Here is a 57,671-nt window from a genome sequence, read left to right as displayed (position 1 = left end):
GCGATGCTGCTGGAAAAGAAACGGACGCTTTTTTCGCTTAAATCTTCGACAAATTTGAGTTGAATTCTTCGGGCAACTAACTTGTCTTTTATTACCCGTTTTTGGGTTTCTAATTCTTGGATCTGTTGGGTTAATTCGGCGATGCCATCCGCTACAGGTTCTCTGCTAAACACTCTTTCGCTGCGTACTCCCAGCAATCGCACAGCAACTGTACCCGCACCCGTAGCCCTGACTGACTCTGGTTCCAGGGTTGCGGGGAGAGATACGATCGCCAATTCTCGCTCGTTTCCCGTCAAAGCGACTGTACCGCGCCGCGTCACCAAAGCGCGATCAGTGTAAACTATAACTTCACAGATGCGAGTATCCAGTGTTTTGATATTATCCTGATTGAGTAAATACGAATCAGTCATTGCTACTAATGCCTTTACGAAACTCTTTTAGTGCTTCCAATGGCGACGCAAATAAAATGCAACGCTTCAACAAAGATAAGTCTAATTCTGGCAGCAATTCGCTGCTAGCAATCGGCTCATAACCCTGCTCTCGGAAGCGGTAAAGTTGCAGCGTTCCGTCTTCCCAAAACCATACTTCAGGCACACCCATCAGCCGATATTTCTGAAGTTTAATCGGACTGCCGCTAGTAATCACCACCTCAATGCACAAGTCAGGAACATCCTTATCTGTCCCGCAACAATAAGACAAATCTGACTGATATTCGACAACACCTTCAATTATCTGGCTATAACTGCCACTGGGAAAAAACTCAACTTCCTTTACTTCAAAGTAGAGCAAAAGCAATCCTGCAATTATGGATTGAACCGCCTCATGAGGTTTACTAATTCCCACAATTTCTAATACTCCTTCACAGTAAAATAACCGCACTCCCGGGACATCCTCAAAACTAGCTTGAATTGCCTTGAATTGATGCCATGTCAAACCGCGACAAGTGAAACGCTGTTCGACTGCGGGAGAAGTTGTTGGATTGTCTACAGTTTGAACCATGACTGTCCTATTGATGTTCAAAATGGTAGCTTAGGGCGCGGGGAGGGCGGGTTTACGACATCATTAGTTTTAGAGATTGATGATTTGTAAAGCCAGCCCCTACGGTTTAATGTTAGCTCAGTGGCGCGATTCCTGCCAAATCCAAAATTTGAGGAATTAAATCTTCTCGTTTGACGGCCATCATGTGAACTCCTTGACAAATCTGCCGCGCTAGCTTGACTTGTTCAGCAGCAATTTTTATGCCTTCCTGCAAGGGTTCTGGAGCTTTTGCTAAACGATCTATCGTCTCTTGTGGGATGTGAACTCCCGGCACGTATTTTTTAATGAATTCAGCATTTTTAGCTGATTTAAACAAAAATATTCCTGCTAAAACTGGCTTGTTGCAGCCTGCAGCAACGTGGTGCATAAACTTATCCAAAACTTCAAAATCTGTAATTAATTGACTCTGAAAAAACTGTGCTCCAGCCTCTACTTTTTTCTCAAATCGACTTTGCAAACCCGACCAACTGGGGCATTGCGGATCGACGGCAGCACCTACAAATAAATCGGTAAATCCGTCTGTTAAAGGTTTGTCATTCCAGTCTTTGCCACCATTCATTTTTTGAATGACTTGTAACAGTCGTACTGATTCCAAGTCGAATACACTTTTTGCTTTAGGATGGTCGCCCGCTTTGACGGGATCGCCTGTAAGTGCTAATACATTGCGAATGCCTAAAGCGTGGGCTCCCATGAGATCGGCTTGCAGGCCAATTTGATTGCGATCGCGACAAGCAACTTGACAAATTGGCTCAATTCCGTGCTGCACTAAAATCGCCGAAACTGCTAGGGGGCACATTCGCAACACAGCGCGACTCCCGTCGGTGATATTAATGGCGTGAACTCTATTTTTAAGGCGTTCAGCCATTTGAATTGTGTGAGTCATGTCGCCGCCTTTTGGTGGGGCAACTTCGGCGGTAATTATAAATTCTCCGGGGGTGGTGCAGGCTGTGCGAAAACGGTTCATGATTATTTGTCTGTTATTGGTTATTTGTTATTTGACAGTTGACAGTTGACAGTTGACAGTTGTTAGTTGACAGTTGGCAGTTGTTATTCTTAACCAGTAACCAATAACAACTAACAACTAACAACTAAACAGGTAAAGAATAACCGAAAGCTGTCTTAACCTTAGTTAGAGTTTGGTTAGCAATCGCTTCTGCTTGTTCTCTTCCACGACGTAGTACAGACTCTAAATATCCCGGATCGTCCATTATTTCCTTGTATTTATCCTGAATTGGTTTGAGGGCATTAATTGTCGTCTCTGTCAGCAAGGGTTTAAAATCTCCCCAACCCATGTTTTCACACTCTGTGGCTACTTCTTCCTTAGATTTGCCGGAAAGCAGGAGATAAAGTGTCAGCAAATTTCTAGCTTCGGGGCGATCGGGGTCGTCAAAAGTCAAACCCCGCACGGCATCTGTTTTGCAGCGCTTGATTTTTTTGGCGATCGTATCTGGCGAATCCAATAAATTAATTCGACTTTGTTCGGAAGGGTCAGATTTCGACATTTTGCGCGTGCCATCAGTCAAACTCATCACCCTCGCACCGTCAGTCCGAATTAAGGGTTCGGGAAGTTTCAATACTGGCTTTTCGGGTGTGCCGAATTGGTGATTTAATCTGATGACAATATCGCGGGTGAGTTCCAAATGCTGTTTTTGGTCTTCTCCCACTGGCACTTTGTCGGCATCGTAAAGTAAAATGTCTGCTGCCATTAACACCGGATAATTTAGCAAACCGGCGTTGACATTTTCACCTTGTTTAACTGCTTTTTCTTTAAACTGAATCATATCTTCGAGCCAGTTAATCGGCGTAATACAGTTGAGCAGCCATGCTAGTTCTGTGTGCGCCGAGACGTGGGATTGCACGAAAATAGTAGAATATTCTAAATCGATGCCGCAAGCTAAATACAGTGCCGCGATCGTGTAAGTGTCGGAGGCTAGAGTTGCTGGATTGTGCGGTGCGGTAATTGCGTGCAAATCGACTACGCAGAAGTAATTTTCGTACTGACTTTGATTTTCTACCCAGTTGCGAATGGCACCGAGATAATTGCCGAGGTGAAGATTGCCGGTTGGCTGAACTCCAGAAAGAACGCGCTGTTTGCCCATGAGGAAAGAATAGAATTGAATTCACATTTCTATATTGACACGTTATTTCAATTTCAGCGCCTCTAATTTTCTGGCGGTTGACTGTTGACTGCTGACTGTTGACTGCTGACTGTTGACTACTGACTGTTGACTGTTGACTGCTGACAACTAACAACTGACAACTCACAACTGACTAATTACCAATCTGTCAGCAACCTTGCTTTCCGCAAAACAAATGTCAGAACAGTTTCTTCGCCGGTAATAATATCGGCTCTGCCTTCCATTCCCGATTGAATCGAATACTGGCGGGGGACGTTAGCTTGGGGATTTCCGAAGAATTTGCCGTTGGCGGATTTGAGTTTCGTTAAATAAGTTTGTTCGGGTTTAATTGCCACTTCGTAATAAGCTGTACCTAAATTATTAGTGGGATTTTGAGGGGCGATCGCATCTGGGGCGATTTCGCTGACAGTTCCTTTTAATGTGCCGTAATCGGGGAAAGGCAAAGCCGAAATCCTGATCTGTACGGGTTGGCCGATTTGGATGCGGGCGATGTCTTGGGATGTCACCTTGGCTTTGACTACCAGGGGTACGTCGCTGGGGACGATTTGGGCGATCGCGCTGCCGGCTTGTACGGTTTGACCAGTATTTCGTACTTCCAATCTGAGAATTGTACCATCCGTGGGCGTGCGGATCACGCTATTTTCGAGTTTTAACTCAATTTGATTTAGTTCTTTTTTAGCTTGAATTAATTGTTGTTGAATGGACGATTGCTTGACGAGCAAAACCCGCCGACTTCGGCCCAGTCTCTCGGCGACATCTGGCAGCGATGTGGCGAATTTTACTAAAGCGGATTCGATTAATTCCTGTTGGGCGGAACTTTCACTTTGGATGCTTTTAAATTGGGCGCTGGCCAAAATTTGATTTTCTAAGTCGCGCAGTTGCTGGTTGATTTGCTGTGCTGCTGTTTGAGACTGATTAATTATTTCTTGTAACTGTTTTTTTTGAGCGCCCAAACGCGAAGCGTCTACAACTGCGATCGCATCTCCTTCTTTTACTGTCTGATTCTCGCTGACAGCAATGCTTTCGACGGTTCCTTCGGTTGCTGCTTGCACGACGCGCACTTCTCCGGCTGGACGGACGATCGCGTCTGCTTTGACTGTAGCGCTGTATTTGGTGACGCTAGCGAGGGCGATCGCCCCGCCAAAGGTCGCCACCATCAAAATGCCCCCCAAAGTCGTCCAGCGGCTGACAGGGGGCAAAAACTGGTCGTTATCAAAGGTTTCAGCGGGTGTGGCTTCGGGAGTGAGAGACATGGTGGCAAGGGGGAGAGGGGAATAGTTTGGAGTTTTGAGTTTTGAGTTGGGGAGGAGGGAGAGATCGCTGATTTGTTTTGTCACTTTTACGATCATCTTTCCGGAAACCAAGCATAGGTTTAGAAGTCTAAATCAAAATTCACAGGGTAAAGGTAAAAATCCGCACAGCTTTGCCGTTCCCACCCACAAACTTCGCCACATATCAAGAGGAGTGAAGCCAGCGGGCGACTGTCATGAAAATACGGCGTTTCCGCCATGACTTTTGGCACTGTTACCGGGTTTTTCCTGTATGCGTAGGTAGTAAGTAAGTACATAGGTATTAATAGGAGTTATTTATGTCAGAAAATCAAGAAGGTTCACTCTTCATCGAACTAACCGATGGAGAATCTGCTACTGTCAACGGTGGCAGTATTACCAGCGGTGTTAGCGGTGCTAAAAGCAACAGCGAGACGGATAACAGCAGCAGCTATGGCCTGAATATGCTGTTTTTCCTGCCGCAGCCTAGCCAGCTTTATCTGTACGATCCTCGCCGCGATCGCCCTTACAAAACCCTAGTGGTTTAGATAGCTGAGTCAAGTTGTGCGATCGAGTAAATTTTCAAAATTTATCCGTAGTATTCCGGATGTCGTACAGGACTACAAGAAGTATTACTCAGTATTTACACGAGGCTCTAGAAATTAAATAATATTTCTAGTTTCCCTTCAATTTTATTAAGTTAAACGGAGTCTAATCATGAAAGAAACAAAGGACAATTCACTGTTTGCTGAACTCACCCCTGAAGAATCAGCTAGCGTCAACGGCGGTCACTATTATTCTAATCGATACAACTGTTACCGTCCAAGGCGTCACGTCGTGTACCGCAGAGATTTCGACGGCTCCTTAAGAGTAGTGTACCGCTACTGGTAAGGTTTAGTGCTGTCAATTCAGCTCTATCTATTGATGTGAATTCATAAAGCACCCATAAGTTTATGGGTGCTTTGTTATATCCATTGCGTCAGTCATACAGCATAAATTTCAGAACTTTCGGGGTCTGCTGAAATTTTGCTGAATTAGGGTTTGCAAGTTTTAAAACATTTTTCAAATCCCGATTTTTTTTAGATTTTTTAGTCTACCTAACTCATAAGCTGAAAGCGAATTAATCTCGATCGGCACTAATCTATAAACCGAGAACAGCTATTGATATCCAATCCGGTAGCATTGGAATTAATATTAACCACAGTCACGACACCGCGAGAGCCTAAGTCCCTACCCCGATTAATTGTAGGGACTGCTCTCGCGGTGTCCTCTATCTTTGCTATGTACCTCACTTACCTAAAAAATGCTGTATCATATTTAGTCTAGAAAAGCCTTAAATTTTAACTTATTGCTTCAGTTATCCAAACTGCCAAATTGCCAACTCTCCACCCACATTTAACTGTGCATTATCACCGAAAGTGAACTTTCTTTCCTGATGAGCTTGAGACTTCATCGTGCAAAAAACCTTGCGAATTCGATAACTGGGAGCAACTTTCTGAGATACTTGTAAAGTAAAACCATGAGAACGATAGGTAGTAATATCTCCTACGCAAGATGAGTCATAGCCAAAGACTCGAAGTAGTAATGCTAGTTCCTCGTGTTCCGCTAAAGTCAATTCAAGATGAACTTCTGAAATGTCGTCAAATAAAGAAGTTTCGGAAGTAGCACTGTTTTTCAGATAAGCAGCACGGTCAAAGCAACCAGCACTGGTAAGCTTGATGTTTTTATAGTCTAAATAATCCTGATGAAATTCCATCAACCACGCACTGAAGGCTTCTCTCTCTGATTTGAGTGCCAAATAATGAAACCAGGGCACTTTTCCATCTTCAGTTTGACGAACTTGCAAATCAGAAAACGTTTCTTGGGCTACTAAGGATTTTAGCTTTTCATCTACAATATCAATCTGTCCTGCTTGTTTACTATTGAAACCAATACCCGAAAAACCTTCCCTAAACCCTTCCACACCCCCTGGAGGAAAAAGCTCAATATAGCTATGTTTTCCCCTGAGATAAGTTCCCGCCCAACTCTCTTTATCAGTTTCTACGGTATCTCTGGATATTGTGCAGAATTCTTGGCTAATGAACTCTGATTTGGCTATTGACTCTAGCGTTTCTGGGTCGAGAGTAACATATAAATGGTTAAATTCTATTCCCATGTTTTTACTTCTTGAGCTTTAGTAATACAAATTGTGGAACAGACAAGATGCCTGTTCATAAAAACTCTTTAACTTAAGTCGCGCCAAGGTATTAGGATTATTCGTGACCATAGGTGTCAACTTAAGACTGAAACCCTTGATAAATCTAGTTCACAGCCGAGTCTAGATCCCCCTAAATCCCCCTTAAGAAGGGGAGTAGGGGTTGACTTTGATCGGACTCTTGTCCCCCCCTTCTGAAGGGGGGCTAGGGGGGATCTGGCCTTAATAGTCAAACAGCAGTCTATAACTGGGTTTGACGTTAAGTTGACACCAATGATTCCTAAAATTACGAGTACCTTGAAGGAAATTCTGGAATTGCCCGGAAGCTCACGCCATATCGACTCTTGTGGCGTGAGTCCGTCACCGGTGCGTTCAACTCCCTTTAGCAGGGATTGACCAGCTCCTCACCTCACCCAAGGTTACTGGCATCACTTGCACCACATCAAGGGTAAAGCGGAAGACCTTGCGCGCCCGACTACTGCTTTCCGGGTCGTAGAACTCAAGCTTGACATCCCAACAGTCGCTGTCTCGGCGACAGAACGGGCTTTTTTCGACGTTAATGGTGTCGAGTTGACGACGATCGACGATCGCCCGAGCAAAGGTCACAGCGGCTTGGAAGATGTTGGTGGCGGCGAAGTTGAGGGCGCGATCGCGCGAGGTCTGCCCCACATTCCGTAGATCGTTGTAGACTCGGTTGAGGAAGGCTGTCAGAGCCTGTCGCACGAGGGGTTCTTGGGCTTCGTCCACCTGACGGGAGATTGCCGCCATCGCCACGTTCACCAGGGTATTGACTTTCCAGCCGTACATTCCCCGCACGTTAGGTACGGTCACTACAGGCACAACCTCACCGGAGAAGAGTTCCACCGTGCGGTTGGTGCGTCGGGCGGGTATGCTGATCCGATCAACAAATTCATCGCTCGCTTCTGGCTCGAGTTGCCCCGCCAACATCTGCACAAACATCTCGTAGACATCCCCGTCCTTTGACTCTAGGGCATATATCGTGTCTCCATCGAGGTTCAAGGTCCAGATCAGGGAACGGCTTTCATCTGGATTGCGATCAAGGTGCTCGACCATCTGGCGAGCATCGTAGGGGTCTGCTGGCACTAGGATGCCGTTTACTTCGGCGGGAGCCATCTGTTGTTGGAAAGTGTCGCGGCGGGTTTCATCCCCAAAGTCGTAGCCGATCGTCCCTAGGACGTAAACGTTGCCGGAAAATGCGGTGCTGGCTTCGACGGTTGCGGGGTTTGCCAGTTCTGCGGGAGTCGCGGCGGCGGTGACGGATGCTTCGGTTAGTGTGGCAGGGGTGGCGGGTTGCAGGGCTGGGCTGACGGCAGTGTCTGTCATAGCGGCTGCGATGCTTGCCGGGGCAACCGTAGCGGTAGGCATGGCATAGCCTGCCCGTTCCGTGCGGGTCACTCGATCGCCCGCGAAGGAAATGGTGAAGGAGGGTCGCCCAAACAGCAGCTTCATTGCGCCGCCGATATTGACAAAGCCGCGCAGACAGCGTTCCGGTTCTTCTACAACCTTTGGGTCGCAGGGAATTGCAGTCTTGAGCAGTGCCGTTCGGACGGCTTCGGCATCGACGGGTTTGCCCTCTTGCAGTTGCAAACTCATTAGTAGCGCGGCGATTCCGGTCACGATGGGGGCGGCTCCACTGGTTCCGGTTCTGAGTCTGGGTTTCTCGGTTGCCAGTTGCGCTCCCCAAATGTCGTCACCCGGAGCCATAATCCCCTCTTCGGTATAATTGCCTCCCCAGTTACTGTAGTGGGCGGGTGGACTGCCTAGATCCATTGCTCCTACAGGCAGGGTTCCTGGCAATACACCGGGCAGACACCAGTATTCACCCAAACCGTTACCCGCAGGCGCGACGACCAGAATGTTGTTATCCAAGCACTTCTGTACAGCTTGGGCAAACAGCTCTTCCCCTTCGCCGGTTTGGGTGGGGCGGCAGATTCCACAGTGAATGATATTTGCCCCCAAATCTAGGGCTAGCTCAAAGGCACGAGCTAGGTTTAAGGGAGAGATAAATTCTTCCTCAATCCCTGTGGTGTTAAGCGGCAGATTGATCGCGCGACACTTGGGAGCAATACCAGCAGCAGGCGTATTCTCTTGACCCACAATGATGCTGGTGACGTGGCAAGTATGGTCATCAGCTTTAAGACGGCCTATAAGCGGTTCCGAAAAAGCCTCTTTGAGTGCTGCTTCTTTTTCCTGTTTCGGGCGATCGCTATCCTCAATAGCTCGGAAGGTTGCGTACTCTTCTGCGGAAATCGGCTCTGGAGCATCCTCCCAGTAAGGAAAGACTTTAGAAATTTCAGGGCTCTGGAAACAGGACAGGGAGTGGTCGGGGTTGCCTTCAATCACCACAATAGTGATGCGGGGATCGCCTAGGGTTTGGTTGCGTAGGTGAGCCAGTCCAGGGATGCGATCGTCAAGGTCGTGGGGGTGAAGTGCGGCCGATAGTGGGGGTGCAGAACTCTCAACCCCACTGCCTGAAATAGCCGCAGATTCAGTTTCATTCACTACAACATCCGATTCCACTTCACTCTCGGAAGCCTCTGAGTCTATGACTTCAGTCGTCTGGGATACAGATTCAGCCTCACTCACCGAAACCGCTGCCTCTGTTGTCTCCACCGATTCTGTAGGTTGGGTTGAGGAACGAAACCCAACATCTAGTTCAGATGTAGGTTGAGTTGAGGAACGAAACCCAACATCAGCAGCCTCAGGTTCCGCCTCACCCCTATCCAACTCAACCGCGCTCACCGAGACTGCTACCTCCGCAGACTCATCCGAGGGATTAACGTCTTCAACTGACTCAACTCCACTCGCTTCCACAGCACGATTCGGCAGTGACCCCAACATGAACTCACCTACCGCCGACTCTTCCACATAGTCCAGACCTGCTGCTTGTCCAAAACCATCGCTATCTCCAGCCCCCAACGCGCAGGGAGCCAGACCCATATTCGTCGCCACTAGATAAAGATTTTGCTGCAACACTCCGACGTGTTTGAGCACTAAGGAATAAGCTACAGAGCAATACTTGCGGAACAGCCGTCCAAACCGCGCTGTAATCACGATCAGGACTTGGGGTTGAGGTTTGTAATAAACATAAGGTTGCAGAGCGAGGACATCCTCCGATTCAGCAATCTGTTCCAATTGATGATTGAGTGGGTCATAGTGATACAATCCTGTGTGCAATCCTTGACAACGCCGCACCACCGGATAAATTTCTAGTTCATACATTGCTCCGCCGTCAGGGTAAGGACGACGGCCCAACTCGCCATAGTCAATGTCCGCGTCAAAACCTAGTATTTCCCGCCAATTTTCACCAAACCACTCCTCCACTCCAAGAATGTCTTTGACACGGGCAGTACGATAAAGCAGTTCACTGAGTTGTTCTATGGTGATTGGATGTGCCTCGTCGTATTCTCGAATCGATTTCCGCGCTTCGATCGCGGCTGTTAACGTAGCATCCTTACAAATCAATCCTGCCAAGTTCGGACGCGGCAGCGGCACAATCTGGTCGCTCATGGGTGGTTTCACTACCGGAAAATCAGACCACTGTTCGATGTTAATATCCTGTGCCGGATAGTCATGGCGACCCAAGCGGCTGCGGCTGTGGAACAGCAGGTTGTGAAAGTCCCAAAGCTGGAGCGAGGGGGGTTCAGGGTCAGCCGTCAGAAATCCCGCTGCCCACAGCAGGTTGAGGAACTGATAGGCGGTTTCTGGTCCCAGGTAGGGTGGTGGCGTTAGTGTCGCTAAGGATTGGGGCTGGGCGAGTTGAGCCAGCAGCGCACTTGCCCGCCAGTCGAGGAGTTTAATCCGAAACTTCGAGAGGGGGGACTCCAGCACCATAGTGCCGTCGTAGGAATGCTGATAGGCAAAGCGGGAGAGGCCCAGACGGGTTTGTGTCCAGTAGGGTTCGGTCAGATTCAACTCGGCAGAGTCCACCATCGGGATCGCTACTGCCAGCGGCAACACGGCGTAACTCAACCAACCCCGCTCATCCAATTGTTGTAGCATCCGCCCGAACTGTTCCCCGGCTGCCCGACCATCGAGTTCGGCTAACCCTTGCACCAGTGAGTCGGGGGTGGTGTTGCCTGCCTTGAGACGATCGAGAGCAATACCGATTCCCGGCGTTGTGGCTAGGGTTAGCAAAGCAGTCGGATCGGATTCTGCCGAGTGCAGGGTGTATTGGTCTTCGGTACTTTTGATTTGGATATCGGGGTTGAGGAAAACAGCGAAGGGGTGATTGCTCATGGCGATGGATAATGGGAAACGATGATTGGGCAAGTAAGTTTATGACAGCAGCGATCGGTGAAGCGATCGGGATCGGTATTTTGTTTGAAGATTAGTCGCAGCAGCATCGACAAGCACAAATGACTCACTCTGAAGCAAATTTCGCCAATTGACCTCTTTCTATATCCCGTTGACATGTATCACTTTTGTTGTAGATAAAACCATAATTCTCTAATCGACTACTTTCCAAGTCTCGCTCTTTAGCACTTACAGCACCATAGGTAATGCAATCCTGACTTTGACAAAACTCATAAATCTTATCGCCTAAGCTATTGAACCAAAAATATTGTGGTATTTCTTTAATGTTAAAAAATTGAAAATACAATACTGGCTCTATTTTTTTTCTGGAAAAATTAGCCACCAATAAGTCTGAAACATTAAAGAGAGAAATCACTTTATGTGAAAAGTTTTTTTGTATGTAGGCAGTGAAATACTTTCCAAAATTTCCCTGAAGTTCGTATTTTCCTCCTGGAGAACCCGCCCATATTTCTATATTACTACGACCATCCAAGAAAAGATTAAATCCAATCACAACAACATCTCGGATCAGAACCTCTGTCAATTCTGCCGAATATTCAGCACCATCAAGAGCGATCGCTGTCATAACTAAATCTTCGTTACCTTCCCCAGGATGGATGTGTATGTATATCTTAATCAGAGAATCCTGAAGTGTCGGACGTAAGTCAATGCCTATGGTGTTATTTTCGATTTTGCTAGATCCGATATATAGTGCTGAAAATTGATCGAGCAAGTTACGATTGATTTTAACACCAACTCTGCTTTCAACTCTCTCTAAAAATTGTGAGGCATCTTTCAACGATCTCGGCCAAGTGTGTCCGTAGTTAGAGACTTGAAAATCTCCTGCAAATAAGCTATCGCCTTCAACGTGGCAAGTAGGCTCAACACCACACGAGCCCTCTATTGCAATAACAGCTTCTTCAAAGAGAGGGATCGGAAAACTAGGTTCTACATCGAAAGCATCTCGATGAGTCCGCATAAACCGAAGGCCCTGCTCTCGTAGATAATCATGTGAAAACACAGAATTTATCGTCATAATCATATTTCATTATGAAACAGGTTGTAAGTATCTAAGGCGAATGATATGCACTCATTCTGAGTCGGGTTTATTTTATATTCATCTTGATTTCATGCTGCTCACAAAGTCAATCATGTGATAGTACATTTTTACCCTTTGAATTGAATCAGCAAAAAACTCAGATTTAGGCATACCGAGATACAAATCGTGAAACACTCGATTACGGTAGTGAGCATGAACTTGTTTAACCATCTCATTACCAAGATAGTCAACGGCACTGTTAGGAGATTTAAATTTATTGAAATAGAGAACATCACTATCGTTCTCATCGCTAATACCGATTTGAACACATCTGCTCTCATTGAGTAGTGGAATCGCTTTAGTAGGAAGAATCGATCTTAAATACGCTTGTACATCTGGTCTCTGAAGGTCAGTTTGGTGGAAGGTGGGATAAACTTCTACAGCAGCTCGATTGTCAAAGAAAAAGTCAAATCCGACCAATAACTCCCCATTTACAATTAAATTTTCCCAATCGCGCTGTTCTCCACAAAGTGCTAGGGCAGTTGCTATTTTTTCGGGATAATCCCGGAGGGTCAAATATAACTTGATCCGCGAATGTCTTAGTTCTGGACGAACATCAACTGCAAAACTTACCATCCCCACTTTAGAAGAATCTATACCCGTGGCTAAAAACTGCTGAAGTAACCGACGATTAATCTGAAGTTCTGGTCTTTCTTCTATGCGACGACAAAACGTGAGGAAATCTTCAATATCAAGCAACTTTGTTGGATCGGAGACATGAACTTCACACAGGTAATAAAAGCGAGCTGGATAAAGACGATCTTTCTCAATATTGCAGCAACAGATCATCGAACCTCCTTTATCTTTTCGCTGCTTTCCAATAAATTCTTCAAACAAATTTAATGAATAGGAATTTTCAATGTCAAATATTTGCTTGTGGTCTTCAATGTAACGTAAATTTTCTTCATGACGATTCTGACCAGGACTGGAAATCACACCAGAAGGTTGTATTCGATTTTGAGCGATCGCTCTTGCAGGTTTTACCGCTTTAATATCACCAATAAATAAAGGTAGATGGGGGTGCAAAAAATTAGAAGAAGCTAGGCGCAAAGCGAGTGCTGGCATCTTAACCGTTTGGTTATCGTCGTATTCAATGGCTTGAAAACCCGCCTGCTGGACAAACTCAACCAAGTTCTTCAGAGGAATAACATAGCTGGTTTTCAGTTCATACTGGTTAATTTCATCAAACGATCGTTGCTCTAGCGGAGAAAGGGGTGGCTCTTTAACAAACACACCCGTGATGTATAAGGTTCCCCCTGGACGCAGCACGCGCTTGGCTTCGGCAAGGACTTGAGGTACTCGATTAGAATACTTGATGCTGTCGTTGAAAAACACCACATCAAAAACTTCGTCGGGAAACGGTGGCGTATGAAAATCACCCACTTGCACCCGTACCCGATCGACCAAGTTGGCTTGGGCAATCCGAATTTGAGCTTCTGCCGCTTCCACCTCAGAAATTGTTAGACCCTCAATCCGTGTGCCCGGAAACGACTGGGCAATATGAATCGCCGGAATTCCTGCTCCACAACCAGAATCAAAGATATAGTTTCCAGGCTGTATCCCCATGCGAGCCGCTAGGCTAAGGTTATGCGATCTAGCTACCGGATCGGGAACCATCCGACTGAAGTTGATAGAATTTTTGTTATAAAAAGCACGAACGTTTTCGACTTCGGGTGTCAGGTTGGACTTAGTAGGAACACTAGGACTGATGGCATTATTCTGCATGGTTTTCGATAAAGATAACTCGCAAAAAGAAAAATCTGAATGACTGGGTTATGAGCTTGAGTGCATCTTGAACAAAAAAGACGAGACCGAAGAAGGAAAACAAGACTTTATAAAAAGTTTGCTATCTAAATTTCTTGGGCCTCGTCTTTAGCCTAAAGCCTAGCACCCTTGAGTTCTGGTATTTAGGAAAGTAAACTGCCATGTTACCGAATCTGGACTAGGCTCAAGATGCGATCTGCTGGCGATTTGCAAATCTGAGAGATTTAGGCATCACCATCATCATAGGAACACATGCAAATGATAGAGGCTTCTGCACCATCGTAGGAACACATGCAAATGATAGAGGCTTCTGCACCATCGTAGGAACACATGCAAATGATAGAGGCTTCTGCACCATTACCACCAAGAGCTTCCTCAGAGAGTTCAGCCAAGTGACTGGGGAGTTTACCACTGATACCACGGAGCACGGGCTTGCCCTGGTGGGGCAGAATGTTCTTCTTGTTCATGAGAATAATCCTCATTGTGTTATTTGGCGTATTGACCCGTTGGGGTGGGCCAGTCCCCTTCTTCGTGAGAAGAAGCTTAGTCGGGCGACATCCGGTACGTAGCGAAAGCCAGTCGCCCGCAAACTTTAAAAAACTTAAAACGGCATCGGTGTGGGGTTCATCTGCGTCTCAGCGAGCGGTTCATCTCGCCACCCCAGCTTCACCGGCACGTCATAGAGCCGACCCGACCCAAAGCGCGACCAAAAATGCCGCATTCCTGGCACTGTCACCTTGACCACATTCAAACCAATGTCCGGTCGGGTTTGATCCACCACCAAGGTCTCCAGTCCCGCTTGTTGGGCAATGTTTACGCAGGTGAGGACATCGGTGTAAATGTCATCACTCCAACGCTTGGGGTAATCCTGGGCAGTCTTGAGGGGTTGCGCGGCATCTGGAACTAGATAGGGATGATCCGCCAGCGTAGCTGTGAGTAACCAATCCGTTGCGTCGCTTTTCAGGTTCTCGTCTGGCACTTTGTCCAGTTCCAAGCCAATTTGGTTAACCTCTGTGAGGGTGCGGATGATGGCAATAGTGGGGTCGAGGTGCGCCCCAAAGCCGAGAATCAATCGTTCCGAGCTTCCCGTTTTCCGATTCGACACCCCGACAAAAGCTGGAATGCCTAAGTCTGCGGTCAAATCCAGCACCCATAATTCTCGGTCATTTTCCCGGTAGAACTGCTGCAACTGGACAAAATACGGCTCATCAAAGCTCGTCAAGTCCACCGCCGGACGCCTCAAGCGGTTGTACCACCACAGCGCCACACCGTCGCGCTCCACCAGTTCCATAAACCCTTGCAGAATGGCTTCTTCGAGGGTGTTCCCGGCAGCATTACCGTTGGAATCTCCCCGGCAGAAGCGGTGATCTTGGGGCAAGGGGTAATGGTAGTAGCACAGGGCTGTAGGCAGATACTTATGGGTTTGCTCTGTTAATGACCACACCGGAGTCCAGTCAATGGCTTGACTCGCATCAAACCGCTGGGGAATCCAATCGTGAGCCGCCGTTGCTTGCGCGTTCAAGCTTTCCCGGTTGGCATACTGCTCATCGCTAAAGCACAAACTTTGCTCTGGATGAATCGCCAAGTCTCCTAGTTCTGCCAGGGTTGCCCGTTTGCGAGGTTCGTCCCCTTGAAAGATGCCAGAATAGCGCTCCACTGCTTCACATAAGCCACTCGCCCGCGATTGGCTATCGGTCTTGCCTTTGCCCGAACTCTTGTGTTTCAGGGTATTGCGTAGACCCCGTAAGGAGGTGGCACTGCCGAAGCTATGCCCCGCCCGGTAGGTATGTACCAACGGATTAGCCGGATCCGTAATCCGCACCAGTTCCGTCACCACGCCCGTCACTGGACTGATCAAGTGCTGGTATTTCTGCACCGTCTGTTCTGGAGTGGTGGCGCGATGACCGCCATCACGGGTGAACTGCTTGGGCCGCGATTCTAGCTTTAGCGGTTCAAACCCTCGCCGCTGCAAAATTTTGGGGTCTCCACAGGTCGGACATTGCGGTCGCCGGATTAGGGTATGGCTTTTGAAGTCCAGAATTGTCTGGTTGAAGGTGATAATCTTGCCGTCCAGGGTGGGGAAGCGTGCCGTTCCCGGCGCAGTGGCATTGACGTGTTGCTTGACAATCCACTTGGCTATCTCAGTCGCGGCAAACTGTAACCCCGTTTGCAGGGTCGAAGGCAGCGTCGCCCGTGCTGTGGGCAAGCAGCCTAATACACTCCCGTTTTGACCGTTGCGCTGCTGTTGGGCTTGTTTTTGTCGCAATACCGACGACTCAACTTCGCGGTTGCCCCCCAGCCGATGAGCCAGACAGCCCCAACACCCCGTCTTTCCGGGAACAAACACTGGGCCCAACCACAGGACACTGCCCACAGGCTTGACGAGCAGCCAAGCTTGCTGGCGCTCCAGAGCCTGCTTGTTGATACCTGCTAGTTCCGGCTGCAAATAGTCATCGGTCAAGACGATGTTCAGCGCTGCTGAGGAACCCGCGTCTGTGGGGTTTTGCACCGGAATGCCCATGTCCCGCAGGGCAGTTGCGAGGGCAGCAACCGTGACTTCACTGATGTTATCGCCCACCGTTGTCAGCGTGACCGGCTGCTGTAGCCCCTCGGCTGCTACGGGGGGTGCAATCCCTAACTCGCTCCAAAATGCTGCCACTTCCGAGGATAGTTCCGGGGCTACCTCAGTGAGGTAGCCTTTCTCTGCGAGGCGATCGAGCACATAGTCAATATATTCCGCCGGGACTTCCCCATCAAGTTTTTCGACAATCTGCTCTAGGGTGTGTTGCCCATTCAGCAGAGGCACGATTTGGCAGTAGAGTTGCCCGGTGAGGGCGTGGTTGCTCTGTTCGCCAAGCAGGTAGACTTGCTTTGGCTCGATCGCCTCGACGTGAAAGTGGGGCTTAATTTGGAGGAGTGTGGTGGATTGCATAGAGCGAACAGTCAGTCATGAAGTGGACGATAACAAGACAGGCTAGGGATTAGGCCCAGATGCGGCCCCGGCGGAAGGGTTTAGGGTGTCTCTTTGACTCCTTGGCTTGCTTCCTGGCGTAGTCGCACCAGTAGGAATAATCTTGCAGCCCGGTCTGGGAAGTCGGCACGTAAGACTTTTTCTGTTCAGGGGTGGAGGAGACTTCCGAGGGTGTTACTTCTCTAGTCTCCTTAGCCACCGTTTCCTTTTTCTCATTAGCCATAGTTTCCTTAGTTTCCTTGGGTGTTTGGGGTGTTTGGAGGGTTTGCGGTTGCTGGAGAACCACAACTCCCTCTAACTTGAGGTAGTCGATCCGGTGTGCCCCATCTCCCAACCCGCGATCGGTAGTCAGGGTCAGGGTATGTTGCCCAGCGCTGAGGGCTGGCAAGGGAATCTGGGTTTTGGTTGGCTTGCCTGACCCGACCCCGACGAGTTCCGTCACTGGCTCACCATCTACCCAGAGGGTGTCAACTTGAGATCCAAAAAAGTTGTAAAAGAGCGTAAGTTCGCCTGTGCTGTAGCTTTGGGCAAGAGTGAATTGGATATTCAGTTTGTCGGTGGAAAAAAGCTGCTTTCCTTTGCTCTTTGGTTTGGTCTTGCGACCGGGAACCACGAGCAACGATGGCATCTGGGGCTGGTTAATCGGGTCTCGATCTGACCCAACAACGTAGGTAAATTCCTCTTGCCAGCCACCTACCTGCGAAAACTCCTGACCTCCTTTACCAGCTTGACCAATTTGCCATAGGGTTTCAGTTTGCTGAGGCATCGTGATTAGGGGCTTATCAGTGGCCCGTTAATAAAATCGTCCCATGCCCCCAAAGCCGCCCCAGCCCTGGCTGGCTGTACTCTGGCTGGCACTAGAGTGCATCACTTGGTTGAAACTGCGGTTGGCATAGGCTGAAGGATCGTTATAGTTAGCGCCATGAAGCAGATCCATCCGAATATGCACCAAATCCTCGAGCAGACCATCTTCCACATCCACGCACAGCGCAGGCTGGACGAAATGAGGCCGTTTGACGGGGGGAGACAATACAGGAAGTCGCATGGTTAAGGATTCTCCGTATAGATAGGGTGAACAAATCTAGATGTCTTGGCGAGAGTGCATTTTGTTGTGGCACTCTCACCCCAATTGTATTGCCCTTTAATACGGTGAAGACCAAGAACGAACTTCGCCCAACGTAACCGGAATCAGATCGCTGACATCAATGGTGAAGCGGAAAATCTTCTTAGCACGGCGACTGTTTTCAGGGTCGAAGAACTTCAACTTCACATCCCAGCAGTCGCTATCCATGCGACAGAAGGGGCTTTTCTCAACAGTAATGCTGTCGAGTTCCATGCCGACGGCAACCGCTTGGCTGAAGGTTTGGGCAGCTTGGAAGGCGTTGGTGACGGAGAAGTTGAGGGCGCGGTCTTGGGAAGTGGTTCCCAAGTTGCGGAGGTCGTAGTAGATGCGGTTGAGGAAGCCATCTAAGGTGTTGCGGATGCGGTCTTCATCAGCAGTGCCGTCTTCAGCTTGAACCGCTGCCATCGCCGCTCTCACCAAGCTGTTGACTTTCCAACCGTAGATGCCGCGGGTGCTTTGGGGTTCAATTACCGGGACAACTTGACCGGAGAAGAGCTTGACTTTGCGCCCGGTCAAGATGCCCGGTATGCTGACGCGCTCAACGTATTCGGCATCGTTTTCGGGTTGGATTTGACCGGATAGCAGTTCGTGGAGGGCGCGGTAGGACTCGGCTCCGAAGGGACCCGTGGGGTCGATCGCATATACTGGAGTCAATTCAATGTTGAGTGTCCAAATGAGCGATCGGGCCTCAGAAATATTGTCGGCCAGGTAGTCCACCATCTGCCGCGCGTCGTAGGGGTTCGCTGGCACCATCACCCCTCCCCCTATGTCAAACGGTGGCATCAGTTGCTTGAACGAGTCCCGGCGGGCTTCGCTCCCGAAGTCATAGCCGAGGGTTCCTAGGGCATAAACAATCTGACCGAGATCGGGAAGTTCGCTGGGGGCTTGGCTGGCGGTGACGGAGTTAGCAGTTATGTTGGGCATCATTGGTGGTTGTTGGGTTACAGATGTAGGAAACGATTGCATCAAGTTGTGCAAGTTGGGGGTGTTGCTAGGGACAGCCTCAGCCGCTCCTGGCTTGGCGGCAGCAGCAACCAAGCTAGGAGCCGGTTGCCCTTGATTAGCCATCGCTTCACTGGCGTTGGTTAAGCCACCATCACAACCGCAGCCTGCGGCTTCTACTCCGGATGCACCCACCGATGCGAAATTCTCAGCCATATTTCCTCCTTTTCTTAATAACGTTATGGCTCCAGAGATGTTCAGTCTGCCCGCGAGACACCGACGGGTTTCTTCTGGCAAGTCAGGATCGCAGGGTAAGGCACTCTGCAACAACACTTGACGAATTTTGTGGGGGTCGGGGGTTTCTCCCTGCTCCCGCTGAAGACTCAGCAGCACGGCTGCTACACCTGAGACAATCGGAGTGGCGAAGCTCGTACCGCTCAGGCGGTCGGTGCCACCACCGGGTTTAGCTCCCAGGATGTCCTTGCCAGGGGCAAGGATGCCTTGGTCTTTGTAGGCTTCGCCCCAGTTGCTAAAGTCTAGGGGTTTGCCATTAGCATCCATCGCCCCTACTGCTAGCACAGAGGGCAAGGCAGCGGGTACGTGCAAGCAATCGCAACTATTGTTGCCAGCGGCCGCGACGAGCAAGACGTTGTTCTCTCGGCACAGACGAACGGCATTCCGTAACCAGCCATCGGCCTCGCCATAGTCGGTTAGTTGTCCCCCACTGAGGTTGATAACATTGGCGCCGGCATTGACTGCTTGCTCGATCCCCCTAGCCAAATCTAGCTGGGAAGTTTTGAGGCGATCGTCGGCGAAGACAGGGACAATTATCCCCTTACATTTGGGAGCTATCCCCTCCACCGGACTGCCCGGTTGCCCAAAAATAATGCTGGCAACGTGGGTTCCGTGGGTGGACATATTCCCACCGATCTGGGCCTCCCCTTTAACCAAGGTGGGAAGATACGTTAGGTCGGCGCCTTGGAAGCAAGGATGAGTCTGGTCAACAGGACCATCCAAAACGGCGATACAAATACTACTATCTCCTTGGGAGAGCGTACTTAATGTATCTAGCATTTAAACGTATTCCAAACACTAATCAGCATAGAGTAGTTTTTTTACACCTATTGATAGATACGTGCGTTTTTACCTTCAAGGTAAGCTAGTTGTGTGTATGCTGCCAAAAATTAAATTTTTGAAAAAAATATTAGGGCAATTGGTTGAGCCCTAGGAATTAGTTTTAGTGCTGCACAATCTTATGCTTGCCAGACGAGGGAACTTAGGATGACCGAGGATCACTCGTCTAAGTTGGCTAGCTGCTAGTTGTGTAGGGGTATACCAAAGCCTTGAAGCTATATAAGCATACTGAACAGGACTTATACAATAGACTCTACATATTTCTTATTATTTGGATAGATTTTGTACCAATACGGTTCAGTTAACCCCCACCCCCCTAACCCCCAGGGCTGTTTCATTCTCTTGTAGGGGCTGCCCCCCGTGGCTGCCCCCATGTCTCAAACGCCTGTGAAGTTGTCTGTGGGGGGGTAGGCATTCAGGACACTACAAGAGTCAAAATCGCGATTTTCGTGAGAATGAAACCGCCCTGCCCCTAACCCCCCACCCCCCTAACCCCCAGGGCTGTTTCATTTAATTCAGTTAGAAAACTGTGAAGAAAGCGAGCACCCATAATTTTATGGGTGCTTTTTGCTGATTGGCCAGGCAGCGATGGGTATTGTTCTTTAAGCTCTACTCATTTGAAAAAATGCTAAAAAATATCCCATTTTTCCCAGGAATACCATTCTATGGAAAAACAAATAATTCTCTGAAATATCAGGTTGTTCTCCAGCAGAGCGAAGAAGATTGCGGTGCAGCTTGTCTGGCTTCGATCGCTAAATTTTACGGACTAAATTTTACAATTAGCCGCTTGCGAGAATTTGTCGGTACTGGGAAACAAGGGACGAGTTTACTGGGCTTGAAACAAGGAGCTGAGGCGATCGGCTTTAATGCTCGATCGGTGCGAGCCGCGGCTGCAATTTTAGACAAGATCGATGATGCCCCTCTACCGATGATTATTCACTGGAGCGGCTCTCACTGGGTTGTTTTGTACGGAAAACAGGGCAACCAATATGCGATCGGCGATCCGGCTGTCGGTATGCGCTATGTTTCTAAAGCAGAATTAGCAGCAGCTTGGACAGATTGGCTGTGCTTGCTAGTAGAACCCGATGCGGAGCGGTTTTTTGCAGCAGCAGAGGGTCAACCGCCCGCCAATTCTTTACAAAAATGGATGCGCCGGATTGGGATTTATCGCCCGCTTTTAATGGAAGCATTTTTGCTGAATGCAGTGTTGGGTTTGCTGTCCATTTCTTCGCCTTTTCTAGTTCAACTGCTCACCGACGACATCCTGGTGCGGGGCGACAGACAACTCCTGGCGAGTGTGGCGATCGCAGTTATAGTTATGAACCTTTTTAGCAGCAGTTTAGGATTGGTAGAGTCGAACTTAATTGCTCAGTTTTCCCAGCGTTTAGAATTGGGATTGGTGATGGAATTCGCGCGCAAATTCCTGCGATTGCCTTTGAGTTTTTACGAAACTAGACGCAGTGGCGAAATTGTCAGTAGATTACAAGATATCCAAGAAATCAATAAATTAGTTTCTCAAGTCGCTATCAGCTTGCCTAGTCAATTTTTTATAGCTGTAGTTTCTTTTATTTTTATGTTATTTTACAGCAACGAGCTGACGTTAGCAGCTACAGCTATAGCTCTGTTAATGACTGCCTCTACAGTGGTATTTTTGCCCATTTTGCAGCAAAAAACGCGCAGTTTATTGGTATTAGAAGCCGAAACTCAAGGCGTTTTAGTAGAAACTTTTAAAGGCGCGCTGACGGTCAAAACTACTAGCAGCAGCCAGCAACTTTGGGAAGAATTTCAAACCCGCTTCGGTCGCTTAGCAAAGCTGACTTTCCGCACTACACAAATTGGCATTCTCAACAATATATTTTCGAGTTTTGTTGCCTCTGCTGGCAGCATTACTCTGCTGTGGCTTGGTAGCGGTTTAGTGATTGACAAGGTATTGAGTATCGGTCAGTTGCTAGCGTTTATTAGTATGAATCAAAACGTTACTAATTGGGTAAATTCGCTAGTAGGATTTACTGATGAAATGACTCGCGTGCAGACAGCAACTCAAAGGCTGTCGGAAGTGATCGATGCTGAACCGGAAACTAAAGACAATACGAATAAACCTTTTGTAACTATTCAAGACCGCGACGGTATTGTTTGCAAGAGTGTTAATTTTCACTACCCCGGCAGACTTGATTTGCTGGAAAATTTTTCTGTCACATTTCCCGGCGGTCAAGCAATTGCTTTAATCGGCCATTCCGGCTGCGGAAAAAGTACGCTAGCCAAAGTAATTGCTGGTCTGTACCCGCTGCAATCTGGTAATATTAGAATAGGCGGTTACAACTTGCAGGATTTGTCTCTTGACAGTCTCAGACAGCAGGTAGTATTGGTTCCCCAAGAAGCGCATTTTTGGAGCCGTTCGATTCTAGAAAATTTTCGATTGGGCAGTCCAGATATCAGCTTTGAACAGATTGTTAAAGTCTGCAAAATTGCGGGGGCGGATGAATTTATCAGCCAATTGCCGGATAAATATCAAACTGTTTTAGGGGAGTTTGGAGCGAATATTTCTGGCGGACAAAGACAAAGATTGGCGATCGCCCGCGCCATTCTCAACAACCCGCCTGTATTGATTTTAGACGAATCTACCGCAGGGCTTGACCCCGCAAGCGAAGCGGAAGTTTTAGAACAGTTGTTGATGTATCGGCACGGGAAAACGACGATTTTTATCAGTCACAGGCCACGAGTGATCGATCGCGCCGATTGGATTATCATGTTAGAACGCGGCAGGTTGAAAATGCAAGGCTCGGCTGCAAAATTGCGCTCTATTCCAGGAGACCATTTAGAGTTTTTGAATCCTTGAGCTAGTTAATAAAACGACAGGTTGAAATCTGTCGCTACACAAACAAAACCCGGCTGCGCGGTTCGACACCGAGTCAATCGATTAAAGATTAAAGATTAAAGATTAAAGAATTGAAGCATTGACTTGCGCGAGATAAATACGTTCGGCAAGTTTCATCGGAGACACGTTTTTTATTTCACCGGTCCTGAGTCTGCTTTCGGAATGAATCACGTGGCGGGTATCCTGGATGCTTTCGGTCAACACTCAACAGTCAACAGTCAACAATCATTTCGCTCGTGCAACCGGAATTGATATCACTCATGACTAATAACTTCTCTAAGGAATGAGAATTAAATAAGTTCCACTCTTGAAAGTGGGATGGGCGTCCCGCCCGTCCAAAAAGGACGGGCGGGACGCCCATCCCACAATCTTGTGGAAGTTATTTAATTCTCATTCCATCTGCGGTTTCCCTCTTACATCAAAGATTTAGGCAAGAAGTTTAATCAAGAAAAAAGGCAGGGGAAAAAATGTTTATAGTAAGGACTTTAGTCATTAAAAAGGTAAAGGATATGGTTCTGACGGTAACAGACTTACGCCAGTATAAGCTGATTGGAGTCGATCAAAAATGTATTCAAAAGCTTCTTCAAAGTGTCTGGATTCATCAATGAGAATCTTGAATTCGTGACCCCAAGGATAAACGGTGACAATGAAATTGTCAATAACTTTGTTAACACTCAAAGATATTTCGACTGTTTCGCGATCGCCATTTTCGGGATTTTCGGGATTTTCGCAAACATCGATCGCACCATCAAAATACAGAATGCCATTGTCATCAAACTTCTGATTTTGGTTTTGAATCGGGCATTCCAAATAATCGCTCATTTGCTTGATAAAAATGTCACTAAAATCCTGACAAGCTTCGCAGGATTCGCGGTATGGCCGGGATGCGGCGTAAGCTTTGCAAAGTTCCTCAAATTTAGACATAGAAATTACCAGTGTTAACTGCCCAACATATCAAATATTAGCTCGCAGACGCAATATTTTTAACAAGGTGTTGAATTGATCTGGTAAAGGTGCGATCGCCTCTATTAATTCTCCGGTTACAGGATGCTGCAATGTCAGCCGCCATGCGTGGAGGGCTTGTCCGGTTAAATTGACGCCGATAGAACGGTTGGAACTGTACATCGGGTCGCCGACAATCGGATGTTTTATTTCGGCTGTATGCACGCGAATTTGATGGGTGCGGCCGGTTTCTAATTGATAGTGCATTAAGCAATAGTTGCCGATTCTTTCTTTGATTGTCCAGTGAGTAACTGCGGGGCGACCGCCTTTTTCTACGGGTACTACCGCCATTTTTTTGCGGTCTGTGGGATGCCGGCCGATGGGTAGGTCTATTGTGCCTGTTTCGGTGTTGGGAGCCCCGTAAACTATGCCTAAATATTCGCGGCGGGCGGTTTTGGTTTTGAGTTGGGCTTGCAGGTGTTGGTGGGCGATGTCGGTTTTGGCGATCGCGATCGCACCTGTTGTATCTTTGTCTAATCTGTGAACGATTCCCGGCCGCTGAACTCCGCCTATTTCTGCTAGGGGACAGTGGGCTAAGAGGGCGTTGACTAATGTACCGTCTGCGTGTCCGGCAGCTGGGTGGACGACTAATCCGGCTGGTTTGTTGATGATAATTAGGCTGTCGTCTTCGTAGAGAATGTCGAGGGGAATTGCTTCGGGCTGCAACTTTGTGGGCTGGGTTTCGGGTAAAGTGAGGTGGATGCGATCGCCCGTTTTTACTGATATTTTTTTCGATGTGCAGGTTTCGTCGTTGACTTTGACGTTACCTTGTGATATTAGGGTTTGGATTCGCGATCGGGATAAGTCCGGTATCTGGTTTGACAGCCAAATATCTAATCGCTGATTGACATTACTGCGATCGAATTCCTCTGTATTTTCTACTGTGTAAATCTGTGCCGCAGTGTCTGTTTCTATCATTTACTTTCTTTGGTAATCGGTAATCGCTAATTTAAAATCGATCGATTTGTATGCAGTACATATCTTGTAGGAGTGGGTTTCACCCATAATAATTGCCTAAAACCAATAATCTCGTAAACCCGCCCCCACGAACACGGTAAATCGAAATCTACATCTTTCAAGATACAAGAGACTGGTTTCACCGACAATTATCGCAGTGGCCGCACTGCATAGATTTCGCCTCATTTGCAAACCCAAAAGCTTGCAGCAAAAATTGCCACCTGCACTCGCGATGTTTCAAATATTTTACCATTTCTTCCGCTGCGGTAAAGTTTGATTTTTCCGCTTTTTGCTGGGGAGATTTATTGATCGCATAATTAAAAGGATCTTGCCATGTTAATTGTCCGCTGCTGTGCAAGATTGAAAGGGCGATCGCACTTTCGGGAAATTCGCGGGAAACAGCTTCTATATCGCCTTTAACTGGCAGTTTTTTTGCTAATTGCTGAGCTTCTCGGTATTGCGATCGCAATTTATCTTGAAAAAATTGCCCTCTTTGTTTATCTTCGGAATAAAGCAAACCCGTCGGTTCGCTAATCAGTGTCAGGGCGATCGCCGGTTTGCCGTCGCGTCCGCCTCTACCAATTTCCTGAATGTATTCCGATAATAGCAAAGGTGCTTGATAATGAACAACCCACCGGACATCGGGCTTGTTAATTCCCATCCCAAATGCTGAGGTACAAGTCACGAACTTAAGCTCATTGTTCAGCCAAGCTTTTTCTATTTTTCGTCGTGATTCTGGACTTAAACCTGCATGATATGCTGCTGTTTCATAACCTGCTTCTTTCAACAAATCTGCCAAGTTCTCGCTATCTTTTCTAGTGCGGACATAGACTAAACCTGCTTGTTTTGGTCGAGCTTTAATAAAATTTAATAACTGCTGCTTGCGTCCTCTCGGCGTCCAGACTGTCTGCACTTGCAGGTGTAGATTAGAACGGTAGGGACTTAGCAGAAATGCTTCGGGCTTTTGCAGTTGCAAGACATTTTTGATTGTTTGCTGTGCTTCCGGGTTGGCGGTAGCGGTAAAAGCTGCGATCGCAATTTTACTATTTGCTGGTTTAGCTTTCAACAAAGCCGGCCGCACTGTTCCCAAACGGCGGTAAGCTGGTCGAAAAGTATCACCCCACTGCACTAAACAGTGAGCTTCATCTAATATTAAACCGTTGATTGGGATGTGCGGCTGACTGATAATTTCCCAAACAGGTTTGCTGAGTAATGTTTCGGGAGACAGGTACAGCAATCTTAATTTGTTTTGTTGCAGCGACTGCATAGTTTGTCGGCGCTGCTGTGTTGGCAATTGACTGTGGAGGAGGGAAGCGGGAAGATTGCGATCGCGCAATTCTTGCACTTGATTTTCCATCAGTGCGACTAACGGCGAAACTACCAAAGTTAAGCCTGTTTGCAACAAAGCTGGCAGTTGAAAGCAGATGGATTTGCCACCACCTGTCGGCATAATTATAATTGTATCTTTTCCGGCTAATAAACTACCGACGATTTCTCCTTGCGGCGGTCGGAAGTCGTCGTATCCCCAAATTTTTTGGAAGGCGGCGCGGGCTTGATTTAATGTTAGTTCTGGTTTAAAGTTCATTTGACTCAGTTAAAAAACTTGTATGGTTTCGCCACAACTAACGAATTTTTGGCAAATTCGGATCTTTTCGACAAGTCGAGAGTGGTAATTGTTCACCACCTTGTATCGTGGTAATTCTCATTCGATTTCTATCTGTCACCACATTTAAACAAGCACAGCCATATCCATAATTAACATTAGTTTTAACATATTCATCGTCGTTAAAAGGAGGAATAGTGTTCATTCCTCCGGCTTGATATCCCCCTTGCGCCGAGATTGTCCACTGAGCATCTTTGTCTTTGAGATACCAATTAGCAGGCGTGGGATTTATTAACCATCCGCACCTGGTTTCAGCCGCTTTTGCAGGAATAATAACCAGCGAAAAAGATGAGATAATTGCAGGTATCAACCACTTTATTTTCATAGCTTTACATCCTAATTTTTGAGCGACAATCATACAGGAATTACGCGCTTCGAGAAAAGAAACAGAAACCGGGTTTTTTAGCGAATCTGCGGGTGACAACGAAATATTGTCGCAAAAACCTGGTTTCTAACTACCTGCGCGTAAGTCCTGTCCAAAATCCAAAATCCAAAATCCCCTAAGACTCCTCGCCGTCTCGGCGGCCGAGCTCGTACACGCCGCCACCAATACAGGCGATCGTACCCATAGATACTGCCCAACCAGTGCCCAGAGACAATTCGACGCCCCAATTGCACAATCCCCCCGCAATCAAAAAGGGTACAATGCTCAACAGCGAAGCGTAAAACGCATTTTGGGCTTCTCTGGCTTGGCGGGTTCTTTCAAACTCGGCTTCCGAGGTGTAGAGGGATCTCTCGGCAAAATTCATCCAGCGGTTCAGTTGCAGGATTACCCATTCTGTGAGGGGCGACAGGCCCCAGTATAGGGCCAAAGACCACAAGGACGCACCGGCGATCGCAGTTGCGTCTATGGCAAAGCTAAAGGGAAAAATTTCAGTAAGCATTGCTTGATGTTTGTGATGAATTTGAGATTTTGGATGTTATCCAAAATCCCCGAACTTAACTATAGTGTCAAGCAAAAGCTCGATCGAATTCAACCGCAGCACGAATTTCCAATTTTTTTTATCACCCCTGGGCATTTACCCGGAAGCCTTGACACGGGTTTTGGATGGAGTAAGATACACGTTGTTATTAAACTGATTCGCGATCGCGGGTAGAGCTCAAAGCCAATCTTGCAGCGAATTGGCATAACTTACATTTTGCACCCTTCTCAGAAACGGGCAAGATGCCCGTTCCACAAAGAATGATTTTTTTGTGGGGAGTAGGGGTTGGGCCGGAAAGCCCGCCCCTGAAAGCTTTATTGACAAGGGTGCAAGATGTGAGCCTAACAGACAACGCACACTCCCACACACATTTAACTTTGAGCCGTGAAAAAAATCCTGCAAGACTCTAGAGGCCCGCTGACGGCAAAACGCTTTTTTCGTTTCAGACAGATGCTGCTGCTGGCACTTTCGATCAGCATTGTGTTGATCAGCCCTTATTTGCAGCAGCAGGTGGTCAAAGCTCAGTCAGGCTTACCAAGCAGAGTAGCGACGGGTAATTTGTGGCAAGAAGCTTCTTTTCCAGTCGAAAACTTTGAAACATACACTTCCCCCTTCGGCCCCCGTGGCGGGGATTTTCATTACGGTTTGGACTTGGCCGCCCCGGAAGGCAGCTATATCCGCAATTGGTGGGGCGGGCAAATTGTGGAAGTTTGGGAAGATGGCCGATGCGGCACTGGTATGATCGTGCGATCGGGAAATTGGGAACATATCTACTGTCACCTCAGAGGCCGAGTGCTAACGGCTAACGGCGGACGTTATTATACCGATCGCGAAGGTACTTTGCAAATTTGGCAAGGTCAAACAGTGCCTGCGGGTGCGAGAATTGCCAGAGTTGGGATGACAGGCCGCACGAGTGGGCCTCACTTGCACTGGGGATTGAAGTACGGAGGCCGCTGGGTAGACCCGGCTTTGGTTCTCCGGGAAATGTACGCGCAACAATCTTAATTAGTCATTAGTTAGTAGTTAGTAGTCATTAGTCATTAGTTAGTAGTCATTTTTATTGGTTTGTAGTAAGGAATAAAGTCCTTATTTTTTCGGTAATGAGGACTACAGTCCTCACTACAAACTTTAATAACTAATGACTAATGACCAATGACTAATGACTCTTTACGTTGGTGCTAACTCTTTTTTTGTCAACTCGGTGTACCGCTCGACAATTTGGCGGAATTCGTCGCCGTCGATCGTTTCTTCATCCAACAACGCTTCGACAAGTTTGTCTACCAAAGCGCGGTTTTCGCGGATTATTCGGCGAGCTTCTTCGTAGCACTCAAAGGCAATTTCCCGGACTTGGCGATCGATCTTGATTGCCATTTCTTCGGAATACTCGGATCGCGAATTCCAGTTTTGGCCCAAAAACACCTCATTGTTCGGACTTTCCAAAGCCACAGGCCCCAAATCCGACATTCCATAAAGCGTTACCATCTCCCTCGCGAGACTGCTAACTTTTCTGAGATCACTACCAGCACCGGTGTCGATTTCAGCATCGCCATAAATTTCGGCCTCCGCCGCCCGTCCCCCCAAAGCTACTTTAATTCGGTTTAACAGCAAAGCCCGACTCCTTAAACCTTCGCTGTCGAGCATTTCGTCGTCGAGCACAAAGCTAGTAAAGCCTTCAATGCCACCGGAACGGGGAATAATCGTTACTTTTTCCACCGGGTCGGCATTTTTGAGCATGGTCGCGACTAGGGCGTGGCCAACTTCGTGGTATGCTGTCATCCACTTTTTCTTGCTGTCCAGCAGCGGGTTGAGGGTAAGCCCGATCGTGATCCGGTCGATCGCATCGTGAACTTCTAAGTTACTAATCGTGTCTTTGCGACGCCTCGCGGTGAGAATGGCTGCTTCGTTGAGCAAGTTTGCCAAGTCAGCACCGGAAAAGCCGGGAGTGCGACGGGCGATCGTGTCTAGGGCAACTTCTGGGTCGAGTTTTTTGTTGCGCGCGTGAACTTGCAAAATCCCCAAACGCCCTTTGTAACTGGGTAAATCTACCGTTACTTGCCGATCGAACCTGCCGGGCCGCAGCAGGGCGGTATCGAGCACGTCGGGCCGGTTAGTAGCTGCAATCACAATCACGCCACTGTTACCCTCAAAGCCGTCCATTTCTGTCAGCAACTGGTTGAGAGTTTGTTCGCGTTCGTCGTTGCCGCCGCCGATACCAGCGCCGCGCTGCCTTCCTACGGCGTCTATTTCGTCGATGAAGACGATGCAGGGCGAATTTTCTTTAGCTTTGCGGAACAAGTCGCGGACGCGGGAGGCGCCAACTCCGACAAACATTTCGACAAATTCGGAACCGGAGATGCTGAAGAAGGGGACGGCTGCTTCGCCTGCGATGGCTTTTGCCAGCATTGTTTTGCCGGTTCCGGGAGGCCCGATTAACAGAACTCCTCTGGGAATTTTCGCACCGATGGCGTTGAAGCGTTCGGGTTTTTTGAGGAAGGTTACGACTTCTTGAAGTTCTTCTTTAGCTTCTTCGATGCCTGCTACGTCGTCGAACATCACGCCGGTTTTGGCTTCCATTTGGAAACGGGCTCTGGATTTGCCGAAGTTCATGGCATTTCCTTGAGATTGGGTCGATCGGCGCAGGATTGCCATCAGCACTGCCAACACTGCAAAAATCACTAGCAAGTTTATTACTAAACTGACTGCCGCTGCGTTATCTGCTGTTTGTTTGACTTCAAAGTCAATCTTTTTGGCGCGGATTTGCGAGTACAGTTCTCGGTTGTTGTAGTCGAACAGACTAACTGATTGGGTTTGATCGCTTTTTTGATTTTTTAGCCTAACCTTGGCAGTTTTTTGAGTTTCGTCTACTTCGATTTTACTGACTTGCCCTTTTTCTATGTTGTCGATGAGTTGGCTGTAACTCATGGTGTTTGGCGCACTCTCGGCAAACACCGGGGTCGAGAGCAATATTCCTTGAGAAATCACCAAACTGCCCAGGATGCGCCAAAGATTCCGTCCTGGAATTGATTTTTTAGGATTCTGGCTCGACTTGTCTTTGTTTACAGCTAGATGCCCCAGCCATGCGTGTTTCCAAGAATTTTTCATATTGCTTTGCCCAAGGTTGAAGACTGCCAAGATTGACCGCTTGTGGTTTGCTACGTTCATTTATTTTAACAAGAGGGCGGGTGTTGGATGGGTTTATCTCTCGCGGGCCTCTTCAGAGACCCCTCAAGAGGGGGGCGGTTTCATTCTCGGTAGGGGCAATCCCCCCGTGGTTGCCCCCATGTCCCAAACGCCTGTGCAATCGTCTGTGGGTGGGGGCGGGCACTCTTGGCACCGCCCCTACAAAAGCCTGATTTTCGTGAGAATGAAACCGCCCTGCTCTTGAGGGGGGTTTTGAATCCACGGCTGCTCAAGAAACCGGGTTTTTTACGTAATCTGCGGGCTATAACCCAGGATTTTGCTCAAACAACCCGGTTTCTCGGCTCCCTCCACTGAACTTACCCACGGCTGCTCAAGAAACCGGGTTTTTTACCTAATCTGCGGGCTATAACCCAGGATTTTGCTCAAAAAACCCGGTTTCTCGGCTCCCTCCGTAAATCTCAAATCTCAAATCTCAAATCTCAAATCGATGGATTTTGCTCAAAAAACCCGGTTGCTGGGCTCCCTCTACTGAACTTACCCACGACTGCTCAAGAAACCGGGTTTTTTACGTAATCTGCGGGCTATAACCCAGGATTTTGCTCAAACAACCGGGTTTCTGGGATCCGTCCGTAAATCTAAAATCTAAAATCTAAAATCTAAAATCGATTGACAGTTGCCGATCGAACTTGCTATCTTAATCATAGTCGTAATGAGTACGTTTTACTCAAGCAGTTATTGTTTTTAAGTTTTATGGTAAAAATTGTTGGCATTGGTGGAAGTTTGCGGGCTGGCTCCTACAGCCAGTTAGCGTTGAAGGTGGCAGCAGAGCGGGCGCAGGCTTTGGGCGCGGAAGTTGAAATATTGGATTTGCGATCGCTCAATCTGCCATTCTGCAATGGTGAGAATGATTATCTCGACTACCCGGATGTGGAAAAGCTGCAGAATGCGGTTAAGCAAGCCGACGGCTTGATTTTGGCAACGCCGGAGTATCACGGTAGCGTCAGCGGTGCTCTCAAGAATGCCCTGGATTTGATGAGTTTTGAGCATTTGGACGGGAAGGTTGCAGGTGGGATTAGCGTTTTGGGAGGGCAAGTTAACAGCAACGCACTCAACGATTTGCGAACCATTTTGAGATGGGTACACGCTTGGGTAATTCCCGAACAAATTGCGATCGGGCAAGCTTGGAAAGCTTTTAGTCCTGATGGTAAATTGTTGGATGAAAAACTGTCTGAAAGGTTCGACGAATTTGCTCGAAGTTTGGTAGAAAATACGCGGAAATTGCGAGGAATTTCGTAATTGTATCTCAGGAAAAACGCACTCCGGGACGCAACTGGCATAGTCTTTGGGTGCGTCAGTTCCAATAATTTCTCGATTTGAAGAGGCTTTCTCTCTAGCAGAGCACCCTACAAGCTGCAATGTAACTGTTAACAGTCAACAGTCAACAGTCAACAGTCAACAGTCAACTGAGTTAAAATGGCATATCGATCATGTCTCCGAAAGGATGGGGTACGTCGATCGGCATTCTGCCGGGTTTTGACTCATATTTGTCTATCCACTTTTTGGCCAATTCCAAAGCTTCCTCCTCAGTCTTGGCATTTTGGACAGCGACGTGGCGGTTGCCGCGGCTATCCCAAACCTCGACGTAGAAGACTTTCTGGGATTGAATAATCCAACCTTTATAAGTGTCTGCTGGTTCCATAGTTAGAATCCTAAAATAATCGGGCGGGGAGTTCCACTGGCTAGCTAATTGTAAATATTGCCCTGCATAAAATGAATTTTACGGGGGTTTCTATAGTATTTTTGGAAAAAAGTCAGTTTTACGGTTAACCTCATGACTAGACTCCTGAAGCAATTATTTAATTGGAGAAAATATCTCCAACCTTTAGCCGCGGCGATCGCGATCGCCCTAATCGCATCCCAGATGGCGGTATTGCCGGCATTGGCGACTGGCGTGTACGAAATGCCGGTGTTGTCGGCGGGCGATCGAACTTGGGTGTTCGACAAAGGCGACGTGCTCAGCCGCAGCAGCGAAAGCAATATCAGCAGCGTGCTCGACAACCTGGAAAACAAAACAGGGAAACAAGTCAGATTTGTCACCATCCACCGCTTAGACTACGGTGAAACGGCTGCCACTTTCACCGACCAACTGTTTGAACAGTGGTTTCCCGCAAAAGAAGACCAGACTAACCAAATTTTACTCGTTCTCGACACTGTTACCAACAGCGCGGCAATTCGTACCGGGGAAGGGGTGAAATCCCTGCTAACCGATGAAATTGCCCAGAGTGTGGCCGGGGAAACCGTGCAAGTGCCGCTGCGGGAAGCCAATAAATACAACGAGGCATTTTCGGCTGCAAGTACGCGCATTGCAACTGTTTTGTCGGGCGAACCCGATCCGGGCCCTCCTGAAGTTGTTGACAACATTCAAGTTGAAGGCACGTTTAAAAAAGCTGAAGAAACAGACCAAGGCAATGCCACAGTTGTTGTGGTTGTGCTGTTGGTGTTGGCGACAGTAATTCCGATGGTGACTTATTTCTGGTATCAAGGTTTTTCGTGATCGGGTGCTGATAAATTCGATCTGTTGTGGTTTTGTCCAGAAATTAAGGCAGGACTGCACTAATCTTGAACGTATTCTCGATCGCTCAACAAAGCAATTTCTGCCCGTACAAATTCCCGTCCCAAATAAGCCGCGTGATCTAACAGTGTCACCGGACTGGGGCGGGTTTCTTCTAGAATTTTGACACAAAGTTCTTTGGCGGTTCGGCCGGTAAAAAGTGTGGACTGAGTGCGTTCTACCTTGCCGCGGGCGGGGATGGGTTTACCAGTTTCGGGATCGACGGCGAGGCCTCGATCGTCGATGATGTTGGTGAAATGTTTGGCACAAATTAAGCTGGTTTCGCGATCGAGATAGATGATGAAGTAGCCGCCCGGATCGAGGTCGATGTGGCGTTTGGATAGCTTGTCATCGATTGCGGTCAGGTTTTCCAAGGTTTGACTCATGGTTGGTAAAAGAAAGTAGACAATAGCTATATTTTTTTTGCTATTTCTAGTTTAGTCGGCTGCGGGACAAGTTTGGCAGGTTGGTGGGACTAAATGCGCGATTTCGCTTTTACCCGATATCTGTAGGGACACGGCAATGCCGTCTCCGGCGCGGGGTTCTGCGAGTTTTAATAATTAATATAAGATTAAGGACTGTCGCAAGAGTTGTTGAAATTAGTATAATTAACCGCAGAGAACGCAGAGAACGCAGAGTGAAAGAAGAGAGAGAAACAAAATATGTTAGGATTGGCTTGAGTAAGATTTAGTATTAAATTATAGATGAAATTTATAGATTTGTTTTCGGGAATAGGAGGTTTCAGGCAAGGGTTTGAAAAAATTGGCTTTAAATGCGTTTTTTCCTGCGAGATTAACAGCAAATGCCGACAAATTTACACAAAAAATTTCGGTGAGGTTCCTTTTGGAGATATCAGTAAAATTAATCCCGTCGAGTTAGAAGACTTTGATGTTTTAGTCGCAGGCTTTCCGTGCCAACCTTTTAGCATCTGTGGCAAAAAGCTAGGTTTTGAAGATACTAGAGGTACGCTATTTTTTGATATTTGTAAAATTATCAAAATAAAGCAACCTCAAGTAGTTTTTCTCGAAAATGTCAAGCACTTAATCCATCACGACAAGGGAAATACCTTAAAAGTAATTATTGCTAGCCTAAAAGAGTTGGGGTACAGCGTAAATTACAAAATGCTGAATGCTAAAGACTTTGGAATTCCTCAACATCGTGAAAGAATATTTATAATTGCAACTAAAGGTAAAGAATTTAACTTTTCTAGAGTTAAAATCCAGTTTACTCCAAAACTCAGGCAGTTTCTAGACGAGACAGGAGATTTTGAAATATTGGATAAATCCGAGTATACTTTAATTGAGTCTCCGAGAAAGCAAGATTCGGGACTTGTATTTGTAGGTTACAGAAATAAAGGTACTTGGAAAACTGGCGTGAGGCCCAATACAGAACATTTATCGAGAGTTCACAGACAGCCTAATCGCATTTATTCGGTAGATGGAGTGCATCCCACAATTCCTTCGCAAGAAACATCGGGTAGGTTTTTTATCTACATTCCTGAGCAAGATATGGTGAGAAAGTTGACGCTGAAGGAATGTTACCGTCTTATGGGTTTTCCTGAAGATTTTAAAAGTTATCCTAGTGCGGGGGAAAGTTACAAGCAAATTGGAAATTCGGTTTGTGTGCCGGTGGTGGAGGCGATCGCGCAAGAAATATTAAGTCAAAATTTATTGTATGATGAAAAGAAGGAACTACAAAGATGTCCAGAGTCCCGGCTTCAGGAACCAGTTGAGACTCTAGTTAACACTCTTACTTGAGATTAACTTTCTTATTAAACAATTTTAGAATTAACCAAGCGCTAACTTTGAGCTATAATATAAGTAACCCAAGATAGATATAGTCGTCATGGAAGAATTACTCACCTTAAAAAGCTTACTGCTAAAAGGGGATATACCTGGGTCATTAGCTCTAGTTGAAGAACTAGAAGAAATGAGCAAAAAAGACATCATTAAAACTATTCGCAGCTATGCAGTTATTTTACTATTGCATCTGATTAAACAGCAAGCTGAAAATCGCACAACTCGCTCTTGGGATATCTCGATTCGGAACTCGGTTCTAGAAATTCAGGAGGAAAATAAGCGACCGAGAGGCGCGGGTTTTTACTTACCTCTAGAAGAGTTACTCATTGTTTTAGAAATGGCGTATCGACAAGCTATTAACAAAGCTTCCCTAGAAGTGGAAGAAGGGCGTTATGAACCAAGAGAATTGTCGCAGTTAGTGAATCAAGAGGCACTTATTAATCAAGCAATGACTTTAATTTCACAAGAAGCTGAAGATAAGGACTAAAGTTACCCAAAGTCAGGAGACGGCAGTGCCGTTTCCCTACCTCAATTAATTGTAGGGAAACGGCACTGCCGTCTCCTCGATTTTTGTAAGGACACGGCAGTGCCATTTCCCTACTTGTCTTAAGCGGGAACTTGGATTCTTTCAGTGCCGGCAAGTTCAAAGGCTGCGTGAATTGCCTTCAAAGCAGTTACTCCTTGTCCTTCATCCACAACGCAGCTAATTTTAATCTCGGAAGTGGCAATCATTTGAATGTTGATTTGCTGGCGGGAAAGCGCTTCAAACATCTTTGCCGCTACTCCCGGATGCGCTACCATCCCGGAACCGACAACGCTAACTTTGGCTATTTGTGTATCGACTGCTACTTCGCCCCATCCGAATTCTGGGGCGGCTTTTTCGAGGACTATTTTAGCAGCTTCGGCGTCAATTTGTGCTACGGTAAATGCAATGTCGCGAGTTAATATGCCGTCGATATTGTGGCAGCGCTGCGACTGAATGATCGTGTCTACGCTGATATTTTCCTCGGCTAAAAGTCCGAACAGTTTTGCTGCTACTCCGGGGCGATCGGGCAATTGGCGAATTGCTAGACGCGCTTGATTGAGATCCAACGCAACGGCGCGGACTGCGGGCGGTTTGTGGGAGGATGAACGCAGCCCAATAGGGGAGTTGGCAACATCAAATGTTTTGCAGAGTTCGGCAACGGCCCGATCGCAATCTTGGGCATCGATCGCACAACTAACTTTCACCTCGGATGTAGAAATCATTTGAATGTTAATTCCCGCATCCGCTAAAGTCTTAAACATCTGCGCCGCTACCCTCGGACGACCGATCATTCCCGCACCCGCAATGCTAACTTTAGCTATTGGCCGCTCTTCTGCTTTCACTTCCGGTTCTCCCAATTCTGGGCGAGAATTCTTGCCGAGTGCGGGGATAATTGCATCTGCAACGGCGGTGGCTTGTTGCAGAGATTTTCGCGTCACGGTGAAGGCAATATCGTTAGTATTTCCTTCATGAATTGACTGAATAATTAAGTCTACATCGAGGTTTTGTTGGGCGATCGCACCAAACAACCGCGCTGCTACGCCGGGGCGATCGGGCAAACGCAGTAGCGACACCCCCGCCTGATCTAAGTCAAATTCCACCGCATCGACGGCTTTTGCGAGCTCCAAGCCCTCCAAAGGCCGGGGTTGCGGGGGTGGGGACACTACACGGGTACCGGGGGCGTCACTCCAGCTAGAAAGCACTACCAGGGGCACGCCGTAATTCTTGGCAATTTCTACCGCGCGCGGGTGGAGGACTTTTGCGCCCAAACTCGCCAATTCCAGCATTTCGTCGCAAGTGATTTCGTCCATCAATTGCGCGTCGGCAACCAAGCGCGGATCTGTAGTCAGAATTCCGGGCACGTCGGTATAAATTTCGCACCTGTCGGCCCGCAGCGCTGCAGCGAGGGCAACTGCTGTCGTGTCGGAACCGCCACGGCCCAAGGTGGTAATTTCCAATTCTCCGGCATCGGCGATGCCTTGGAAACCCGCAACCACAACGACTTTACCGCTTTTCAACTGGCTTTCAAGCCGATTCGGATCGATTCGCAAAATTCGGGCGCGGGTGTGGGCGGCTTCGGTGACAATGCCGACTTGGGCGCCGGTGAGGGAAATGGCGGGCTGTCCCATTTCCTGCAATGCCATGCTCAAAAGTGCGATCGAGACTTGTTCCCCAGTGGAGAGCAACATATCCATTTCCCGCTTGTTGGGATTTGGGGAAATTTCCTTGGCGAGTTTAACTAAACCGTCGGTGGTTTTGCCCATCGCTGAAAGTACGACAACCAGAGAGTTGCCAAGCTGTGCTGTTTTTACTACTCGTCTGGCTACTTCCAGAATGCGATCGACTGTACCAACCGAGGTTCCGCCATATTTCTGAACAATTAGTGCCATAGATTCTACACAAAGCTACAAAATACTTATCAAATAATACAAGCAGCTTCTGGATTAGAAGTGGTAATTTTTAAAATTCCCATACAACAAACCGGAGAAAAGAAAAAAATATCTGCGTAAACGATGAAAATATGTGGGTAGGGGCAGGTTTTACCAGCCATTTAATTCTCTCACACCAATATTTTAATAAACCCGCCCTCTTGATTCGGATTTTAGCCTCCTTCTAGCTCTCGCAAACGCGCTTCTAAAGCTTGAATTCGCTGCTCGGCTTCTATTCGCTTTTGCCGTTCTTGTTCTGCTTCTGACTGCGCTTGTTCGACTGCCAATTCCGCTTGTTCTACCCGTTCATCGGCAGCCAGCAGCAAATTCCCCTCAGCATCCCACCAGCGCATCCAAGGCAGTTCTACGCCCTGATAAACCCCTTGCCAAATGCCTAATTCCAATCCCATTGGCTCGATTTGGTAATGTCCGCGCTGATTTTCTGACATTAACTCAAATCTATCTTCTACCAAATGATAGCATTCTATTTTGGCTTTTGTGACTTCATAAATTCCATAAAAAGCAGGTCTAATAACTCGCTCGTAAATCCAGAATTTCCCCTTTTTGGGAGTTTTATCTCTTTCTTCGCTGCCATCTCCAGAGACAAATTCTAGTATAATTAACGGCGGCATTAATTCTTTCCACATTACATAGGAACGCCGCATATTTCCGTTGAGAGTTGGCGGCACGTCGGGCACGTAAAACCAATCTGGTGCTTCGGCTCCTCTGGCTAGGGGTTCTGGGGGTTGCGGGACTCGCCAATAAATGCCGGAATCTTGACCGATACAATATTGTCCGTCGGGATGAAGTTGGTCTAAAATGGGTCGAACAGATGTTGTTAACAGGATGCTTTGAGGGAGTTCTTGAAAGTTTTTCACAAAAGTACCGTCGGAATCTGGTAATTGAGTGTGGTCTGGAAAATCTGTAAAATCTGTTACTAGAAGTTCGGGTTTTTCGGTGACACTCATGTTGACCTCTTGAATGCTAAAAAATTATAATTCACATTTGGAACGGATGATGAGTCAGTACAAGTTAATTATTTTCGACTTCGACGGTACTTTGGCAATTACTCACAAAGCTATTGTATTTTGCTTTACCAAAACTTTTGAAAGTTTCAATATTGCCCCGCCTGCTGCTGATACTATTATAGCGACGATCGGCATCAATTTACCAAATAGTTTTAAAATCCTCCATCCGGCGATCGAGGAAAGCGCAATTCCCGAATGGGTTGAAACTTACCGCTCTTATTATCGGACGGAAGGTGAAAAGCAGGTAGAGTTATTTACCGGGACAAAGCAAGTGTTGCAGTTGGCGCGTCAGTCGGGATTGAGCCTGGGAGTTTTCAGCAACAAACACGTTAGCTTTGTTAATGTATTACTAAATAATTTGAGAATTCACAGCTTTTTTGATTTAATTTTAGGTGATAACGGACAAATTATCCCGAAACCAAATCCGGCTGTTTTTCACTCGATGATTAAACCGCTGTTCCCGGAGTTGGATAACAGTCAAATTTTAATGGTGGGCGATACAGCGGTTGATTTGCTGTTTGCTAAAAATGCTGGGATAGATGTTTGTTGGGCGGCTTACGGATATGGCGATCGCGCTCAGTGTCTCGCCCTCGAACCGACTTTCGCGATGGACGATATTTCAGAACTTGCTGTGTTAGTTCAAAATTAATTTTTCCTGGTTTTTTATGAGAATAGTTTGAATCATTTAACTATAAAGTATTTAATTATTTTTTTTTAGGAGAGCAGGATGATGTATTTTTTATTTAAGTTAAAAAATAAATGACCGAACTTGTAAGCCGCCCAAACTCTGCCAAGTAAACTATACCAGAGATAGAGTTATGGTGGGAACAACTATTATAAATTAACAACTAGGATTCCTTTGAAGGTAGAAGGCACAAGGCAGAAGGCAGAAGGAAAAAAAAACGAGGGAAGCCAGATTTTCTTTAGGTAGAATTTACCGCCCAAATTCTGCATGATAGCCTTTTAACTTCAGCCTTCAGAAAACAGACAATTTTGTTAAACTCTAGGGTGTGCTGGCAGTCGGTATCTACAATAAACTCAATTTATAGAAACTCATGCAGAGAGATATAAGCATTCCTTCTGAAACGCTATCGCCGACTCGTACTGGCGGCACACCGAATTTAATAGAAGAAGTCTGGAGGCTGTACGATCGCGCCCTGGCAGCTACCAGCAACGGCATCGCGATCGCGGACGCTACCCGGCCGGATAAGCCTATAGTCTACTGCAACGGGGCTTTCGAGCGGATTACAGGCTACAATCGCAGCGAAATAATCGGGCAGAATTGCCGCTTCCTGCAAGGCCCGGATACCGATCGCGCTGCCGTCGATCGCATCCGCGTAGCCCTGAAAGAACAGCATGACTGCAAAGTAGTTCTGAAAAACTACCGCAAAGACGGCACCGCCTTCTGGAACGAACTCACCATCTCGCCGGTGCGCGACAGCAGCGGACTCGTTACCCACTTCATCGGCGTCCAATCTGATATCACGGATCGCTTCCAAGCAGAAGAAGCCCTCAAACAAGCCGAGGCAAAATACCGCAGCATCTTTGAAAACGCCACCGAAGGCATATTTCAAACCGCCCCAGACGGACGCTACCTCAGCGCCAACCAGGCACTCGCCCGAATGTACGGCTACGATTCCCCGTCAGAACTGATCGCAAAATGTTCGGCGAAAAACCTTTACGCCGATCGCACCCGCCGCGCTTCCTTCATGGCAGAAATCAGCAAAAACGGCTCCCTGAAAGAGTTTGAGTCCTGCGTCCGCCGCCAAGACGGCAGCACTACCTGGATCTCGGAAAACGTGCGCGAAGTCCGCGACGAAGATGGCGAGCTCCTTTACTACGAAGGAACCGTCGCCGAAATCGCCGATCGCAAGCGCGCTGAAGCAGCCCTGCGAAATCAAGAATACTGGTTGAAAACCGCGATTAACGCCGTGCCCGACGCGATCAACCTCACAGACAGCGAGGGGCGCTGGCTGATTGCCAACGACTGCGCCCTCCAACTTTTGGGCTGGGAAACCGCAGACTACCAGGGTAAAACTACTGCCGAACTCGCTGCCACCGCCGATCCGAGAGTCAGAGAAATCCTGCTAACTTGGCAGGAAACCGACGAAACCACCTGGCAAGCAGGCACTCTTACCTCCAGCCGCCAAATTGTCCCCTTGCCCACAGGCGGCTGCAATTTGTTTGAAGTGCGGAAAGTGCCACTGTTCAACCCCGACGGTTCGCGCAAAGGTTTGGCAGTCGCGGGGCGGGACATCACGCAGGAAGTGGCAGCGGATGCAGCTTTGCGAGACAGCGAACAGCGGTTTCGGGCAATTTTTGAACGCGCTGCGATCGGCATGGTAGTCGCTACCCTCGAAGGTGTGGCGATCGCCACTAATCCGGCATTTCAAGCTATGCTGGGCCGATCGGAAGCTCAACTGCGGGGTCTCGGCCTCGACGACTGCGCGCACCCGGAAGACGCACAAACGTCGCGCGAGTTGCGCCAACAGTTGGCCGCGGGCTTGCGCGAAGCTTACCAAATTGAGAAGCGCTATCTCCGCCAAGACGGCAGCATCAGGTGGGGACGCCTCAGCGCCTCTGTCATCGACAGCAGTCAGGGAACGCCACAGTTTATTTTGCAAATGGTAGAGGATATTACCGATCGCAAACAAGCCGAGTCAGCTTTGTTCCAAAATGAGGCTAAGTGGCGATCGCTAATTCTCAACAGTTCCGACATCATTACTATTCTCGACGCCAGCGGTCGCATTGTTTACGAAAGCCCTTCTGTAGAAAGAGTTTTAGGCTACGAACCCGATGAAGTCGCCGGTCAAATTGCTCTCGATTTGATCCACCCTGACGACCTGCCCTCGGTGATGTCCGACGGCGAAAAACTGATCGCAAATCCAGGCGATCCGATCGCCCTAGAAGGTCGGTTCCGGCGCGCTGACGGTTCTTGGTGTTTTCTCGAAGGTGTGGGCATCAACTTGCTAGCAGACCCCGCTGTGAAAGGAATTGTGATCAACTCCCGCGACATGACCGCGCGCCGGCAAGCAGAGTACCGCCTCAGCAAAATCAACGAGTGCTTTTTGGGATTCACCACCGACGCCGCTGAGAACATCCAGCGGCTGACATCCTTAGCCGGCGAGCTTTTGGGCGGAAGCAGCGCCATCTACACCCGTTTAGGTGGCGGTCTGCTGCACGCGATCGCGACTTGGCAAGCGCCGCCGGACTACCCGCTAGTCGAGATCGCCGAGGGCCACATCTGCACCGACGTATGCAGCAAAGGAAGCGATCGGGCTGTTGCCATTCCTGACTTGCAGAACACGATCTACGCCCAAACCGATCCCGCTGTCATCCGCTACCAACTGCGAAGCTATCTGGGACAAGCAGTGCGGCTGGGCGACAATTACGTGGGTGCGGTATGCGTTGTCAACACCGACTCGATCGCGCCCACAGAAGCCGACTGCAAGCTGATCGGAATTATTGCTGGGGCGATCGGAGTTGAGGAAGAACGGGCCGCCGCCGCCGATCGCGATCGGCAAAAATCCCAAGAACTGCAAACAGCTTTGAGCGACTTGCAGCAAACTCAAATGCAGTTAGTACAAACCGAAAAAATGTCTTCCCTCGGACAGGTGCTAGCAGGAATTGCCCACGAAATTAACAACCCAGTTGGCTTTGTCGCCGGCAACCTCTGCCACGTCCGAGGCTACGTTCTCGACTTGTTAGAAATCGTGCAAGTCTATCAAGAAGAGTACCCAAATCCCCCAGCAAAACTTCAGCAACAAGCTGAGGATATAGACTTAGAATTTCTAGCAGAAGACCTGCCCAAATTGCTCAATTCGATGCAGACCGGATGCGAGCGCATTGTTGAAATTATTCAAACTCTCCGAAATTTCTCGCGGGCGGACGAAGCGAAAATCAAAACTGCCGACATTCACGAAGGTTTAGAAAGTACCTTGTTAATGTTGAACACCAGGCTGAAAGCCAAGGCCAAATGGCAGGGCATTAAAGTGATTAAACAATACGGAGAACTGCCGCAAATAAACTGTCATCCCGGACTGTTAAATCAGGTATTTATGAATGTATTGGCAAATGCGATCGACGCCTTGGAAGAAAGCTGCAGCCAAGCAAAAGACACCGCAAATTCTATCTTGCCTACTATTACTATTCAAACTGAAACGATTGATGACAAGAGCATTTTAATTCGGATCAAAGACAACGGGTTGGGCATTCCCGAAGATCATATTGTGCGTTTGTTTGACCCATTTTTTACCACAAAACCAGTAGGTAAAGGCACAGGTTTGGGTTTATCAATTTCGCACCAAATTGTCGTTGAAAAACACAACGGAAAATTGCAGTGCCTCTCAGAACCCGGTAAAGGTAGTGAATTTATCATCGAAATTCCAATTAAGTAGAAGGAATCAGGAACAGTCCTGTGACGCAGTACGATATCCAGAAACCGGGTTTTTTGGAAAAACCCGGTTTCTGTTGGCTGCAACGTGGGTATCTTGTAGGGTGCGTCGCTACCAGATTTTCTATTTTAATTGCAGATTGGAGGGTAGCGACGCACCCTACGGTATCTATTTATTCTGGAAATTAAAAACTAAACTGCGTCCGCAAATTGCCCACAAAAATTGTCGGGTTGTTGTCGAAATTATTAGCATTCCAGATCGCATAAAATGCCGGTACGAGCGAAATATTCTCGGTGACAGGCAAATAATAAGTGGCTTCAATTTCGTACTGCTTGCCACCATTTCCCCCGCCCGAAACCAGAAACCTGCGACCACCAGTAACGTCAAAAGGTACTAAAAATGAGGCAGTAAACACAGCTCCTTTTTTGAATAAATCAGGAAGTGCAAATCCTAACATATAAGATTGAGTTTTGATCGTGCCGTCGGGTCTGTCAGTCTTGGGAAATATATTGGTTTCGGCGTAGCCGTAGCGGCCGAAAAGACCGAAACGGCGGCTGAGCGACCAATCGAAATTAAAGCTATAAGTATTGGCAGTAGCATTGCCGAGACGACCACCGAAACCGTCATCTGCCAAACCGTTAAGGGGCCTGCCATTCGGTGCTCCGATTAGCCCGCCAATTTGCTGGATGTTGGAACGGCTGTACAAAAACCGCAAATTTGTTCGATCGCTCGGACTGAATGTTAGTTCGGCGGTACTCGTATTTGTCCCACCAAACAAGCCTTGAGACGGATTGGAAGCGGAATTAAACACTGGAGAGGGCAAAAATTCCATACTCTCGCCCAAATAGCCTAAACGCAGTTTCAATCGGCGGCTGATATCCCACAAAGCCAAAGCACCTGCGCCGCGTTTGGTAGCAGTTAACAAAGTGCTATTGTTAGAATTAAAACTGCTCGCACCGTCTACGAAAAAGCTAAAGTTATTGTTGTCAAAGTAGCGGTAGAAATTAATTCTCGGCCCGATTACTAATTGCAAGCTGTTGCTAACCGGGAACTGATAATAAAGTTCTCGCAGGATAACTTCATTGGGATTCACCCCAGCAGTCTGGTCTAGAAAAGGAGTGCCAAAGGTATTAAAAAGACCCGGAGAAGTATATTGATTGGCTGGTGAATTTCCGTTACCTACAGCTAGCTGTGTAACCAATTGGTCTTTCCCTGTAAAAGAAGTAGTGAGGGTTAACCAAATTAAGTGGCTGAAAGTAATTTCTGGGTCGTCCACTCTCTGCACGATCGGTCTGTTGGTGACAGGATCGCGTCCGGGTACTCGATCGAGCGGAGCCGCATTTCCATCTATTGCTTCAACTCGGACTCCCTTGCCCGCAAAAGCTCCACTCAGGTTAAACCAAGCAAATCCGTTGAGTTTAGTCGTAGTTGAAAATTGGTTGGCTTCCAATTCGGCAGTGCGGGCTTCTAAAGCATCTACTCTACCGCGCAATGTAGCTAATTCTGCCGCAAATTCTTCTTGCAATCTTTGCAAAGCCAGTAAATCTTCTCGCTTGACTAAATTACCAGTAGAACCGCCAAGTTGTTTGGTAATTTGGTCTAAGCAAGCGTTTAATCCGGCGGCAAATTCATACCGAGTCATTGCTCGATTGCCTCGGAATGTGCCGTCTGGATATCCCGCAATGCAGCCGTATCTTTCTACTAGGGATTGCAAGGCTTGAAAAGCCCAATCTGTCGGCCGCACGTCGGAGAGTTGGGAAACAGAAGTGACTTGTGCTGCGTCTTCTTGTATGCTGAGGTCATCAGCAGTGCCCGTCTCGCTGCTGATGTCGGCAACTTTGCTGGCTTCAGCAACTTGTTGAGACTGAGGAGAGTTTGCAATTTCTAACTTCTGTGGGGGCAATTCGCTAATTGCCTCCGTTATTTCTGGGGTTGTTGTTGCACGATCGACTGTTGCTGCATCTGTTTGGGGTAAAGCGCGATTCACCCATGCTATATCTGTTTGAGGTAAAGCACGATCGACTGTTGCTGCATCTGTTTGGGGTAAAGCGCGATTCACCCATGCTATATCTGTTTGAGGTAAAGCGCGATCGACTGTTGCTGCATCTGTTTGGGGTAAAGCGCGATCGACTGTTGCTGCATCTGTTTCGGGTAAAGCGCGATCGACTGTTGCTGCATCTGTTTCGGGTAAAGCACGATCGACTGGGGAGTTAGTTTCTGCGGTAATCGCCCCTAACTGCGGTATCTCAATCTTACCTGCTGCCAGCGCTGCGTCTGGGGTAGCCCTAGGGACGGCACTCGCTTCTAGCGCAACTTCAGGAGTTGAGGTATCCTGAATTTGAGCTGTTGCGGAGAGCGGCCCCAAAGGCACTGCCGCACCAGAAATCAAGAAAGACAGCCAAAAAGCTTTAACGGAGCTTGAATTCTTCACCATACAACTCACACCACTTGTTAAAAATTAAATCGGGCACATCTTAACCGATAAGCTTGCTTATAAATGTATTTTTTTTTACAAATTCTTATAAATAGTTAAAACTATTTTAGGAAGCGCTCGATTCCCCATCACTAATCACTGATGACTACTGACTCCTGACTAATTCCCCAAATGAAGTTTTTATTAGTTACAGATTTAGACAACACGCTAGTCGGAGATGACGAAGCAACTCAAGTTTTAAACCAGCGCTTGCAATCACAGCGATCGCAAATTTGTTTGGTTTACGCTACCGGGCGTTCTCATGCTTCAACTTGCGAATTAATTGCCCAAAAGCAACTGCTAGAACCCGACTATTTGATCGCAGGTGTAGGCAGCGAAATTTACCAAGACGGAGCCCTCGATTTAGATTGGGCGGAATATCTTTCTCAAGGCTGGGATAAAATGGCGATCGCCTCTTTAGCGCAGCAGTTTTCCCAGCTTAAACCCCAATCCGTAAAAGAACAAAATCCTTGGAAAATCAGTTATAGTCTGGAACCCGCATCAGAAAACAGCTCGATAGTCCAGGCTTTGCAACAAAAGTTAACTGAATCGGGACTGCCAGCTCAAATCATTTTTAGCAGCAATAGTGATGTGGATATTTTACCGCAAACTAGCAATAAAGGCAATGCCCTTACTTATTTACAAAAGCGCCTACAAATTCCATCTGAGGCAACATTAGTTTGCGGTGATTCTGGCAATGATATCAGTATGTTTGAACAGGATGTCAGGGGAGTAATCGTCGCGAATGCTCTATTAGAACTCTTAGAATGGCATCGCGAATGCGGCACTGAAAATCATTATTTAGCTAGTTCTGCTTGCGCTTGGGGAATCATGGAAGGAATGGCATATTTTTGGGAATCTTGATTGCCAAAAATTCCCTTTGGTTTGTAGTGAGCAGTGAAGTCCTCAGTACAAACGCACCCAAAGCACCCCAAGTCCTGCAAACCGTTGTTAAAATCTGTTGAGGAATCTCCACCGCGTATCGATCGAACCTGCGACTTGCGATACCATCAGCGTGTACTGCTTTATCAAACCTAATCGAACTTAACTTTAGTTACCTCAAGCGAGTTGAAGTTTATTTCCTAGCCTGTTGGGCCCAACGTAGTGGAGGGAGTCGGCTATCCCCAGATAAGTCGCCTATTCCTCGATCGCCAAAGGTTCTATAGTTAAGTTTAGCGCCTAAACCTAAATTACTCTCTCTATAAAAACTTATCTTTCTAGATGAACAAGATGTAGGTTGAGTCAACTATTTGCCCCTTTAGTTCAGTTCGCAAACGCACCGCCACATGGAACAAAATACTTTACCCGTAGAGGTGATTCTCTCTCACCCCCGCCAATATTTAGGTAGCATTCGGCTGGATTGGACGCCACAACCGGGGAACTATCTAGATTTAGAAGGACAAACCTACGCTGTTTTGGAACGCCACCACCGCTATCAGCTCAAATCCGGCCGCTACCGACTGCAAAAAATTGCCCTGTACGTGCAGTCTGCCACACCGCCGACGGAAAGAACATTTGTAAGCGGCATTTGGGTTATAGGAGATGCTAGCTGCCGCTTTAATGCTCGATCGGAAATTCTGCGCTGTGCTGTCAATCCCAATGGCCCGTGCAACTGCTGCTGCGATTACCAAAAGTCTTGAACCATCAAGTCAATCGATTTTAGATTTTAGATTTTAGATTTTAGATTTAAGCATTGACTTGCGCGAGATCAATTCGTGGGCGCCTTTATCGGATACAGGTTTTTTATTTCACCGGTCCTGAGTCTGCTTTCGGAATGAATCACGTGGCGGGTATCCTGGATGCTTTCGGTCAGTAAACAATTCCACCTCGCCCAACCGAGAGAGCCGAGAATCTCGGCGTCTCCCTAATTTACAAGAAACTATCAAAACCAACTAGCAACTCTGGAATCGAATTTAACTTCTTCAAGAAGGCGGTAATCTATCTTCTGATAGCTGTGGAGCACTTCGCGAATGCCAGTATGAATCAAATTTTCTATGTGCAGCAACTGCTCCGAAGAACAGCGAACCTGAACTGTTTGATTTGACACAGACTCGCCGGAGTCGATCGCAGTATATCTATTAGGAACTCGGCTGAGCACATAAGCAATTAAATCTTGTCGCAATCCCGAAGGCGAAAAAGCTTGTTGGTAGGGGTGCTTCGGATAAGACTCCAAGATAATTTCTACTTCCTCTGTGACTACAGCTAAGGTAATATTGACAAGATTTTTCTGCATTTTCCCCGTCCCCAAACACTCGTTAACTAATATTTGTGTGCCCGTTCTCGATCTGGTCTGATTTCTCATGAATTTTAACCGGCTAATACCACCAATTGTTTTTCGGTCATCACCAGCTCAAACTCGGAACTTACCTCTTCTATAACCCGCAGCACGTAGCAGGGAATCTTGTCCGATAAAATAGCACTTGCCACCGTACCCGTGTGAATTTCTAAGACTGCTTCTGCAGCAGCTTCAAACATCAGTCGCTGTCCCGGAAACATCACTCTTTCAAAGTACCAATTAGGAATGTTCCCAATCCGAACCACCTGAACTAGGTTGGTAACATTTGCGTAATAGCACAGAATCTGGTTGTTACCTTTATAAGATAGCTGATCTGACATTTAAAAAATCTCCACACTCTTTCAAAAACTTACTGAGACTTTACTTTGCCTGTTAGTGGCAATTGTGAGTTTTGCTCTTGATCAAACGACCGACTATTTTTGGGGTGTTATTCGAGAGCGCGAATCACATCTTCAGTTATTAATTTTTGTAGCATTTAGTTATCCTGCCAACACTTAGAGGACTGGCGCATAAACCCCGTTTTTCCAGGTGAAAAAACCCGGTTTGTTTGGTCTGCAGAGCCTATATCCTGACTTATTTAGGTTGGTTGTGCTGTGGCACCCGTTAATAGAAAGTACCGTCACTTTCCCGAACTCTCCTGACAACAGATTCACTCTTTGGCAGCGGAATGGTGCTGAGAGTGCGATCGACCTTGAGATCCAGAGCTAGAAGTAAACTTTATCTAAAAAATATGAGGAAATTATGAAGACCATCATTTTTTTTGATAAATATACTTTTGCCCAAGCAGGGATTACAACAGTTAGGCAAAAACCGGGTTTTTTAGCCAAAAACTTCGCTGCATCTGTGCTCCTGGGTTAAAAAACCCGGTTTCTGACGGAACTCTGCGTAAATCTTGGATTAGCAGGCTGAAACCTGGTTTTTCACCAAAAAACTTCGCTGCATCTGTGATCCCTGGTTAAAAAAAACCGTTCTTGAGGCAAATCTGTGTAACTTCTGGAGGAGTTATTCGGGCTGTAAATATGGTAATAGCAGCTCGGCTTTGCAGGTAACAAAAAACCCCGACTCCCTGAGATCATCTCTAGAACTTCTAGGGAATCAGGGTTTAAATGAACGAATCACCGATCGATCTCAAAGCTAAATCAAAAAAATGAGGAAATTCTGAAAATAGCAGGAAAAACTAGAACTTTCCTGGACGCATAAACCCGGTTCCTTAACATAATTGCGTGATTTTCGCAAGAATCAAGGGAATGAGAAAGCGGATTTTTGATCGATTTGAGATTTGAGATTTGAGATTTGAGATTTGAGATTAAAGAATTGAAGCATTGACTTGCGCGAGATAAATACGTTCGGCAAGTTTCATCGGATACAGGTTTTTTATTTCACCGGTCCTGAGTCTGCTTTCGGAATGAATCACGTGGCGGGTATCCTGGATGCTTGATTGTCATCCGGCTTTAATGTCCCCTTGATTCTTCCGTCGGGCTGGGCCGACTTTGTTTGTCTAGTAGCGGTTTCAACTGCCGAGTTTGATCTGCTATCTGCGATCGCATTTTACCCGAGTTTAAAGCAACGGTTCCCAACCCAGAATTTCCGCCACTTGCTGTGCCAAACTCAAAGGATCGAAAGGCTTTGCAATCACCCCCGCTACCCCCAAATCAGCAAATTCGCTCAAATCCATCGCCTGCACCTTAGCCGTCAGGAAAATCACCGGAATCCCCCGAGTAGCCGCATTGTTTTGTAGCAAACCAAACAGAGTAAGTCCGTCCATATCCGGCATCATCACATCTAGCAGAATAGCGTCAGGAAGTTGAGTTTCAGCTAACAGCAATCCTTGGCTGCCGTCGGGCGCGCTTAGTACAAACCAGCCGCCTAAATGTTCCAGACAAGCCTGAATCACGCTGCAGAGGTTTTTTTCATCATCGATGACCAGAATGCGCTTTGCTGACATAATTAAAACTCAAATTTTAAATTAATCATGGTAAACCGAAAAAGGACTTACGCACGCTGCCTCATCAACCGGATTTCTTGAAAGATATAGCAAAAGGAAGAAGCAATAAAATTAAGAGTTTCAGCACTTAAAAACGTCCTAATCGTCGGGCGCGTTTGCTATATTTTGCCACTCACCTACTTAAACCCTGAACAGAAAAATCGACCTATCAGCCTCCCAAAATCATCCTACCCGCGTGGGTTGCCAGCAAGTTGAGCTGTCGCCAGATATTATCAAAGCAATCTCAAACCTCCAAACTTTTTCCCCCTTCGCCTTCCAACGGTGCAGGCACTGTGAAATAGAAACTGCAGCCTTGTGAGACAACACTTTCGACCCAAATTCTGCCCCCGTGCTGCTGTACTATGCTGCGACAGATAGCCAAACCCAAACCCGTACCTCCTTTTTGGCGGGAGTCAGAAGCATCCACCTGTTGAAACCGTCCAAAGATAGTTTCTAGTTTATCTGCCGGAATCCCCCGTCCTCGATCTTTGACTTCAAATAAAACCCGTGAAGCGTAGCTATCCCGTAGGGAATCGCCCAAATCTTCCACCCTGACAGTTACTGTACTCCCTGGAGCGGAGAATTTAATCGCATTGCTCAACAAATTTACCAGCAGTTGAACGATTCTGTCGGGGTCAGCCCAAATTTTTGCCGCCGAGGGTAAAATCGACAAATCAATGTTATTTTCAGCAGCCAAAGAAAGTACAGCTTCTGCAGACTTCCGCATCAAAACCTGGGCATCGCACCACTGCTTGACGAGGATAACTTGACTCGAATCGAGCCGTTCTAAGTCGAGAATATCGTTGACCAAACGCACTAACCGTTCGGTATCGCTCGAAGCAATTTCTAACATCTGTTTGGCAGTTTCCGGTTTATTTTTCAGTACCCCAGCCGCCAGCAAACCTAAAGAACCGCGAATGGAGGCAAGTGGCGTTCGCAGTTCGTGGCTGACAATCGAAATAAACTCATTTTTCATTTTTTCAATTGCCCGACTTTCTGTGATATCTGTCACTGTGCCGACGTGACCAATTAGTTGAGATTTGTCGGAAAAAATCGGAGCTGTTTTAAGCCTACAAAACCGAATGGTTCCGTCTCGCTGGATGTGGCGGAATTCGCAGGAAAATTCCCCATCTAGCGATTGCGATTGAGACCACTTCGACAGAATTAGTTTGAGGTCTTCGCGGTGAACAAACCGCATCCAGCCGTTTCCTAAAGCTGCTGCCGGTGTGAAGTTGCCAATTGCTTGACAGCGAGGATTTGTATAAGTACATTTCCCCTCAGTATCGATTTTGAAAATGCCCACGGGGGAACTCTCGCTCAGAGAGCGAAATAAAGCTTCGCTTTCCCGGAGTTCTGCTTGAGAGCTTTCTAGTTCTCTGGTTCGTTGCAAAACTCGCATTTCTAACCGTTCGTTGAGCTGTTGGAGGGCGGCTTCAGCAAGTTTGCGATCGCTAATATCCCGGTGCACTGATACCCAGTGGGTAAACTCACCATTTTTGTCCGCTATGGGCACAATGCTCATTTCTACCCAAAATTCCGTCCCGTCTTTGCGGTAATTGATCGAGTCAACCCGCACCGGCTGCCAGGTTTTCAAAGCAGTCCGTACTCGATCGAGACTGGCGCGGTCTGTTTTTTGTCCTTGCAAGATGCGTGGCGTTTTGCCCACAACTTCTTCTAGCGTATAGCCGGTCATCCGCGTGAAAGCTGGGTTGACATAAAGAATTCGCGGCCCCGGTTCCTCAATCGGTTCAGCTTCGGTAATTAACACGGCGTCGTTAGTGGTGGTGACTGCTGATTCCAAGAGGCGCAACTCTAATTCTCTAGCTTTGCGATCGGTAATTTCTGTAATAGTCCCCACCATTCGCACTGCATCGGCTGCTTCGTTGTAAAAAAACTTACCCTTCCCCTCAATCCAGTGAATGCTGCCGTCGGGCCAAACCACGCGGTATTCGTGATAGTAATCGGATCGCTGGGCGATCGCCTGATTGATAGCATTCTCCATACTTTTTAAATCTTCTGGGTGAACGCAAGCTGCAAAACTTTGATAAGTTCCGGCAAAAGTCCCTGGCGCCAACCCAAACAACTCTTCGTGTTCCCTCGACCAAACTATGTGATTTTTCTGCACGTCCCAGTCCCAAAATCCAATTTTGGTAGCCGACAAAGCTAAGCTAAGCTGCTGATTGATTTTCCGCAACTCAATGCTAGTAATAGCAACTCGAAGTTCTCGGGCTATTTCGATTTCACACGGCTGCCAAGGCAAAGATTTTGACCTCACAGTTTCTTGCCACAACTCAAAGGAAATGCGAGGAGAAATTAATCGGCTGCCATCCGGTTTAAATTCAATTTTTCCCTCTGGTGGACCTGCCCAGTTGACAGTTTGAATTGCTTCGGGACGGAACCACAAAATGTAATAATTTTGCATCTCGGACATGGCAAGCACCAGCAAACCGCTAGCAATTTCTTGAAACTTCTCGGATGGCGGATACAGTCTTGATAGAGAATCTGTATGAAAAATATCATTATTTATTTGAGTTTTTATCCAAGTAATTAAGTTGGCGATTTCTACCAATTCCGGGGTTTTGCCGATGGTTGTTAAATTTTCATTGGCACACACAACTCCACCGGTAGCGCCCACTAAGGCGAGCAATTCATCTCGGTAGGTTAGTAAACCTTCTACAAAGCAGTTTTTTTGAGAAATTTCCGTGATAAATTTTTGGCAAAGTGCTTTTAAATAAATTGCATATTCCCGGTCTTCGCTATCTTGTTTGTAGCTGAGTTCTAGATTCACAAACTTGGCTAGCAGTTCGCAAGCCTTTCTTGTTTCGTAGTTGACATACTTTCGTGTTGGGTGGTGACAGGCGATCAGTCCCCAGAGTTTTTTATCTTTGATTAATGTCAGTGTCATGCTAGCGCCAACGTTCATATTTTTGAGATATTGAACGTGGCAGGGCGAAACTGTTCTCAACAAAGAACCGCCCATATCTAAAGGGCGACCCGTCAGCGGATTGCAGTGAGGAATTAGTTCTACAGGCTGACAGTTAATATCGGGAATAAACCGAATTAAATTCATGTTGAACAGGTTTCTTGCTTGGGGGGGAATATCGCCAGCCGGATAGTGCAGTCCCAATAAAGGAGCCAAACTTTCTACTTTGTCTTCGGCGACAACTTCCCCCGCCCCGGTGGCATCAAATTGATAGACGATCGCTCGATCGAAACCGATCATCCTCCGCACTTCTTCAACTGCTGTCTGACACAGCACTTGCAGGTTTGGTGTTCTGTGGATTTTGTCGATCGGCTCTTGGACTAAATGATAGCAATTCAAACAATCGCTAGCTTTTGGGGAAACAACCGACTCGAGTTCAAGAATTAATGCTAAACTAGATCGATGCAGCGTCCCCTGAAAAAAAGACTGGCGGTTTTGACTTTTGAATGATAATCTGATACCGTTAGATTGATTGCAGTTTTCAAATAAAGCTTTTTCTATAGCCTCAATTTCTTCAGTCTCCACAAATTCATGTAAAAATTTCCCCAAAAGTTCTTCGGGGTAAATGCCGAGATCCTCAAAAGTATTGTTGCTAACTTGCAAAATTTTAAACACAGGAGATTCCAGCACTAAAAGGATGCCATGAGGTTGGATCGCAGCCGGGGCGTACATTAGTTCGCAGTCGCTGTCATTGAGATTGTCTGTGTCTGAGGGCAATACCATTACTTTCATCTGATTAATAATTCTCTAAATTAGCCTGTGTTCTTGATCAGCGGGCAAGCATCAATCAACAGCACCGCGTCGGAATCACACAATCTAACAATCCCAAGTCTTGGCTAAGGCTTCCTGATTTGTTTCGGACACGCACTGCATATTTGCTCCTAGTTATCCCATTTTAAAAAAAGAATACAACTGTAGGTACGTGATCGAAACCCATATCTTATCAGTCATTCCCAGTTCTTCAATTCTTTAATTCTTTAATTTTTTAAATCTAAAATGGGATTAGCGCTGTGCCTGAGCCAGTCTGTTTCTGAGTTGAGTCCGCTCCAAACGATTCAGGAGGCGAGCAATTAATTCCGGTTTCACGATCGGCTTGTTCACGTAGTCGTCAGCACCTGCGACAAACATTTGGCGCACTATTTCCGACTCGGAATGAGCCGTCAAAAATAGCACGGGGAGCTTGCTCCAGCGCAAATCGTTGCGAACTGCCAAACACAGCTCGATACCGCTGTAACCGGGCATCTCCACATCTAAAATTAGCAAATCCGGACAAGTTGTTTCGAGTACCTCCCAGAACTTTTCGGGATCGTCCAATGTTGTTACTTGAAATCCCCAAGGTTTTAGAATCACTTGCAGTGCAGCCAATAGATGCACGTCATCGTCTACCACCATAACTTTTGCTTCAGCAGGGCCAGTCTGGTCGAGTAGTTGGGCGACTGCTTTGAGTATATCTGCTGGGGGCATAGATTTGTGTAAAAAGCCCGAAGCTCCCAAACGAGCAACTTCTATTCGATCGCTCAATTGATTGTGCCCGCTAAAAACCATCACCGGAATTTCGGGCTTTTCACGGAGGAGTTCGGCTAAGAGAGAAAGTCCGTTTTCCTGAGCTCTGGAAAATGTCAAATCCAGCAAAATCGCGTCGGGAGGCTGTTGAGAAATCGCATTTCTTGCCGCTTGCGGAGAGTTGGCAACTTCTATCTGGAAGCCGGAACCGGATGCTACTGTTTTCAGTTGATCGCTTCCAAAATTATCATCATCAACAATCAGCATTCGGCGCTTTTGGGAAACCGCAGGAACCAAATCGCCTTCTGGTTCGGACGACGGGCGATCGAATATCTGTGTGAGCTTCTGCAGAAAGCCTTCAATCTGCTGAGCCGTATTCGGTTTCCAGATGTTTTCAGGCTTGAACAAATGTTCTATCTGGCGCGCTACTTCCGAACCTTGCGGCAGCCCTAACGTTCCCAAAGAACCGACTAATTTGTGAGCTTGAGCCTGGGCTTCCTGGCGCAGTTCGGCCTCCAAGCTTCCGTTTTTCAGTTGAGCGATCGCGCGATCGAATATCGCCACCTTTTCTATAAAATTAGCTTTTAAATTTCCCCGCATTTGGGCAATCGCATTCAAGACTTTGAGACGGCGTTCGTCTTTGTTTAATTCCTGGCTCGACCCGCTGGATTCAGTAGATAAAGTCTCTTGAGTTTTAGCAGTTTCTGCCGTTTCCTGTCCAACTTGTGGGATCTCAATCTCCTCCGGCAGACTTTTGAGCCGATAGCCCAATCCGTAAACGGTTTCCACTAAATCTACAGTCATCCCGGCTGCTTTCAGCTTCTGCCGCAGCCCCTTGATGTGAGCAGTAACGGCTTCTTCTTGAGGAAATTCGCCGGCAGACCAAATGCGATCGAGGATGGCGCTGCGACTGAAAATGCGCCGAGGATTTCTCAGGAAAAGTTCTAGCAAATTGTACTCTTTGGGAGTCAAGTGCAGCACTTTTTCGGCATAAGTTACTTCCGTAGTGTCCGGGTTGACTTGCAGTTTTTCCCAGGTCAAATTTGTACTTGACAAAGTTGCCTTACCCCGGCGCAGCAAAGCCCGAATTCGAGCGATTAATTCTTCGAGATTAAAGGGTTTGACCACATAATCGTCTGCACCCGCCTCTAAACCTTGGACTCGATCGTTGCTGCTATCTAGCGCTGTCAGCAGTAAAATCGGCATTTGGCAGCCGGACGCTCGCAATTTCCGACACAAACTAATGCCGTCAAGTTTAGGAATCAGCACATCCAAAACAATCAGGTCGTAATCGTATGCCTGCACCAAGTGCAAGGCTGTTTCACCGTCTACTGCCGCATTCACCTTGTAATTGTGAGAGTTCAGCGCTTGAGTCAGCAAACTGACTGTAACTGTGTCATCTTCTACCAGCAGAATTTTCATAAGCGTAACCTGTTATTTAAGCTCTATTTGTGACTTGTTATCGAATTATTGGGATGGTTAAATAGGCTTAATCCTAGTTAATTTTAATTTTTCCCACCCTAAGTCTAACAAATAGTATTCTGGAAATAGTGAAAGGGTAAATTATTATTGGGATTTTTTTTTAACCTCTCCCCATGTTTTACCGGATTATTCCTGGGATTTTAGGGCTTTTTGGACTTCAGCGCCTGCTGAATTTTTTGAATCAGATATTGCGATGAATCTTGATGCTTAACCAAGTCTTCCAACTCGGAAACCGCGACTTCTGCCTGTTCTATCTCTTTAACTAAAGAATCAGCGGTAACACTGTTTATAACTCCCAAAGGTTCTTTGATAACGGTCTGTGAAGTGAAATCTTTTTCCGCTATTAATTCCTCCAACTCTAACAGGGCCATTTCTGCGCGATCGATCTTGATAGTCACGGATTTAGCCACATTAGCACCCGCTCTTGCTGCCTCCGTGAGTTCGTGAACTCGAAGTTTAAACCGGCTGGCAATTTGCTCCATTTGAGTCCCCAATTCAAAAGTTTTACTTGCCAGTCTGCCAATTTCTAGACTCACTTTGCTCAGACCGCTGGGCTGACTTCCCATTTGATTGGTAACTACAGCCACCTGTACTGCTAAATGCCTGACTTGTTCGATCGCCTCCCGGATGGTTCGGGAAGTGCGGTTAACCGTTTCTAAATCATTAGCTATTGCTTTGCCCACGCCCAAAATTTTATCTGTATTGTTGCAAATAGAATTAGCACCTTGAAAAGTAGCTTGAAATGCTTGGCGACCTTCCGAAGAAATCAGTTTCGCAATCCTCACAAATCGCTGATTCATTTGAGCAATTTCTTCAGCTTGTTTTACCAGTGCCACTTGCTGGAAACTGGGATGGGTCTGCAACTTTTCTGTTTGACGTTGTTGGATTTTTAAAAGCTCATTACATTCGTGAACCTTAGCCTGTTCTTGTTGAAGTAGCGCCAAATACTTGTGTCTTTCTACTCGGTATTTTTGAATAACCTTGTTAGCTTGCGCTAAAAGTTTTGACTGGGCAATCACCAGAGTGTGAACGTCCAAAAGGCGGTGGCTCTGGTCTTCCATTACCACAATAATCGGTTCATAAATCAAGTCTTTGTGCCTGTTGAAAGACGCTTGGACAGCATCGTCAACTTTCCAGTTTTCCGAAAGCAGCAAAGGCGGAATTCTAATAAAATCTAACAAGGCTCGAATCGGGTGTGACCCGTAAAGTTCTAGGCGATCGGGAAAACTCATTTTCTCTCGAAATTTGACGCGAGAAATCATGCCCAATACCTGTGATTCATGAGTAATAATGACTCCCGGCAGGTCGGGTTCTTGCTCAAATCTTTCAGCCACTACCTGTCCTAGAGTTGCAGCGCTCACTTGGAAGTCGTGACACGGCAGATGTCCGATCGTGAAATCGGGGGTGAGTTGAGTTGGATTGCTCATTTACCCGGATAGTGTTAAGTACAAGTTAACAAATTATATATTAATATTATACTGGAATAAGATTGTTGAAAGTAGTCAACGACCCAGCACGGAAGTGACTGGGCTTCGCGCCTAAAACTTCATTTTCAGTTGACCAGCCTGACAGTAATGACACCAAGCGGATACGTAGCTAGTCCCCTGTTCTGTCGTTAAGGGTTAAACATTTTTATTTGGGTTAAGGACGTGCCATTAGCCGAACAAGCTCAGAAAACAAAGGCGCGTGCTAACTTCACCCCAGCAATGGGAGTAAAATTGCTTAGTTTCAATCAACAACCCGGTTCACAAACACGACCAGAAGCGATCGATTATACAGCCGTATCCCTTCCCCCCGTTTCCTCCTACCGCTTTCGCGCTCGTAAAGGGCTGGAGCGTGGGTCACTCGCCCAGAAGAAAGATGACAACTATAGCGAGAAATTAGCTCTGTGGCTCCAGGGCCTTCTATTACCTACTTTCTGACTACTGTCATCTCAAGTCTGTTGGATCGGCCGCGCCTGTTGTGCCCCAGGTTCCGTCCTCACCACAGGGGCATTCATAATTTTGTTCTTTAAAACAACCGGGAAAATATCTAGATTGAATCCCCAACGATAAATGATATTATTTTGGTGGCTAGCAACAAGCGCTGCACACAGCACGCGGGATGCTAGCCTCC

General features: G+C 47.1%; 48 protein-coding genes (1 of these 48 running past the window's edge). 14 read left to right on the top strand and 34 right to left on the bottom strand.

The window, feature by feature from the left end:
- From QUB24_RS08670 to QUB24_RS08645, 6 genes are all read right to left on the bottom strand, one after another.
- Positions 1-410, bottom strand: partial view of a mucoidy inhibitor MuiA family protein gene (locus QUB24_RS08670; protein ID WP_333152475.1) — the 5' end (the start) only. 1,210 nt of this gene lie to the left of the window's left edge; only the first 410 of its 1,620 coding nucleotides appear in the window; it begins with the start codon at positions 408-410; the stop codon falls past the left edge of the window.
- Positions 403-999 carry a Uma2 family endonuclease gene (locus tag QUB24_RS08665; RefSeq protein ID WP_333152473.1) on the bottom strand — a complete coding sequence of 199 codons (597 nt, stop codon included), beginning with the start codon at positions 997-999 and terminating at the stop codon, positions 403-405. The genes QUB24_RS08670 and QUB24_RS08665 overlap by 8 nt, the downstream gene beginning before the upstream one ends.
- A 112-nt stretch (positions 1,000-1,111) precedes the next feature.
- Entirely contained in the window at positions 1,112-2,002 is an 891-nt protein-coding gene (locus tag QUB24_RS08660; protein WP_333152471.1) for a methylenetetrahydrofolate reductase, read from the bottom strand.
- Between the two features lie 124 nt (positions 2,003-2,126).
- A complete protein-coding gene (gene trpS, locus QUB24_RS08655; RefSeq protein WP_333152469.1) occupies positions 2,127-3,137 on the bottom strand; it encodes a tryptophan--tRNA ligase in 1,011 nt (336 codons plus the stop codon).
- Between the two features lie 176 nt (positions 3,138-3,313).
- Positions 3,314-4,513: an HlyD family secretion protein gene (locus QUB24_RS08650; RefSeq protein WP_445300392.1), complete on the bottom strand. Its 1,200-nt coding sequence runs from the start codon at positions 4,511-4,513 to the stop codon at positions 3,314-3,316.
- Between the two features lie 35 nt (positions 4,514-4,548).
- Positions 4,549-4,743 (bottom strand): hypothetical protein, encoded by a 195-nt coding sequence (locus tag QUB24_RS08645; protein WP_333152467.1) that lies wholly within the window; start codon positions 4,741-4,743, stop codon positions 4,549-4,551.
- A gap of 21 nt (positions 4,744-4,764) precedes the next feature.
- Here QUB24_RS08645 and QUB24_RS08640 point away from each other — a divergent pair, with 21 nt between their 5' ends.
- Together QUB24_RS08640 and QUB24_RS08635 are read left to right on the top strand one after the other, a co-directional pair.
- Entirely contained in the window at positions 4,765-4,992 is a 228-nt protein-coding gene (locus QUB24_RS08640; RefSeq protein ID WP_333152465.1) for a secretion protein HlyD, read from the top strand.
- Between the two features lie 169 nt (positions 4,993-5,161).
- Positions 5,162-5,335, top strand: a complete 174-nt coding sequence (locus QUB24_RS08635) for a hypothetical protein (protein WP_333152464.1) — start codon at positions 5,162-5,164, stop codon at positions 5,333-5,335.
- A 466-nt stretch (positions 5,336-5,801) separates the two neighbouring features.
- Here QUB24_RS08635 and QUB24_RS08630 read toward each other — a convergent pair whose 3' ends face one another.
- From QUB24_RS08630 to QUB24_RS08590, 9 genes are all read right to left on the bottom strand, one after another.
- Complete coding sequence (locus QUB24_RS08630; protein WP_333152461.1) at positions 5,802-6,599, bottom strand: DUF5829 family protein; 798 nt, start codon at positions 6,597-6,599, stop codon at positions 5,802-5,804.
- A gap of 411 nt (positions 6,600-7,010) precedes the next feature.
- A complete protein-coding gene (locus QUB24_RS08625) occupies positions 7,011-10,898 on the bottom strand; it encodes a PatA/PatG family cyanobactin maturation protease (RefSeq protein WP_333152459.1) in 3,888 nt (1,295 codons plus the stop codon).
- Between the two features lie 124 nt (positions 10,899-11,022).
- Positions 11,023-11,991: a LynF/TruF/PatF family peptide O-prenyltransferase gene (locus QUB24_RS08620; RefSeq protein WP_333152457.1), complete on the bottom strand. Its 969-nt coding sequence runs from the start codon at positions 11,989-11,991 to the stop codon at positions 11,023-11,025.
- Positions 11,992-12,072: 81 nt separating this feature from the next.
- The gene (locus QUB24_RS08615) at positions 12,073-13,671 is read right to left on the bottom strand and encodes a DUF5838 family protein (RefSeq protein WP_333152456.1); all 1,599 of its coding nucleotides are present in this window, start codon (positions 13,669-13,671) and stop codon (positions 12,073-12,075) included.
- Between the two features lie 371 nt (positions 13,672-14,042).
- Positions 14,043-14,285, bottom strand: a complete 243-nt coding sequence (locus QUB24_RS08610) for a DUF5837 family cyanobactin class RiPP (protein WP_333152453.1) — start codon at positions 14,283-14,285, stop codon at positions 14,043-14,045.
- A gap of 134 nt (positions 14,286-14,419) precedes the next feature.
- Positions 14,420-16,750, bottom strand: a complete 2,331-nt coding sequence (locus QUB24_RS08605) for a TOMM precursor leader peptide-binding protein (RefSeq protein ID WP_333152452.1) — start codon at positions 16,748-16,750, stop codon at positions 14,420-14,422.
- 49 nt (positions 16,751-16,799) lie between these two features.
- Positions 16,800-17,555 carry a cyanobactin biosynthesis PatC/TenC/TruC family protein gene (locus QUB24_RS08600; protein ID WP_333152450.1) on the bottom strand — a complete coding sequence of 252 codons (756 nt, stop codon included), beginning with the start codon at positions 17,553-17,555 and terminating at the stop codon, positions 16,800-16,802.
- Between the two features lie 27 nt (positions 17,556-17,582).
- Complete coding sequence (locus QUB24_RS08595; RefSeq protein ID WP_333152448.1) at positions 17,583-17,834, bottom strand: cyanobactin biosynthesis system PatB/AcyB/McaB family protein; 252 nt, start codon at positions 17,832-17,834, stop codon at positions 17,583-17,585.
- Positions 17,835-17,930: 96 nt separating this feature from the next.
- Positions 17,931-19,928 carry a PatA/PatG family cyanobactin maturation protease gene (locus tag QUB24_RS08590; protein ID WP_333152446.1) on the bottom strand — a complete coding sequence of 666 codons (1,998 nt, stop codon included), beginning with the start codon at positions 19,926-19,928 and terminating at the stop codon, positions 17,931-17,933.
- A gap of 685 nt (positions 19,929-20,613) precedes the next feature.
- Between QUB24_RS08590 and QUB24_RS08585 the strand changes: the two genes are divergently transcribed.
- A complete protein-coding gene (locus tag QUB24_RS08585; protein WP_333152444.1) occupies positions 20,614-22,824 on the top strand; it encodes a peptidase domain-containing ABC transporter in 2,211 nt (736 codons plus the stop codon).
- A gap of 531 nt (positions 22,825-23,355) precedes the next feature.
- On the opposite strand, the gene QUB24_RS08580 is transcribed toward QUB24_RS08585, so the two are convergent.
- The 5 genes from QUB24_RS08580 to QUB24_RS08560 all read right to left on the bottom strand — a co-directional run bounded on the left by QUB24_RS08580 (position 23,356) and on the right by QUB24_RS08560 (position 27,369).
- Positions 23,356-23,787, bottom strand: a complete 432-nt coding sequence (locus QUB24_RS08580) for a hypothetical protein (RefSeq protein WP_333152442.1) — start codon at positions 23,785-23,787, stop codon at positions 23,356-23,358.
- 30 nt (positions 23,788-23,817) lie between these two features.
- Entirely contained in the window at positions 23,818-24,783 is a 966-nt protein-coding gene (locus QUB24_RS08575; protein WP_333152440.1) for an RluA family pseudouridine synthase, read from the bottom strand.
- Positions 24,784-24,961: 178 nt separating this feature from the next.
- Positions 24,962-26,407 (bottom strand): ATP-dependent DNA helicase RecQ, encoded by a 1,446-nt coding sequence (locus QUB24_RS08570; protein WP_333152438.1) that lies wholly within the window; start codon positions 26,405-26,407, stop codon positions 24,962-24,964.
- A 37-nt stretch (positions 26,408-26,444) separates the two neighbouring features.
- Positions 26,445-26,810, bottom strand: coding sequence for a DUF4087 domain-containing protein (locus QUB24_RS08565; protein ID WP_333152436.1), 366 nt, complete (start codon positions 26,808-26,810; stop codon positions 26,445-26,447).
- Between the two features lie 175 nt (positions 26,811-26,985).
- On the bottom strand, positions 26,986-27,369 hold the full coding sequence (locus QUB24_RS08560; RefSeq protein WP_333152434.1) for a hypothetical protein: 384 nt from the start codon (positions 27,367-27,369) through the stop codon (positions 26,986-26,988).
- 33 nt (positions 27,370-27,402) lie between these two features.
- Here QUB24_RS08560 and QUB24_RS08555 point away from each other — a divergent pair, with 33 nt between their 5' ends.
- Complete coding sequence (locus QUB24_RS08555) at positions 27,403-27,582, top strand: hypothetical protein (protein ID WP_333152432.1); 180 nt, start codon at positions 27,403-27,405, stop codon at positions 27,580-27,582.
- A gap of 276 nt (positions 27,583-27,858) precedes the next feature.
- The gene (locus QUB24_RS08550) at positions 27,859-28,413 is read left to right on the top strand and encodes a M23 family metallopeptidase (RefSeq protein WP_445300393.1); all 555 of its coding nucleotides are present in this window, start codon (positions 27,859-27,861) and stop codon (positions 28,411-28,413) included.
- Between the two features lie 162 nt (positions 28,414-28,575).
- Here the strand turns inward: QUB24_RS08550 and ftsH are convergent, their stop codons facing one another.
- A complete protein-coding gene (gene ftsH / locus QUB24_RS08545; RefSeq protein WP_333152428.1) occupies positions 28,576-30,510 on the bottom strand; it encodes an ATP-dependent zinc metalloprotease FtsH in 1,935 nt (644 codons plus the stop codon).
- A gap of 705 nt (positions 30,511-31,215) precedes the next feature.
- On the opposite strand from ftsH, the gene QUB24_RS08540 reads away from it, so the two are divergent.
- Entirely contained in the window at positions 31,216-31,845 is a 630-nt protein-coding gene (locus QUB24_RS08540) for an NADPH-dependent FMN reductase (protein WP_445300391.1), read from the top strand.
- Positions 31,846-32,017: 172 nt separating this feature from the next.
- On the opposite strand, the gene QUB24_RS08535 is transcribed toward QUB24_RS08540, so the two are convergent.
- Positions 32,018-32,248, bottom strand: coding sequence for a hypothetical protein (locus tag QUB24_RS08535; protein ID WP_006635545.1), 231 nt, complete (start codon positions 32,246-32,248; stop codon positions 32,018-32,020).
- 132 nt (positions 32,249-32,380) lie between these two features.
- Between QUB24_RS08535 and psb32 the strand changes: the two genes are divergently transcribed.
- The gene (gene psb32 / locus QUB24_RS08530) at positions 32,381-33,103 is read left to right on the top strand and encodes a photosystem II repair protein Psb32 (RefSeq protein ID WP_333152426.1); all 723 of its coding nucleotides are present in this window, start codon (positions 32,381-32,383) and stop codon (positions 33,101-33,103) included.
- A gap of 59 nt (positions 33,104-33,162) precedes the next feature.
- On the opposite strand, the gene QUB24_RS08525 is transcribed toward psb32, so the two are convergent.
- Complete coding sequence (locus QUB24_RS08525; protein WP_333152424.1) at positions 33,163-33,546, bottom strand: DUF4346 domain-containing protein; 384 nt, start codon at positions 33,544-33,546, stop codon at positions 33,163-33,165.
- A 318-nt stretch (positions 33,547-33,864) separates the two neighbouring features.
- On the opposite strand from QUB24_RS08525, the gene QUB24_RS08520 reads away from it, so the two are divergent.
- Together QUB24_RS08520 and QUB24_RS08515 are read left to right on the top strand one after the other, a co-directional pair.
- Complete coding sequence (locus tag QUB24_RS08520) at positions 33,865-34,917, top strand: DNA (cytosine-5-)-methyltransferase (RefSeq protein WP_333152423.1); 1,053 nt, start codon at positions 33,865-33,867, stop codon at positions 34,915-34,917.
- Between the two features lie 88 nt (positions 34,918-35,005).
- Positions 35,006-35,446 carry a DUF29 family protein gene (locus tag QUB24_RS08515; protein ID WP_333152420.1) on the top strand — a complete coding sequence of 147 codons (441 nt, stop codon included), beginning with the start codon at positions 35,006-35,008 and terminating at the stop codon, positions 35,444-35,446.
- Between the two features lie 119 nt (positions 35,447-35,565).
- On the opposite strand, the gene QUB24_RS08510 is transcribed toward QUB24_RS08515, so the two are convergent.
- Genes QUB24_RS08510 through QUB24_RS08500 form a run of 3 tightly spaced genes read right to left on the bottom strand, consistent with a single transcriptional unit; the run spans position 35,566 to position 38,381 of the window.
- Positions 35,566-37,374, bottom strand: coding sequence for an aspartate kinase (locus QUB24_RS08510; protein WP_333152418.1), 1,809 nt, complete (start codon positions 37,372-37,374; stop codon positions 35,566-35,568).
- Positions 37,375-37,403: 29 nt separating this feature from the next.
- Entirely contained in the window at positions 37,404-37,535 is a 132-nt protein-coding gene (locus QUB24_RS08505) for a hypothetical protein (RefSeq protein WP_333152416.1), read from the bottom strand.
- Between the two features lie 51 nt (positions 37,536-37,586).
- Entirely contained in the window at positions 37,587-38,381 is a 795-nt protein-coding gene (locus tag QUB24_RS08500; RefSeq protein ID WP_333152414.1) for a Uma2 family endonuclease, read from the bottom strand.
- Positions 38,382-38,394: 13 nt separating this feature from the next.
- On the opposite strand from QUB24_RS08500, the gene QUB24_RS08495 reads away from it, so the two are divergent.
- On the top strand, positions 38,395-39,090 hold the full coding sequence (locus tag QUB24_RS08495; protein ID WP_333152412.1) for an HAD family hydrolase: 696 nt from the start codon (positions 38,395-38,397) through the stop codon (positions 39,088-39,090).
- A 406-nt stretch (positions 39,091-39,496) separates the two neighbouring features.
- A complete protein-coding gene (locus QUB24_RS08490) occupies positions 39,497-42,838 on the top strand; it encodes a PAS domain S-box protein (protein WP_333152410.1) in 3,342 nt (1,113 codons plus the stop codon).
- A 181-nt stretch (positions 42,839-43,019) separates the two neighbouring features.
- On the opposite strand, the gene QUB24_RS08485 is transcribed toward QUB24_RS08490, so the two are convergent.
- Positions 43,020-45,269: an iron uptake porin gene (locus QUB24_RS08485; RefSeq protein ID WP_333152409.1), complete on the bottom strand. Its 2,250-nt coding sequence runs from the start codon at positions 45,267-45,269 to the stop codon at positions 43,020-43,022.
- A gap of 171 nt (positions 45,270-45,440) precedes the next feature.
- Between QUB24_RS08485 and QUB24_RS08480 the strand changes: the two genes are divergently transcribed.
- Together QUB24_RS08480 and QUB24_RS08475 are read left to right on the top strand one after the other, a co-directional pair.
- Entirely contained in the window at positions 45,441-46,172 is a 732-nt protein-coding gene (locus QUB24_RS08480; RefSeq protein ID WP_333152407.1) for a sucrose-phosphate phosphatase, read from the top strand.
- 422 nt (positions 46,173-46,594) lie between these two features.
- Positions 46,595-46,948, top strand: a complete 354-nt coding sequence (locus QUB24_RS08475) for a DUF6464 family protein (RefSeq protein ID WP_333066483.1) — start codon at positions 46,595-46,597, stop codon at positions 46,946-46,948.
- Positions 46,949-47,190: 242 nt separating this feature from the next.
- Here the strand turns inward: QUB24_RS08475 and QUB24_RS08470 are convergent, their stop codons facing one another.
- From QUB24_RS08470 to QUB24_RS08445, 6 genes are all read right to left on the bottom strand, one after another.
- Complete coding sequence (locus QUB24_RS08470) at positions 47,191-47,610, bottom strand: late competence development ComFB family protein (RefSeq protein ID WP_333152405.1); 420 nt, start codon at positions 47,608-47,610, stop codon at positions 47,191-47,193.
- A gap of 5 nt (positions 47,611-47,615) precedes the next feature.
- Entirely contained in the window at positions 47,616-47,924 is a 309-nt protein-coding gene (locus QUB24_RS08465; RefSeq protein WP_333152403.1) for a DUF1830 domain-containing protein, read from the bottom strand.
- A 1,238-nt stretch (positions 47,925-49,162) separates the two neighbouring features.
- Complete coding sequence (locus tag QUB24_RS08460; protein ID WP_333152401.1) at positions 49,163-49,549, bottom strand: response regulator; 387 nt, start codon at positions 49,547-49,549, stop codon at positions 49,163-49,165.
- Between the two features lie 283 nt (positions 49,550-49,832).
- Positions 49,833-53,303, bottom strand: a complete 3,471-nt coding sequence (locus QUB24_RS08455) for a PAS domain S-box protein (protein WP_333152399.1) — start codon at positions 53,301-53,303, stop codon at positions 49,833-49,835.
- A 270-nt stretch (positions 53,304-53,573) separates the two neighbouring features.
- Positions 53,574-55,496, bottom strand: a complete 1,923-nt coding sequence (locus tag QUB24_RS08450; RefSeq protein WP_333152397.1) for a response regulator — start codon at positions 55,494-55,496, stop codon at positions 53,574-53,576.
- Between the two features lie 200 nt (positions 55,497-55,696).
- Positions 55,697-56,983, bottom strand: coding sequence for a chemotaxis protein (locus tag QUB24_RS08445; RefSeq protein ID WP_333152395.1), 1,287 nt, complete (start codon positions 56,981-56,983; stop codon positions 55,697-55,699).
- A gap of 222 nt (positions 56,984-57,205) precedes the next feature.
- Between QUB24_RS08445 and QUB24_RS08440 the strand changes: the two genes are divergently transcribed.
- Positions 57,206-57,478: a hypothetical protein gene (locus QUB24_RS08440; protein WP_333152393.1), complete on the top strand. Its 273-nt coding sequence runs from the start codon at positions 57,206-57,208 to the stop codon at positions 57,476-57,478.
- An 11-nt stretch (positions 57,479-57,489) separates the two neighbouring features.
- Here the strand turns inward: QUB24_RS08440 and QUB24_RS08435 are convergent.
- Positions 57,490-57,671: hypothetical protein (locus QUB24_RS08435; protein WP_333152391.1), on the bottom strand; the 182-nt coding region annotated here is incomplete at its 5' end.

Origin of the sequence: Microcoleus sp. B9-D4 (genome assembly GCF_036705105.1) — a bacterium.
Taxonomy (GTDB): domain Bacteria; phylum Cyanobacteriota; class Cyanobacteriia; order Cyanobacteriales; family Microcoleaceae; genus Microcoleus.
This window is presented reverse-complemented; position numbering and strand designations above follow the sequence as displayed.

Excerpts from the sequence above, each read along its gene's own strand:
- QUB24_RS08665 (WP_333152473.1), bottom strand. The coding sequence starts at position 999 with ATGGTTCAAACTGTAGACAATCCAACAACTTCTCCCGCAGTCGAACAG.
- QUB24_RS08660 (WP_333152471.1), bottom strand. The coding sequence starts at position 2,002 with ATGAACCGTTTTCGCACAGCCTGCACCACCCCCGGAGAATTTATAATT.
- trpS (WP_333152469.1), bottom strand. The coding sequence starts at position 3,137 with ATGGGCAAACAGCGCGTTCTTTCTGGAGTTCAGCCAACCGGCAATCTT.
- QUB24_RS08645 (WP_333152467.1), bottom strand. The coding sequence starts at position 4,743 with ATGTACTTACTTACTACCTACGCATACAGGAAAAACCCGGTAACAGTG.
- QUB24_RS08640 (WP_333152465.1), top strand. The coding sequence starts at position 4,765 with ATGTCAGAAAATCAAGAAGGTTCACTCTTCATCGAACTAACCGATGGA.
- QUB24_RS08635 (WP_333152464.1), top strand. The coding sequence starts at position 5,162 with ATGAAAGAAACAAAGGACAATTCACTGTTTGCTGAACTCACCCCTGAA.
- QUB24_RS08630 (WP_333152461.1), bottom strand. The coding sequence starts at position 6,599 with ATGGGAATAGAATTTAACCATTTATATGTTACTCTCGACCCAGAAACG.
- QUB24_RS08625 (WP_333152459.1), bottom strand. The coding sequence starts at position 10,898 with ATGAGCAATCACCCCTTCGCTGTTTTCCTCAACCCCGATATCCAAATC.
- QUB24_RS08620 (WP_333152457.1), bottom strand. The coding sequence starts at position 11,991 with ATGACGATAAATTCTGTGTTTTCACATGATTATCTACGAGAGCAGGGC.
- QUB24_RS08615 (WP_333152456.1), bottom strand. The coding sequence starts at position 13,671 with ATGGTTCCCGATCCGGTAGCTAGATCGCATAACCTTAGCCTAGCGGCT.
- QUB24_RS08610 (WP_333152453.1), bottom strand. The coding sequence starts at position 14,285 with ATGAACAAGAAGAACATTCTGCCCCACCAGGGCAAGCCCGTGCTCCGT.
- QUB24_RS08605 (WP_333152452.1), bottom strand. The coding sequence starts at position 16,750 with ATGCAATCCACCACACTCCTCCAAATTAAGCCCCACTTTCACGTCGAG.
- QUB24_RS08600 (WP_333152450.1), bottom strand. The coding sequence starts at position 17,555 with ATGCCTCAGCAAACTGAAACCCTATGGCAAATTGGTCAAGCTGGTAAA.
- QUB24_RS08595 (WP_333152448.1), bottom strand. The coding sequence starts at position 17,834 with ATGCGACTTCCTGTATTGTCTCCCCCCGTCAAACGGCCTCATTTCGTC.
- QUB24_RS08590 (WP_333152446.1), bottom strand. The coding sequence starts at position 19,928 with ATGCTAGATACATTAAGTACGCTCTCCCAAGGAGATAGTAGTATTTGT.
- QUB24_RS08585 (WP_333152444.1), top strand. The coding sequence starts at position 20,614 with ATGCTAAAAAATATCCCATTTTTCCCAGGAATACCATTCTATGGAAAA.
- QUB24_RS08580 (WP_333152442.1), bottom strand. The coding sequence starts at position 23,787 with ATGTCTAAATTTGAGGAACTTTGCAAAGCTTACGCCGCATCCCGGCCA.
- QUB24_RS08575 (WP_333152440.1), bottom strand. The coding sequence starts at position 24,783 with ATGATAGAAACAGACACTGCGGCACAGATTTACACAGTAGAAAATACA.
- QUB24_RS08570 (WP_333152438.1), bottom strand. The coding sequence starts at position 26,407 with ATGAACTTTAAACCAGAACTAACATTAAATCAAGCCCGCGCCGCCTTC.
- QUB24_RS08565 (WP_333152436.1), bottom strand. The coding sequence starts at position 26,810 with ATGAAAATAAAGTGGTTGATACCTGCAATTATCTCATCTTTTTCGCTG.
- QUB24_RS08560 (WP_333152434.1), bottom strand. The coding sequence starts at position 27,369 with ATGCTTACTGAAATTTTTCCCTTTAGCTTTGCCATAGACGCAACTGCG.
- QUB24_RS08555 (WP_333152432.1), top strand. The coding sequence starts at position 27,403 with ATGTTATCCAAAATCCCCGAACTTAACTATAGTGTCAAGCAAAAGCTC.
- QUB24_RS08550 (WP_445300393.1), top strand. The coding sequence starts at position 27,859 with ATGCTGCTGCTGGCACTTTCGATCAGCATTGTGTTGATCAGCCCTTAT.
- ftsH (WP_333152428.1), bottom strand. The coding sequence starts at position 30,510 with ATGAAAAATTCTTGGAAACACGCATGGCTGGGGCATCTAGCTGTAAAC.
- QUB24_RS08535 (WP_006635545.1), bottom strand. The coding sequence starts at position 32,248 with ATGGAACCAGCAGACACTTATAAAGGTTGGATTATTCAATCCCAGAAA.
- psb32 (WP_333152426.1), top strand. The coding sequence starts at position 32,381 with ATGACTAGACTCCTGAAGCAATTATTTAATTGGAGAAAATATCTCCAA.
- QUB24_RS08525 (WP_333152424.1), bottom strand. The coding sequence starts at position 33,546 with ATGAGTCAAACCTTGGAAAACCTGACCGCAATCGATGACAAGCTATCC.
- QUB24_RS08520 (WP_333152423.1), top strand. The coding sequence starts at position 33,865 with ATGAAATTTATAGATTTGTTTTCGGGAATAGGAGGTTTCAGGCAAGGG.
- QUB24_RS08515 (WP_333152420.1), top strand. The coding sequence starts at position 35,006 with ATGGAAGAATTACTCACCTTAAAAAGCTTACTGCTAAAAGGGGATATA.
- QUB24_RS08510 (WP_333152418.1), bottom strand. The coding sequence starts at position 37,374 with ATGGCACTAATTGTTCAGAAATATGGCGGAACCTCGGTTGGTACAGTC.
- QUB24_RS08505 (WP_333152416.1), bottom strand. The coding sequence starts at position 37,535 with ATGGCTGGTAAAACCTGCCCCTACCCACATATTTTCATCGTTTACGCA.
- QUB24_RS08500 (WP_333152414.1), bottom strand. The coding sequence starts at position 38,381 with ATGAGTGTCACCGAAAAACCCGAACTTCTAGTAACAGATTTTACAGAT.
- QUB24_RS08495 (WP_333152412.1), top strand. The coding sequence starts at position 38,395 with ATGCTAAAAAATTATAATTCACATTTGGAACGGATGATGAGTCAGTAC.
- QUB24_RS08490 (WP_333152410.1), top strand. The coding sequence starts at position 39,497 with ATGCAGAGAGATATAAGCATTCCTTCTGAAACGCTATCGCCGACTCGT.
- QUB24_RS08485 (WP_333152409.1), bottom strand. The coding sequence starts at position 45,269 with ATGGTGAAGAATTCAAGCTCCGTTAAAGCTTTTTGGCTGTCTTTCTTG.
- QUB24_RS08480 (WP_333152407.1), top strand. The coding sequence starts at position 45,441 with ATGAAGTTTTTATTAGTTACAGATTTAGACAACACGCTAGTCGGAGAT.
- QUB24_RS08475 (WP_333066483.1), top strand. The coding sequence starts at position 46,595 with ATGGAACAAAATACTTTACCCGTAGAGGTGATTCTCTCTCACCCCCGC.
- QUB24_RS08470 (WP_333152405.1), bottom strand. The coding sequence starts at position 47,610 with ATGAGAAATCAGACCAGATCGAGAACGGGCACACAAATATTAGTTAAC.
- QUB24_RS08465 (WP_333152403.1), bottom strand. The coding sequence starts at position 47,924 with ATGTCAGATCAGCTATCTTATAAAGGTAACAACCAGATTCTGTGCTAT.
- QUB24_RS08460 (WP_333152401.1), bottom strand. The coding sequence starts at position 49,549 with ATGTCAGCAAAGCGCATTCTGGTCATCGATGATGAAAAAAACCTCTGC.
- QUB24_RS08455 (WP_333152399.1), bottom strand. The coding sequence starts at position 53,303 with ATGAAAGTAATGGTATTGCCCTCAGACACAGACAATCTCAATGACAGC.
- QUB24_RS08450 (WP_333152397.1), bottom strand. The coding sequence starts at position 55,496 with ATGAAAATTCTGCTGGTAGAAGATGACACAGTTACAGTCAGTTTGCTG.
- QUB24_RS08445 (WP_333152395.1), bottom strand. The coding sequence starts at position 56,983 with ATGAGCAATCCAACTCAACTCACCCCCGATTTCACGATCGGACATCTG.